The 57,671-nt window shown below is 65.1% G+C and carries 39 protein-coding genes and 1 pseudogene (2 of these 40 running past the window's edge); 18 read left to right on the top strand and 22 right to left on the bottom strand.

Going from position 1 to position 57,671, the window contains the following annotated elements:
- Positions 1-13,879, bottom strand: partial view of an amino acid adenylation domain-containing protein gene (locus LVJ94_21265; protein ID WXB09746.1) — the 5' portion only. 2,735 nt of this gene lie to the left of the window's left edge; the window shows 13,879 of its 16,614 coding nt (coding positions 1-13,879); it begins with the start codon at positions 13,877-13,879; its stop codon lies off the left edge, out of view.
- 442 nt (positions 13,880-14,321) lie between these two features.
- Between LVJ94_21265 and sbnA the strand changes: the two genes are divergently transcribed.
- Genes sbnA through LVJ94_21245 form a run of 4 tightly spaced genes read left to right on the top strand, consistent with a single transcriptional unit; the run spans position 14,322 to position 18,861 of the window.
- Positions 14,322-15,281: a 2,3-diaminopropionate biosynthesis protein SbnA gene (gene sbnA, locus LVJ94_21260; GenBank protein ID WXB09745.1), complete on the top strand. Its 960-nt coding sequence runs from the start codon at positions 14,322-14,324 to the stop codon at positions 15,279-15,281.
- 5 nt (positions 15,282-15,286) lie between these two features.
- Positions 15,287-16,288 carry a 2,3-diaminopropionate biosynthesis protein SbnB gene (gene sbnB, locus LVJ94_21255; GenBank protein WXB09744.1) on the top strand — a complete coding sequence of 334 codons (1,002 nt, stop codon included), beginning with the start codon at positions 15,287-15,289 and terminating at the stop codon, positions 16,286-16,288.
- Positions 16,289-17,962, top strand: a complete 1,674-nt coding sequence (locus LVJ94_21250) for a cyclic peptide export ABC transporter (protein WXB09743.1) — start codon at positions 16,289-16,291, stop codon at positions 17,960-17,962.
- Positions 17,959-18,861 (top strand): amino acid--[acyl-carrier-protein] ligase, encoded by a 903-nt coding sequence (locus LVJ94_21245; GenBank protein ID WXB09742.1) that lies wholly within the window; start codon positions 17,959-17,961, stop codon positions 18,859-18,861. Before LVJ94_21250 ends, LVJ94_21245 begins: the two co-directional genes overlap by 4 nt.
- Here the strand turns inward: LVJ94_21245 and LVJ94_21240 are convergent, their stop codons facing one another.
- The 4 genes from LVJ94_21240 to LVJ94_21225 all read right to left on the bottom strand — a co-directional run bounded on the left by LVJ94_21240 (position 18,862) and on the right by LVJ94_21225 (position 22,404).
- The gene (locus tag LVJ94_21240) at positions 18,862-19,584 is read right to left on the bottom strand and encodes a class I SAM-dependent methyltransferase (protein ID WXB09741.1); all 723 of its coding nucleotides are present in this window, start codon (positions 19,582-19,584) and stop codon (positions 18,862-18,864) included.
- Between the two features lie 116 nt (positions 19,585-19,700).
- Positions 19,701-20,918, bottom strand: a complete 1,218-nt coding sequence (locus tag LVJ94_21235) for a hypothetical protein (GenBank protein ID WXB09740.1) — start codon at positions 20,916-20,918, stop codon at positions 19,701-19,703.
- Between the two features lie 31 nt (positions 20,919-20,949).
- Entirely contained in the window at positions 20,950-21,888 is a 939-nt protein-coding gene (locus LVJ94_21230; protein ID WXB09739.1) for a hypothetical protein, read from the bottom strand.
- 21 nt (positions 21,889-21,909) lie between these two features.
- Positions 21,910-22,404, bottom strand: a complete 495-nt coding sequence (locus LVJ94_21225; protein ID WXB09738.1) for a GreA/GreB family elongation factor — start codon at positions 22,402-22,404, stop codon at positions 21,910-21,912.
- 136 nt (positions 22,405-22,540) lie between these two features.
- Here LVJ94_21225 and LVJ94_21220 point away from each other — a divergent pair, with 136 nt between their 5' ends.
- From LVJ94_21220 to LVJ94_21195, 6 genes are all read left to right on the top strand, one after another.
- A complete protein-coding gene (locus tag LVJ94_21220; protein WXB09737.1) occupies positions 22,541-23,536 on the top strand; it encodes an NUDIX domain-containing protein in 996 nt (331 codons plus the stop codon).
- 135 nt (positions 23,537-23,671) lie between these two features.
- Complete coding sequence (locus tag LVJ94_21215) at positions 23,672-25,048, top strand: hypothetical protein (protein ID WXB09736.1); 1,377 nt, start codon at positions 23,672-23,674, stop codon at positions 25,046-25,048.
- 486 nt (positions 25,049-25,534) lie between these two features.
- Complete coding sequence (locus LVJ94_21210; protein ID WXB09735.1) at positions 25,535-26,848, top strand: hypothetical protein; 1,314 nt, start codon at positions 25,535-25,537, stop codon at positions 26,846-26,848.
- Positions 26,848-28,431 carry a hypothetical protein gene (locus LVJ94_21205; GenBank protein ID WXB09734.1) on the top strand — a complete coding sequence of 528 codons (1,584 nt, stop codon included), beginning with the start codon at positions 26,848-26,850 and terminating at the stop codon, positions 28,429-28,431. The genes LVJ94_21210 and LVJ94_21205 overlap by 1 nt, the downstream gene beginning before the upstream one ends.
- Before the next feature lie 24 nt (positions 28,432-28,455).
- Entirely contained in the window at positions 28,456-32,355 is a 3,900-nt protein-coding gene (locus tag LVJ94_21200; protein ID WXB09733.1) for a protein kinase, read from the top strand.
- Positions 32,352-32,918, top strand: coding sequence for a caleosin family protein (locus LVJ94_21195; protein WXB09732.1), 567 nt, complete (start codon positions 32,352-32,354; stop codon positions 32,916-32,918). The genes LVJ94_21200 and LVJ94_21195 overlap by 4 nt, the downstream gene beginning before the upstream one ends.
- On the opposite strand, the gene LVJ94_21190 is transcribed toward LVJ94_21195, so the two are convergent.
- On the bottom strand, positions 32,912-33,805 hold the full coding sequence (locus tag LVJ94_21190; GenBank protein ID WXB09731.1) for a LysR family transcriptional regulator: 894 nt from the start codon (positions 33,803-33,805) through the stop codon (positions 32,912-32,914). The genes LVJ94_21195 and LVJ94_21190 overlap by 7 nt on opposite strands.
- A gap of 149 nt (positions 33,806-33,954) precedes the next feature.
- On the opposite strand from LVJ94_21190, the gene LVJ94_21185 reads away from it, so the two are divergent.
- Positions 33,955-36,348: a S8 family serine peptidase gene (locus LVJ94_21185; protein WXB09730.1), complete on the top strand. Its 2,394-nt coding sequence runs from the start codon at positions 33,955-33,957 to the stop codon at positions 36,346-36,348.
- Between the two features lie 39 nt (positions 36,349-36,387).
- Positions 36,388-37,674, top strand: a complete 1,287-nt coding sequence (locus tag LVJ94_21180; protein WXB09729.1) for a pectinacetylesterase family protein — start codon at positions 36,388-36,390, stop codon at positions 37,672-37,674.
- Here the strand turns inward: LVJ94_21180 and LVJ94_21175 are convergent.
- Together LVJ94_21175 and LVJ94_21170 are read right to left on the bottom strand one after the other, a co-directional pair.
- Entirely contained in the window at positions 37,655-38,485 is an 831-nt protein-coding gene (locus LVJ94_21175; protein ID WXB09728.1) for a cupin-like domain-containing protein, read from the bottom strand. The two genes, LVJ94_21180 and LVJ94_21175, sit on opposite strands and share 20 nt — an antisense overlap.
- Before the next feature lie 192 nt (positions 38,486-38,677).
- Positions 38,678-39,634, bottom strand: a complete 957-nt coding sequence (locus tag LVJ94_21170; GenBank protein WXB09727.1) for an AraC family transcriptional regulator — start codon at positions 39,632-39,634, stop codon at positions 38,678-38,680.
- 215 nt (positions 39,635-39,849) lie between these two features.
- Between LVJ94_21170 and LVJ94_21165 the strand changes: the two genes are divergently transcribed.
- Positions 39,850-40,671 (top strand): metal-dependent hydrolase, encoded by an 822-nt coding sequence (locus LVJ94_21165; protein WXB09726.1) that lies wholly within the window; start codon positions 39,850-39,852, stop codon positions 40,669-40,671.
- Positions 40,668-41,525 carry a metal-dependent hydrolase gene (locus LVJ94_21160; GenBank protein ID WXB09725.1) on the top strand — a complete coding sequence of 286 codons (858 nt, stop codon included), beginning with the start codon at positions 40,668-40,670 and terminating at the stop codon, positions 41,523-41,525. The genes LVJ94_21165 and LVJ94_21160 overlap by 4 nt, the downstream gene beginning before the upstream one ends.
- A 25-nt stretch (positions 41,526-41,550) precedes the next feature.
- Here LVJ94_21160 and LVJ94_21155 read toward each other — a convergent pair whose 3' ends face one another.
- Entirely contained in the window at positions 41,551-42,522 is a 972-nt protein-coding gene (locus LVJ94_21155; GenBank protein ID WXB09724.1) for a hypothetical protein, read from the bottom strand.
- Positions 42,523-42,735: 213 nt separating this feature from the next.
- Between LVJ94_21155 and LVJ94_21150 the strand changes: the two genes are divergently transcribed.
- A complete protein-coding gene (locus LVJ94_21150; GenBank protein WXB09723.1) occupies positions 42,736-45,231 on the top strand; it encodes a hypothetical protein in 2,496 nt (831 codons plus the stop codon).
- Here the strand turns inward: LVJ94_21150 and LVJ94_21145 are convergent.
- On the bottom strand, positions 45,228-46,199 hold the full coding sequence (locus LVJ94_21145; protein WXB09722.1) for a quinone oxidoreductase: 972 nt from the start codon (positions 46,197-46,199) through the stop codon (positions 45,228-45,230). The genes LVJ94_21150 and LVJ94_21145 overlap by 4 nt on opposite strands.
- A 102-nt stretch (positions 46,200-46,301) precedes the next feature.
- Here LVJ94_21145 and thiC point away from each other — a divergent pair, with 102 nt between their 5' ends.
- Both thiC and LVJ94_21135 read left to right on the top strand, forming a co-directional pair.
- Complete coding sequence (thiC, locus tag LVJ94_21140; GenBank protein WXB09721.1) at positions 46,302-47,684, top strand: phosphomethylpyrimidine synthase ThiC; 1,383 nt, start codon at positions 46,302-46,304, stop codon at positions 47,682-47,684.
- The gene (locus LVJ94_21135; protein WXB09720.1) at positions 47,681-48,247 is read left to right on the top strand and encodes a hypothetical protein; all 567 of its coding nucleotides are present in this window, start codon (positions 47,681-47,683) and stop codon (positions 48,245-48,247) included. Before thiC ends, LVJ94_21135 begins: the two co-directional genes overlap by 4 nt.
- A 12-nt stretch (positions 48,248-48,259) precedes the next feature.
- On the opposite strand, the gene LVJ94_21130 is transcribed toward LVJ94_21135, so the two are convergent.
- Positions 48,260-48,592 carry a response regulator gene (locus tag LVJ94_21130; protein ID WXB09719.1) on the bottom strand — a complete coding sequence of 111 codons (333 nt, stop codon included), beginning with the start codon at positions 48,590-48,592 and terminating at the stop codon, positions 48,260-48,262.
- A gap of 125 nt (positions 48,593-48,717) precedes the next feature.
- On the opposite strand from LVJ94_21130, the pseudogene bioB reads away from it, so the two are divergent.
- A pseudogene (gene bioB, locus LVJ94_21125) lies at positions 48,718-49,653 on the top strand (biotin synthase BioB).
- A gap of 180 nt (positions 49,654-49,833) precedes the next feature.
- Here the strand turns inward: bioB and LVJ94_21120 are convergent.
- From LVJ94_21120 to LVJ94_21070, 11 genes are all read right to left on the bottom strand, one after another.
- Positions 49,834-50,127: a hypothetical protein gene (locus LVJ94_21120; protein WXB09718.1), complete on the bottom strand. Its 294-nt coding sequence runs from the start codon at positions 50,125-50,127 to the stop codon at positions 49,834-49,836.
- Positions 50,124-51,110 (bottom strand): hypothetical protein, encoded by a 987-nt coding sequence (locus tag LVJ94_21115; GenBank protein WXB09717.1) that lies wholly within the window; start codon positions 51,108-51,110, stop codon positions 50,124-50,126. Before LVJ94_21115 ends, LVJ94_21120 begins: the two co-directional genes overlap by 4 nt.
- A gap of 17 nt (positions 51,111-51,127) precedes the next feature.
- Positions 51,128-51,637, bottom strand: coding sequence for a pilus assembly protein (locus tag LVJ94_21110; protein WXB09716.1), 510 nt, complete (start codon positions 51,635-51,637; stop codon positions 51,128-51,130).
- An 8-nt stretch (positions 51,638-51,645) separates the two neighbouring features.
- Positions 51,646-53,016: a hypothetical protein gene (locus LVJ94_21105; protein WXB09715.1), complete on the bottom strand. Its 1,371-nt coding sequence runs from the start codon at positions 53,014-53,016 to the stop codon at positions 51,646-51,648.
- A 29-nt stretch (positions 53,017-53,045) separates the two neighbouring features.
- Positions 53,046-53,495 carry a hypothetical protein gene (locus tag LVJ94_21100; protein ID WXB09714.1) on the bottom strand — a complete coding sequence of 150 codons (450 nt, stop codon included), beginning with the start codon at positions 53,493-53,495 and terminating at the stop codon, positions 53,046-53,048.
- A gap of 112 nt (positions 53,496-53,607) precedes the next feature.
- Complete coding sequence (locus LVJ94_21095; GenBank protein WXB09713.1) at positions 53,608-53,793, bottom strand: Flp family type IVb pilin; 186 nt, start codon at positions 53,791-53,793, stop codon at positions 53,608-53,610.
- Between the two features lie 340 nt (positions 53,794-54,133).
- Positions 54,134-54,448, bottom strand: a complete 315-nt coding sequence (locus tag LVJ94_21090; GenBank protein WXB09712.1) for a hypothetical protein — start codon at positions 54,446-54,448, stop codon at positions 54,134-54,136.
- A 20-nt stretch (positions 54,449-54,468) separates the two neighbouring features.
- Positions 54,469-55,482 carry a hypothetical protein gene (locus LVJ94_21085; protein WXB09711.1) on the bottom strand — a complete coding sequence of 338 codons (1,014 nt, stop codon included), beginning with the start codon at positions 55,480-55,482 and terminating at the stop codon, positions 54,469-54,471.
- Between the two features lie 19 nt (positions 55,483-55,501).
- Positions 55,502-55,969 carry a hypothetical protein gene (locus tag LVJ94_21080; GenBank protein WXB09710.1) on the bottom strand — a complete coding sequence of 156 codons (468 nt, stop codon included), beginning with the start codon at positions 55,967-55,969 and terminating at the stop codon, positions 55,502-55,504.
- Between the two features lie 10 nt (positions 55,970-55,979).
- Positions 55,980-57,368: a hypothetical protein gene (locus LVJ94_21075; protein ID WXB09709.1), complete on the bottom strand. Its 1,389-nt coding sequence runs from the start codon at positions 57,366-57,368 to the stop codon at positions 55,980-55,982.
- A gap of 11 nt (positions 57,369-57,379) precedes the next feature.
- On the bottom strand, positions 57,380-57,671 hold the 3' portion of the coding sequence (locus LVJ94_21070; GenBank protein ID WXB09708.1) for a hypothetical protein. 194 nt of this gene lie beyond the right edge of the window; 292 of the gene's 486 nt are visible here — the last part of the coding sequence; its start codon lies off the right edge, out of view — the gene reads right to left on this strand; the stop codon is at positions 57,380-57,382.

Here is a 57,671-nt window from a genome sequence, read left to right as displayed (position 1 = left end):
CGTGGTGCGCGTGCGCGGGCCTCGGGGAATCGGCAAGCCCCGCACCGCGGGCGCGAAGCTCGTCGTGGGTGAAGACCTCGACCTGGCCGAGCGTCTCTTTGGCCTGGGCGATGCCGAATCGGGCGCCCGAGAGCTCGAGCAGGCGCTCTCGCCGCAGCGCGGGGAGGGAAGGGTCGATGGCCACGAACGCGCCACCCGCGTGGTGGATGGCGAGCAAGCACACGACGAGATCGAGTCCGCGGGGAAGCATGAGGGCCACGCGGTCCTCAGGCGCGAGCCCTATGGCGGAGAGTCCTCGTGCCACCTCCGAAATGCGCTCCGCGAGCGTGGCGTAGTCGGTTCTCGATGCGCCGTGGACGAAGGCGATGGCCCGGGGCGACGCCTTCGCGCAGTCGAACACGCGGTCCACGAAGGGCCCTTCGGGGGCGGCGTACCTCTTCGCGTTCAGCGCCTCGAGCAGCTCACGGCGCTCGGACGCGTTCACGTGGCCGACGTGCCGCACGGGACGTTCGGCGTCCCGTACCAGCTCGGAAAGAACCGTCACGTAGTGCTCGACGATCCGCTCCGCCGTCGGTGCATCGAAGAGATCCGTCGCATACGAGAGATCGCCCCCGAGCGCGCCGGCCGCCTCGTGCACCGAGAGCACGAGGTCGAAGATGCTCGTGCCGCCATCGATTTTCTCGGCACGGAAGGAAAGCGCTTTGGTGGCCCGCGTCTCCTCGGGCACGTTCTCGTAGGAGAACATCACCTGAAAGAGCGGCGACTGGCTTAGTGAGCGCGCGGGGTTGACGGCTTCCACGACCCGCTCGAAGGGAACGTCCTGGCGCTCCAGGGCGGCGAGCGCATTCTCCGCCTCGCGCAGTAGATTGCTCTGGACGCTGGCATCCTCGTCGACTGCGCCCAGAAGGACGATGGTGTTGACGAAGAAGCCGAAAATATCGCTGGCCGACGAGTGCGCGCGCCCCGACACCGGAACGCCAATCGCGGTAACCCCATCGCCGCTGCCGTAGCGCGCCAGCAGAATGCGGAAGGCGTGCAGGGCGATCGCGAACGAGCTCACGCCCAGCGACGATGCGAGCTTGCGAAGGCCCGCCGCGGTCTCGGAAGGCACGTCGAACACGATGGTGGCGCCCCGGAATGATTGCTCGGCGGGCCTCGGCCGATCTGCGGGCAGGTCGATGGGCGAGTCCTCGATGGCGTGCTCGCGCAATCGCTCGGTCCAGTACGCGAGCTGCGACTGGTACTCGGCTTCCACCTCGGGACGCCGCTGCCACTCGGCGAAGTCGGCGTACGAGAACGACGGCGGCGGCATCGCCCCGGGGCCCGACACGTACGCCTGGACGAACTCGCGCATGAACAGCTCGAGCGACCAGGTATCGGCGACGATGTGATGGTAGATGAAGGTCAGACGGTGCCGATTCGCCTCGAACCGGTGCAGCTCGAAGTGGACCAGCGGTCCGCGCTCCAGGTCGAAGGTGCGGCGGCTCTGCGCACGGGCCAATGCATCGGAGCGAGCCCTCCGCTGGTCCATCGGTAAGCCCGAGAGATCGCGAAGGGGCACATCGATCCGAAGCTCGGGAAGAGCGATTTGCACGATGGCATCGTCGTCTTGGCGAAAGACCGTGCGCAACATGGCGTGCCGCGCCACCAGGGCGTCGATCACGGTGCAGAAGCGCCCGTGATCGAGGTGCCCGTCGATCCAGAGCGAGATGGCGTTCGTGTAGTGGCTCGTCTCCGGATCCATCTGCTGGAGGAACCACATGCGCGTCTGCCCGTGCGACGCCGGACGCGGTGCGTGCGGCGCGAGTGCACCGGGGCCGCGGACCATCGCGCGCCAATCCGTAGGGGATAACTCGGTGCGCGCCGTGTCGATGCGCGTTGCGAGCGCTCGGGCGGTGCGTGCCGCGAAGACGTCCTTCAGCGGGAGGTGCACATCGAACGCCGCACGCACTTTCTCCGAAATGCGTGCACTGTGCAACGAGCTGGCGCCCAGATCGAAGAGATCGTCGAGGACGCCGACCTCGGAGAGGCCGAGGATGTCGGCGAGGATCTTCGCCAGCGCGACTTCGGTCTCCGAAGCGGCGGCCACGAAGCTCGTTCGAAGGAGCGGACGCGCGTGGCGCGTGGCGCGCGCTTCGCCGCCCACACGGCCTTCGATGCGCCGCATCGGTGGCTCGGTGGAGACGAGCACGCTCGCCGGGGCGCCCTCGGCGAGCAACCCGTCCAAAAGCGCGAACGCTGCGGCGGGATTCAAGGCAAGCCGGCGTGATTCGGCGGTGTGCGGGATGGTGTCGTCTTCGAAGAGCCAGCGGTCCCACGCGACGGAGAGCCAGCGCGTCTCGCCCGCGGCGCTCGCGGCGAAGACGTCGAGGAAGCGGTTCGCCGCCGCATGGGCGCCGCATCCGAGGCCGCCCACGTACGCGGAGAGCGAGGAGAAGAGGGCAACGAAGCGCACCCCGCGTCCCGCGATGGCGCCGGCCAGGTTCCGCGTGCCATCGACCTTGGTGTCGAAGTGGCGCGCGAAATCGGCCGGTGTCAGCTCGTCCAGCGCGCGGTAGGCGAGCGATTTGTCGATGCCTGCGGCGTGGAAGATGCCACTCACCGCGCCGAATCGAGCCTCGCAGAACGCGAGCGCGGCGGCGATGGACTCGGGATCGGTCACGTCGAGCGGGATGCACGGGACCGCGGCGCCCGAGGGCAGCACGAGATTCTCCACGTCCTGGCGGCGGGTGCCGACGACGACATGGGCGCCGTGGTGTTCGGCGAGGTGTGCGGCCAGGCGGCGCCCGATGGCGCCGAGGCCACCGGTGATCAGCACCACGTCGCCCCGTCGAAGGAGCGGGGCGTGCCCGCCCGTGGGGTGCGGCGTGAAGTCGAGCTCGAAGCGCTCCGTGCCCCGCCATGCGACGAGCGGGTAGCTGCTCGTGGACGCGAGCTCGGCGCGCAAGGTGGCGGCCACGTCGTCCGGCGTGGCATCGGCGGTGACGTCCACCGCGCGGAAGCGCACGTTGGGAAACTCCATCTGCGCGACCAGACCAGTGCCGTAGCCGAAGGCCCATTCCGCCGAGTGCACCGCTTCGCCACGGACGGAGACGCCCTGACGCGACACGAGCACGCCGTGGACGACGGTGTCGGGCTTCTCGCGCGAGGCGCGCCCGAGCCGCTGCACGAAGTCGTGCAGGCGCGGAAGGTCGAGCTCCGGCTCGTCGAACACGACGGCGAGCGCGCTCGGGTCTTCGACGGCGCCCTGCGGCGGCGCGGGGCGAAAGGTCGGCACGTAGGCGCGTGCGCTGGGGGCGGGCGCGCTCGCAGGCTCGATCCAGAAGCGCCGCGGCTCGAGGATCGCGCCAGGGATGCGGCGCCTGCGGAAGCTCGCCCGCGGGCTGATGGACCCGAAGTCGAGCGGGACGCCGAGCTCCCAGAGCTCCCCGATGGCCGCGAGCCAACGCGCATCGTCGCCGTCGTGGTGTGCCGGGTGTTTGCCCAGCGGGATCGCCGTGTGCCGCTCGCCGCGAAGCAGCGCGGTGAGGGCCTGCCCGGGGCCCACCTCGACGAAGATGGCGTCTTCGAAGCGAAGCGTCGCCGCTTGGATCGCATCGTGGAATGCGACGGTATGGTCGATTTGGTCGCGCCAGTGCTGCGGGCGGGTCAGCGCGGCAGCGTCGATCGCGTTTCCCGTCACCGAGGAGAAGACGGGCGCGCTCGTCTCGGCCGCCGCCGGGATGGCGGTCATCCGCTCGAGGAACGTGTCGGCAGCTTCGAGCGCCGACCGCGAGTGAAACGCGTGCGCCGTGTGCAGCCGTCGCGCGGAGACGTGCTTCGCGGCCAAGAGCTCCTGAAAAGCGTCCACGTCCGCCACGGGCCCTGCCACCACGGTGGCCGAGGCACCATTGACGGCCGCGATGTCGAGCCGCGCGGGCAGCATGGCTGCGACGTCGGCTCGGCCCAACGATACCGCGAGCATCGCGCCCTCGGGCATCGAGGCCATCGCCTCGCCGCGCACGCGCACCATCGCCAGCGCCGTCGCAAGGTCCACCGCGCCGGCGGCCACGGCGGCCACGAGCTCGCCGATGCTGTGCCCGACGTACGCCACCGGATGAAGGCCAGCCGCCTCGATGGCGCGAAGCATCGCGTACGAGCCGACGAACATCGCCACCTGCGCGAACCGAGTCGGCGTCGGATCGGCCTCGCCGTCGAGGAGCATCTGCCCGAGCTCCGTATCCGGCCCGCCAAGGAGCGCGATGCACGCGTCCTCGGCCTCGCGAAACGCGGCGTTCGACGCGCGCAACCCGCGCAGCATGCCGCGGTACTGCGAACCCTGGCCCGGAAATACCGCCACCACGGGCGGTGCCGACGCCGTGCGTACGGCTCTCGGCTGCGCGAGCGCTTCGCGAAGCTCGCTCGCGGATGCCGCCACGACGGCCCGACGAAGGGGAAAGTGCTCTCGAAAGAGCTGCGAGGTGCGCAGCGGATCGGACAGCGGTCCCTCGAGGTTCTCGATGTACCGCCCCCAATCGCCCGCCAGCTTCGCGAGCCCCTCCTCGGTGCGCGCCGAAAGAAGGAGAAGCTCGGGCGCTGCCTCGAAGCGCTCCTCGCGCGGCACATTCTCCCAAGACTCGAGGATCGCGTGCGCGTTGGTCCCACCGATGCCGAAGGAGCTCACCGCCGCGCGCCGTGGGCCGCGCGTCTCGGGCCAAGGCCTGGGCGCCTGCGCGACGTAAAAGGGAGAGCTCGCGACATCGAGGACCGGGTTCACCGGCTCGGCGTGCAACGTCGGCGGTATCTCGCGATGGTGCAGCGCGAGCACGCACTTGATGAGGCCCGCGATACCCGCCGCATTGTCCAAGTGCCCCAGGTTCGACTTGATCGAGCCCAGCGCGCAAAACGCGCGCTCCTCGGTGTGGGCGCGAAACGCCTCGGTCAGTGCCTCGAACTCGATGGGATCGCCGAGCGGCGTTCCTGTTCCATGGGCTTCGACGAGCTGGATCGAGTCGGCCCGAACACCGGCGCGCTCGAAGGCGCGAAGCAACACCTCGCGCTGGCCCTCCACGCTGGGGGCCGTGTAGCCGGCCTTTCGCGCGCCGTCGTTGTTGATCATGGACCCGAGAACGACGGCCCAGATGGGATCGCGGTCGCGGATCGCATCCTCGAGCCGCTTCAGAACGACGAGACCCGCACCGTCGCCGAGAACCGTGCCCGAGGCATCCGCCCCAAATGCCGCACATCGGCCGTCGTGGGAGAGGATCTCCGCATCGCGCTTCGAGTAGCCAGCCTTGTGGGGCACGCGGATGCTCACGCCGCCGGCCAGCGCCATGTCGCATTCGCCGCTCGCGAGCGACGCGCATGCGACGTGAACTGCTACCAGCGACGACGAGCACGCGGTCTGCACCGCGATGGCGGGACCCGTGAGTCCCAGCTTGTACGCGATGCGGCTCGGGCCACAGTCTTTCTCGTTGGCCATCGCCAACCGCCACGCGCCTTCCTCGTCGAGGAGTTCGCGGCGCGAGAGCAGGTTGTACACGAGGTAGCTGCTCAGCGTGCTGCTGGCGAAGACACCGACGCGCCGCCGCACCCCGCCGCCGCCGTCCTCCACCGAGCGAGGATCGTAGCCAGCATTTTCCAGCGCCTGGTACGCCGTTTCGAGGAGTACGCGCTGTTGGGGGTCGAGAAGCTCCGCCTCGCGCGGAGAAATGTCGAAGAGCGCCGCGTCGAACTGTTCGATGTCTTCGAGCTCGGAGCACGCGCCCACGAAGCCTTGGGGATCCCGTGCATGTGCATCCCGACCCTCGGGACCCAGCTCGTCGGGCGACAGGCGGCGGATGCCCTCGCGTCCTTCACGCAGCGCGGTCCACAAGGCATCGATGCCGGCCGCTCCGGGGAAGCGCCCGGCCATGCCGACGATGGCAAAGCGCGCGCCCGCATGGCGCTCACGGACCGTGGGTTCGTGTCGGGACTCCGTCACGGGAGCACCGTCCAGGGCTTCGGCCAACCGCCGCCCATTGCCGGTGCGGAAGAACAAGGTCACCGGCAGCTCACGTCCGACGTGATCGCCCAGCCGTTGCCGCAGACGCAGCAGCGTGAGCGAAGAGCCCCCGAGGTCGAAGAAGTTCCGATCCATCAGGTCCGGAACGTTCCCGAACGACTCGCGCAAGACCGAGCGAACCAGCGCGTCGGTCGTCCCGTGCGCGTCGCGACGCACGGGCGGCTTAGGCTTCGGCTTCTCGCGCGGCGGCGGGCTCAGGTCTCGAGGCGCCTCGAGGGTCGCGAGCTCACACTGCGGTTCGTGCGCGATGCGTTCCAACAACGCAGTGAACGCGTCGAGCAGCCCCTGGGCCTGGTGGGGTTCCGCCGCGCCCGAGCGTGCATGAAGGCGGATCCGAAAATCGGGCTCCGGGTAGACGACGACCGTGATCGGAAACACCGTATCGTCGCTGGCCGAAACGATCTGCACGCGCAGCGCGCCGTCGTTCTCCATCCGCTCCGTCGGGTAGTTCTGAATGACGACCGAGCTCTCGAACAGCGGTGCATCCATCGGGTAACCGAGGGCTTCCGCGAGGGCCGCCGGGTCGAACTCGCCGTGGGCCGAGGCTTCGGTCACCGCCGCGTGCACCTCGGAAAAAGCGCGTGCCCGCTTTGGTACCAAGATGGGCACGTTCTGAATGAAGGCGCCGATGGTCTCCGGATGCGGGTGCGCCTCGCGCCCCGACGTCGTCAGCCCGACGAGCGTATCACCGGCCCCGGACCATCCCGCCATGACGCGGCTCCATGTCCCCACGAGCACCGACGAGAGCGCGACCCCAAGGTTCTTCGCGCGGGTTCGCAAGGCATCGGCCACGCCCGACGTCAGCTTTTTCTGCACGGTGATCGCGCCGCGCGCCTGCGGCACCGTCGCGGAAGGCGCGGGGAGCCCGCGAAGCTTTGCGACCCAGTAGGCGTGGGTTTCGTCCTTCTGCGAAGCCCGGAGCGTGCGCAGCGCATAGCTCGGCGTCGAGCGAGGTGAGAAGAGCCCCGCGGTCACGGCGGCCAAGCTCCAGCCGTCGATGGCCACATGATCCGTGGTGAGCAGCACGTGGTGCTCCGCCTCACCCGTGCGCACGACGTGGAGGCGGACGATTGGACCGACGGTCAAATCAATGGGCGAGGAGACCGCACGCTGGACCAGGACATCGAGCCCCGCCGATCGCGCATCGGCGAAGGAGACCGAAGCCGGCATCGCCTCGAAGACGATTTGAACCGGTTCATCCAGCGCCGTCCAATCGAAGACACTTCGAAGGGCGGGGTGCCCGGCGACCATGGCGCGGAGGCGCTGCTCGAGCTCCTCGAGTGCGAGCGCGCCCTGCACGCGGAGGTGAACGTGGCCGTTGGTTCGCCCCTCGGTAGGATTGGAAAGATGGCGCAGCAGCATGAGCCGCTGAAGCGCATTCAAGGGCACGATCTCCTCGATCGCGCCCTCGACCCGATCCGAAAGCTGCCGGGCGCTCTCGTCCGAGATGCCCACGCCCGGAAAATCGGACCGCGTGTAGATCCTTCGCGCAGCCGCGCTCAGCGTCTGCACCATCACGTCGATCTCGCGACACCAGCGCTCGCCGATGCCGCCATGGCCGGCGATCGAAAGCACCATGCGCTTCTCGCGCACCATGGCGGTGGCCTCGAGCCGTGCGCCGGACTCGCCGCGATGCAGACCGAACCCGCGATGCTGGCCACGATCGAGCACCGTGCCCAAATAGTTGAACTGCACGCCGGGCTGGAGGAACGCCGCAACCGCCTCGGGGGCCAGATCACCGCCGACGAGCAGCGGCAGAAAGTCGAGTCCACCGTGTGCGAGTTCCGCGCGTGCATCCTTCACCGCCGCGATGCTCTCGACGACGTTCTCCGCGAAGGGCACGACGTAGGGTACCCACGTGGCGCACCAGCCCACGCCCGTGGGGATGCCCAGCACGTCCTCGTCGCGGCCATGCACCTCGACGTGAATCGGCGCCGACTCCAGCTGGAGCTCTGCACATACGGCGCGCCCGAGCGCGGCGAGAAGGATATCCTGCGGTCGCGCCCGAAGCACGCGATCGGCGTTGCCAAGAAGCGCGGCGGTGGTCTCCTCGGAGAGCTCCCACGTTCGGGCATCACTCGTCTCGAGCGCCGCGTAGGCTTTCGCCGGCTCGAACCTGCACAGCAGGGCATTCCATTGCGCCACCGATTGCGAGGCGCGCCCTTTCTCGGCAACGCGGGAGATCGCGGCCGCGAATCGCGCGAAGTCGAAATCGTCGATGCCGGCGTCCTTGCCCTGAAGGAGCGCCTCGACGTCGGCCAAGATGAGATGCCACGAAAAGACGTCGACCGCGAAGTGGTGTGCGGCCAGGACGAGGTCTCCCTCGACGAGAAGCCCGGCCAGCAGCGGTCCGCGGTCCGGCACGAAGGCCGTCCCCGCGGCGATCTCGGCATCGATGAGCCCCTGGGTCGAAGCCCCCGCGTCCGCGTGGACGAGCCGCCAGCGCCGCTCCTCCGGGAGATCGACGCGCGTTACGGTGCCTTCTTCGCGCGCGAATCCCTGTGCGAAGGCGCGATGCTTGCGCACGAGCCCCCGCAGCACCGACTCCGCGAGTGCGGCGGGATCGCCGGGCGGCAGCGGAATGCGCACCCATTGAACGAAACGGGCCCAATCGCCGGTGGTTTGGCGGGCGAACCATGCGTGAATGGGGCCCGCCGTCCGCGCGTGGCGAACCACCTCGGCGTACGAAGGCCCGGTGTCGCGTACGGGCTTTGCGCCCGCGATGACCACGGCGAGCTCCGAAAGCCGCGGATGCTCGAGCAGCTGACGGATCTCCAGCGACAGCCCGCCGCTGCGCAGCCGCGTGACCACGCGCAGCGCCGCGATGGAGTCACCGCCCAACTCGAAGAAATGGTCGTCGGGCCCCACGGACGCGCCGAGCACATCGCCCACCGCGACCACGATGGCCTCCTCGATCGGCGAGCGGGCCGCGCGCACGTCCGCCTTCTCGACGAACGACTCTGCGGCCGGCAGCTTTTGCTCGGCGACCTTGCCCGTCGGCCCGATGGGAAAGGCGTCGATCACCGCCACGATCCAGGGGACCATGAAGGCAGGCAGCCGCGCGTGCAGCCGCGCGCGGAGTTCACGTCCGGAGATCTGCGCGCCCGCTTTCGGCACGACGTACGCGACCAGTGCGGGGCTGCCTGCCACGACGCGCGTGGTGACCAAGGCTTGCGCGACGCCTTCTTGCTCGGCGAACGCATGCTCGATCTCGGCGAGCTCGATCCGATGCCCGCGCAACTTCACCTGGCGATCGGCACGGCCCAAAAAGTCGATCCACCCGTTCGGCCGCAACCGCACGAGATCGCCCGTGCGGTACATGCGCGTTCCCGGTGGGGCTTGCGGGTCGAGGCTCTCGAAGAAAGCTCGCTCGGTGAGCTCGGGCTGGCGCCAGTAGCCTCGTGCCACCGCCGGTCCCGACACGTACAACTGCCCCCGCGCGCCCCAGGGCACCGGTCGCTTTTGCTCGTCGAGCACCAGGGCCGTCATCCCGGGGAGCGGCAGGCCGATGGGAACGCGCACGCTGGCGACATCGCCGGCGCGACAGGCATGTTCGGTGACGAACACGGTCGACTCCGTCGGGCCGTACGAATTGATGAACGCCGCCGGCTCCCGGCCCGCGGACGCATAGACGGCGCGAAGCCGCTCCACGTCCTTCGGGGTCGTGGCCTCGCCACCGACCACCCACGTCTTCACCTCGGGCAGGGGCTCGCCGCACCCGGCCTCCTCGAGCATGGCTTCGATGACCTCGCGAAACGCCACCGGTGTGTCGTTGTGCACGGTCGCGCGGTGCTCGCGAAGGAGCGCGAGCTTTTTTGGCGGGGAGCGGCGCTCTTCCTCGTCGGCCACGTAGACGCGTGCCCCGAGAACGAGAAAGACCGGGATCTCGAAGATCATCGCGTCGAAGCTCCACGACGCGCCCGAAACCATCGAGTCTCCGGGACCGATCCCATACCGCGCCGCCACCGCGTCGGCGAAATGGACCACCTGGGCGTGCTCCACGACGACGGCCTTTGGCGTTCCCGTGGAGCCGCTGGTGTAGATGGCGTAAGCGGTACCTGGCGCCGTCGGCCCCACGGAGCCTTCGGCATGCGCCGGCGATACGTCGAGAACGTCGAAGCCCGCTGCCTCGTATGGCCGCGCGTGGTCGGCCCGCGCCATGACGAAGCGCGCACCCAGATCCTCTTGGATGAACCGCAGTCGCTCGATGGGAAGCTGGCTCGAGAGCGGCACGAACCATGCGCCCGCCATGAGGATGCCGACCATCGCGACCACACCCGCGGCGCTTCGCTCCTCGGCGCAAAGCCCGACGGGATCTCCAGGTTGCACCCCACGGGCACGCAGCGTCTCCGCGATGGCGCGGGCGTGCTCCACGAGCTCGCCATAGCGAAGGCTCCGATGGCGATCCGCCACGGCGATGGCGTGCACATCGTGCGAGGCGATGCGTGCGACGATGGTCGACGGCGCCGTGGCCGCAAGCTTCTTGCCGTAGACGATGGACGGCGTGCCGAACGCGACGTCGTCGAGGAGCACGTCGGGCTGCCGAAGAAGTGCCGTGAGCAGCTCGGCGCATCCCTCGGTCATGGTGCGCGCAGACGCGGCATCGAACAGCGCGGCGTCGGACTGTGTGTGAACGACGAGATCGTTTCCGACGACGCCGGAGAACACCATGAAGTCGTGGTGACAGCCGTCGTCGTCGAGCCCGTACGTCGTGAGGGTCATCCCGCCCATGCGAACGGGCACACCATCGACATGGAGGGCGCTCGCCGTGGCGTTGGGATCGATGCCCGCCGGCGTCTCGTGGAGCGTGAACGATGCCTGGAACAGCGGGTGGACCCCGGGGCTTCGGGCCACCCCCGCCGCCTTCACGATTTCCGGAAACGGGAGGCTCGCGTGGCGCAAGGCGGCGTTCACGACGTCTCGGACCGCGGGCACGAGCTGCCGCAACGTGACCGCATCCGGCACGGCGACACGCAGCGGGATGAAATTCGGAAAGAACCCGACGCGCCGTGCATCGTCGGGCGAACGGCGTTGCGTGACGGGCGTACCGATGACGAATTCGTTCTGCCCCGTCCAGCGCTGCAGGAAGGCGGCGTAAGCCGTGAGCGCCACTACGAAGCGTGTGGTGCCACACTCCTTGGCCAGCGCGTCGAGCTTCGACGGCGCGCCAACGGCGCGCGCGTGCGACAAAAGGCCTTGGTGCCGCGGTGCCTTGGGTCGAGGGCGGTCGTGCGGCAATTCGAGCATCGGCAGCTCGCCCTCGAGTGCGGCCTTCCAATGATCCTTGGCCTCGCTCCACGCTTCCGACTCGTCGAGCTGGACACTCGCCTCGAGCTGGAGCTCCTCACCGTCTCCGTTCGACGGCAGGGAAGGCGATCCGTACGCTGCGCACCAATCCTCGAGCAGGCGCACCATCGACACGAAGTCCGAGACGATGTGGTGCACCGTGACGAGAAGCACGCGGCGTCCATTGCTACAGCGCGCCAAAATGGCCCGAAGCATGGGACCCGCCGACAGATCCAGCGGGCGCATGGCCAACTCGGAGAGGCGGCGTCGAAGCTCGGGGCCATCGGGAACGTCGCAAAGGTCGGCCCGAGCCATCTCCAGCGTCGCCAGGGGGAGCAGCTCCAGGAAACAGCCTTCCTCTGGCTCGATGCCCTCGACCCCCTCGACAATGCGCGTCCGAAGCAGCGGATGCTTCCGAGCCACGGCGGTCAGGCTCCGCGCCCACGCATCTTCGTCGAGATCGTCCGGCATCGTCACCGCACGGGCGATGAGGTAACCGTGAGTGCCCGGCACCAGTTTCTCAGCGGCCCAGATCGCGAGTTGACCGCGTGTAAGCGCCACCCGGGACGCACCCGCTGGCGTCGCCCTTACGGCCGCGACCGCACGCCCGTGGGCCATGACGTCGGCGAGCATCGCATCCAGCGCACGACCTGCGAAGAACCGGTCCATCCCCACCGCGCGTCCAAGCACGCGTTCCAGATCGTGCGCCATCGACGCGGCCGACAACGAGCTGAATCCGTAGTCCGCCGCCGTTCGCGAGAGATCGACCTGCGAGGCCGGCACCCCGGCCATCCGCGCGATGCGCTCGACGAGCAGTGCGCGTCCGGCGTCGAGCCCTTGCGCGGGCACATCCGCCACGGCGTCCGCCGTGCCCGTTTCGCGAGCTTCGGGCGCCGGGCCCTCCCGGTACATGGCGTGCAAATCGCCCGCCTCGAACTGCACTTTGCAGAGTCCGCGCTGGATCTTCCCGCTGGTTGTCCGAGGCACCGTGTTCCGGCGCACCAGAACGACGGAGTGTACGCTCTGCTGAAAGGTCTCGGCCACGGCTGCGCGTACGGCAGCGACCACGGCAGGGTACTCATGCCCACCATCGCCCTTGGCCACCTCCATCACGAGGACGATTTCCTCGGAGTCTTCGACCAGCACAGCGAACGCAGCGCTGCCGCCCGTCACGAGCGCCGCATGGCTCGCCTCCGCGGCGAACTCCAGATCCTGAGGATAGAGGTTTGCTCCGCGTACGATGAGTATCTCTTTGCATCGCCCGGTGACGTACAGCTCACCACCGCGCACGAATCCGAGATCGCCTGTCCGCAAATGCCGTCCCGGTGGCTCCGGCGGCTCTCCCCAATAGCCGCGCGCAACGCTGGGCCCCGCGATGAGGATCTCTCCGATCCCGCTCTCTTCGACATCGATCCCGTTTTCGGGATTCACGATGCGCACGTCGTGCTCTTCGGGAATCACGCCGCACGAGACCAGCCGCGTTGCATCTGCCGCCAACTTCGGTGGCAATGCGCGATGCATGGCCATCCCCGTCCGAGAAATGCTGGTGAGTCGCGCCCCGTGCCCTTGCGGCCCGCCGCTCACGAAGAGCGTCGCCTCGGCCAGCCCGTAACAGGGAAGCATGGTTTCGCGCTGAAAGCCTGCCCACGCAAACGTTTCGGCAAAGTCCTCCATGACCTTGGCGCCGATCCGCTCGGAACCGCAGAATGCGAGTTCCCACGTGCTCAAATCGAGCTGTGCGATCTCTTCCCCGGTAGCCCGCTCCACGCACATGCGGTACGCGAAGTTGGGCGCACCGCTGATCGTGGCTCGAAAACGTCCGATGGCCCGAAGCCACAGCAGCGGCTTCTGGACGAAGGCGATGGGCGAGAGAAGTGTGCCGGGAACCCCTGCGAACAAGGGCTCCAGCACCCCTCCGATGAGTCCCATGTCGTGGTAGAGCGGCAGCCACGAAAGAACATGGCTGTCCGAGCGAATCCGAAACGCCCGATGAATCGTCCACAGATTCGCCAACAGATTATCGTGACCAACCACCACGCCGCGCGGTGAGGCCGTCGAGCCGGACGTGTATTGCAGAAATGCAATTGCGTTTTGGCTTTTCGTTTCAGGAACGAAATCCGCCTCGTTCGCCAGGCGGTCGGTTACGAAATAGCGAAGATCTCCGTGCGCCGAGATGTCGTGCAGCGCATCGCGAACGGACGATTCCAAATTCGCAGTGGTCAAAACGCTGCGGGCACCGCTGGTTCCCAGGACCGTCCGAATCCGCGCCCACCCGCGTTTCGAGCGCGCGGGAAGGAGGGGGACCGGAATCGCATCGGCATAAAGGCATCCGAAGAACGCACCGATGTAGTCGAGGCCCTGGGGATACAGCAGCACCACGGGATCTCCCGGCGCAACGCCGCCTTCTCGGAGACTTCGCGCAATGGCGCCAGCGCGGGCGTGAAGATCTGCATACGTCCAGACGAGGCCCTCCTCGTCTTCGCGATCCACGAATCGAAAAGCGACCGCGTCCGGTGTCCGATTCGCGCGTTCGAGAAGGAGCCGATCCACGCTGGAGATCTCGCGGGGTAGTCCCAGCAACTGCCAATCAATGGATATCGATGTCAAAATGACTTTCTCGGCGGGCTCTCGAAGGGTGAATCACGCATGCGCACTTCCCCGCCACGATGGCGTTTGTGCGGCGGTGCCGGACGAATAAATCCAAATACGAAATTCTATTGGGGAGTACTTGAACAAATACGCTACTGACGCGCTGCGTCGGCGCTTTTGGCGTCCAGCCGGCGTGCAAGGCGCGCTCTCTTTCGCGCTTTTACCAAGCAGCGGGTACACGGTCAAGGAACGGCACATCGTACTTGCGCAATCGAGTACCGCTTGTTAAGCATATCGCCTCGTGCCCTCCTAATTGCCGTTTAGTTCCTCCGAGTTCCGGACGAGGGGCGGCCCAGCGCGGATTCGCGCAGGTTACTTCACCACGGCTTAATCCTTGATTGAGATGAAAACCGAGTTGTTGGCTCGCGTTCGCAAGCTTGGGCGAATCCTTCGCCCCACACCCGTCGTGCGGCTTTGGGAAACGCCCTTTCACCTTTTCGCAAAGCTCGAGTACGCAAATCCGTTTGGAAGCATCAAGGATCGCGCGGCGTATGGCATCTTGCTCGGCGCCGTCGAACGGGGCCAGGTTGGGCCCGATACGACGATCGTCGAGTCGTCCTCCGGCAATTTCGCCATTGCGATGGCCTCGCTTTGCCGGCTCGTCGGGCTCCGTTTCGTTGCGGTGGTCGACCCGAACATTGCGCCCATCTATCTCTCGCAATTGAAGCTCCTCTGCCACGACGTCGAAATGGTGACGGTGCGCGACGACACCGGCGGATTTCTGAAGTCGCGGTTGGAAAGAGTTCAGGCTCTATGCGAGACCATGCACAATGCGTACTGGCCAGATCAGTACTCCAACACCGACGGGGCTGATGTACACTATCGGCATACCGGGGCGGAGATATGCGATGCCTTCGACCGCCTCGATTACGTCTTCGTGCCGGTGAGTTCTTCGGGGACCATCGTCGGCGTATCGCGCAAGGTGAAGGAACGCTTCCCGCAGGTCAAAGTCGTTGCCGTCGACAGCCGAGGCTCCGTGATTTTCGGGGGCCAACCAAAAGCGCGCCACATTCCCGGCTTGGGCTCCAGCATCCAGCCGGACATGTTGCGTCACGCCCACATCGATCGCGTGGTGCACGTCGACGAGGCGGACGTGGCGCCTGCTTGCCGCATCCTCCTGGCCGACTACGGAATCTTCGTCGGCGGTAGCTCGGGCTCCACCTTCTCCGCCATTCAACAAGAGGCCAAACACATCGCGGCCGAGTCGCCCCAAGCCGTCGCCGTCTTCCTCTGCCCCGATCGCGGGGGCCCCTACCTCACAACCGTCTACGACTCCGACTGGAACGCCCAGGTCTTCGGGTGAAATCAATGGACTTGACCATCGTCAAAGGCAAAACCTGTTTCGACGTCATTCATGGGAATATTCCCGGCTGTATCGACATCGTGCGCGAGGCGTACCTTGCACACGGCGCCGGCAACTCCGTGAATCCGCCGAGCTATTTCCTCCGCTTTCCGGAGCGGCCCAATGCCCGCATCATTGCCTTACCGGCGTTCCTTGGCGAGCGCTTCCGCGTCTCGGGCATCAAGTGGATCGCGAGCTACCCGGATAATTTGCAGCTGGGCATTCCCCGCGCCAGCGCCGTGCTGGTCCTCAACGACTACGAGACGGGTTACCCCATTGCGGTGTTGGAGAGCTCCATCATCTCGGCGGCGCGCACCGCAGCGTCGGCAGTGCTCGCGGCCGAGACCCTGCGCAAGGACAAGAAGGTGCGCCGGTTTGGCATGGTCGGAAATGGCCTCATCGCGCGCTACATCCATCGCTTCTTCCGCGGTGCAGGGTGGGACTTGGACGAGGTCGTCCTTTTCGATACGAACCCCGCCGAGTCGACGGCGTTCGCCGGGATGCTTCGCGAACAAGGGGAGGGGAAAGTGCAGCGCGCCGCCTCCTTCGAAGAGCTCCTCGCCTCGTGCGACGTTGTCGTGTTCGCCACGGTGGCGGCAACTCCTTATGCGAGCGACGTGAAGCTGCTCGCGCACAACCCGCTGCTCCTCAACGTATCCTTGCGGGATCTCGATCCGGAGCTGCTCATTGCCTCGGAAAACGTGGTCGACGACATCGAGCACGTGCTCAAGGCGAACACTTCCCCGCATTTGACCGAGATGAAACTCGGGCACCGCGACTTCATCCGCGGAACGCTGGCCGACGTGCTGCGCAAGACCGTCACCGTGTCCGCCGGCAAGCCGATCATCTTTTCACCGTTCGGTCTCGGCGTTCTCGATCTCGCCGTGGGCAAATGGATCCTGGACGCGGCCGTGTCCAGCGGAGAGGCGTCCCCGATGAGCGACTTTTTCTTCGAGGTCACGCGTTAAGTGCTGGCGCTTCTTCGGCTCGCCTTCCGTATTGCTCCGCGCGACGTGATCGGCACCTGTGTGCTCAGCCTCGTCGCCGGCGGTGCGTTCGCGAGCTTCATCCCGCTGCTCAATGCGGCGCTGCGCAACCCCAGTACGAACCTCGCCATTCTGTTCGTGCTCGCGTGCGCGGTGGCCGTCGTCACCCGCACCTGGTCGCAGTTGCTCCTCAGCCGCATCGGCCTGCGCGCGACGAAGAAGCTCCGCTCCGACCTGGTCGCGCAATCGCTGCGAGCCTCGCTGCAAGACGTGGAGCGCGTGAGCGCCGCGCGCATCGATGCAGCCCTCAACGAAGATGCTCCGGCCATCGCTCACGGCCTCAACTCACTGCCTATCGCGTTGGTCGGCGTGGTGACCGTGATGGGCCTGCTCGTGTACGTAGCGGCCCTCGATTGGCGTATCTTCGCATTGGCGCTCGCCGTGATGGCCGTCGGGGTCCCCACGTTCAAGCTGCAGATCGACAAGTCCGAAAAGTGGCACGGCCGCGCGCGCAGCAAGCTGGGTGAGATCTATGCGGCCATGCGGCAGCTTACGCTCGGCTTCAAAGAGCTCAAACTCTCCGCACCCGTTCGCGAGGAGTTTACCAACGTGCGGCTCGAGCCCGCAGCCCGAGACCACTACAACCACATGGTGCGGGCGAACCTGTATTTTCACTCGGCCGACAGCTGGGGCTACGTGCTTGCGTTCCTGGTCATCGGCAGCATCCCCTTTGGTCTCGCGCGCTACGTGGCGCTTCCGCCGAGCGTGCTTTCGGGCGCCACGCTCGCCGTTCTCGGTCTTCTCGGTCCGCTCGACAGCATGCTCACGCACATCGGTCCGGCCCTCCGCGCGGGTGTGGCGCTGGGCCGCATCGACGAACTTTCGCGCGAGCTGAAGCCGGAGACCATGCTCGATGCCATGCCCCCCCGCGCGTTGGCGCGCGGCTCGATTCGCTCGATGCGCCTCGAGGACATTCGCTTCCAATACGAATCGAATGAGAGCGGCTTCGCGCTCGGTCCCATCACGCGCGAGTTCCACGCGGGGACCATCACCTTCGTGGTCGGCGGAAACGGCAGCGGCAAGACCACGCTCTGCAAGGTGCTCTGCCTTCTTTATCCACCGACGTCAGGTCGCGTGATCGTCGACTCGGACGTCATCGATCCGGAGCGGGTCGGGGCCCTGCGCGATGCCTTCGGCGTATTGTTCGCCGACTACCACCTTCCGGTGTGGGCCCGTGCCTATTCCGACGAGCGCGGCAAAGAGCGCTTCGAGACATTGGTACGACGTTTCGAATTGCATCGCGTACTTCGCGTGCAGGACGGCGACGTGTCCTCCGAAGGGCTCTCCAGCGGACAGCGCCGGCGCCTTGCGCTCATTCTCTTGCTGCTGCGGGACCATCCCATCTACCTCTTCGATGAGTGGACGGCCGATCAGGATCCGAGGTACCGCCACATCTTCTACAAAGAGCTCCTGCCCGAGCTGCGCGCGGCTGGGAAGATCGTCATCGTCATCACGCACGACGAGCGATATTTCGATCGTGCCGACAAGGTCCTGCGGCTCGACATGGGGCAGGTTCTCCCCGCGGCCATCACCAAAGCGGCTTCGCCCGGTCTGGATGTGATGCCCGGTCTCGACTTGAACGAGGTCACCACGTGAACGCGTCCGAATTCGCTCATCAGCTCATCGAAGCCCGCATCCTTTTTCCCTCCGGCGTCCGCGGGGTTTACGGCCGCAGCGGTCTGTTCGAGCGCATCGTTCGCGGTTTCGGTGCCATCATCACGAAGTTTGCCGAGGACGACGGCGCGGAGTTCGTCGATTTTCCGCCTCTGGTCACGCGGGCGAACTTCGAGAAGACCGATTATGCGCGCTCGTTTCCCCAATTGATGGGCTCCGTCCACAGCTTCTTCGGCGACGATGCTCATCACGAGAGGATGCTCGAGACGCTCTCGGCCGGCGAGGACTGGAGCACGCACCTGGGCAAGACGGAACTGATGCTTTGCCCTGCGGCCTGTTATCCGCTGTATCCCACCCTGCGCGGCACGCTTCCGGAGGCCGGAAAGCTCGTCGACCTCATGGGCCTCGTGTTTCGGCACGAGCCGTCGGACGATCCGGCGCGGATGCAGATGTTCCGGCAGCGCGAGAACATCCGCATCGGCAGCGAGGACGACGTGCGCGAGTTTCGCGATCGGTGGCTCGAACGCGGTCAGGCCGTGCTCGAGTCTCTGGGGCTCGAGACGCGGGCGGAGGTGGCAAACGACCCCTTCTTCGGCGAGGGCGGCAAGATGCTCGCGGTCAGCCAGCGTGCGCAGGCGCTGAAGTTCGAGCTGCTTTATCCAATTCACTCCGAGGACGCGCCCACGGCCATCTCCTCGTGCAACTACCACCAGGACCACTTCGGCCGCGCCTACGACATCCGCCTGTCCGATGGATCGTTCGCGCACACGGCCTGCGTCGGCTTTGGTGTCGAGCGGGTGACGCTCGCGCTCTTCAAGAAGCACGGCCTCGTCCCCGCGGATTGGCCGGCGCACGTGCGCACGGCCCTCGGCTTGGCGTAGTCAGCAATTGGACCGAGGCACGTACTTCGTATTGGTGAAGGCGTGCCATGTGTAATCGCTCACCAAAAGCTCGTAGCGCTCGAGCGGCCTCAGGAAATGGCATTCGTCGAATGCTTTGACGTGCACCGGGCACACATAGACCAGCACGACCCTGCGAGGCTCTCGCCTCAGGCTATCCTCGAGGTGGCGTAGAAATTCGACGTAAGCCTCGAACTTCGAAAACGGGTTGTAAAGATACAGAAGCAGGTCACCGGGCGGCATCTCGAAGGAGAGCGCGTTGCCGGTGATGACGCCCATGGCGGTCCGGGAGGCCACCTTACCGAGGTTCTTTCGTGCGACGCGAGAAACGGCGGTCGAGGCCTCCACGCCGAGCACCTGGCGAAATGGCCATTGGCCCGCCATCACCAGAACACGGCCCTTGCCGCAGCCGATGTCGACGAAGGTGAAATCCTCCGCGCGCACGTCCAGCGTGCGCATGACCGAAGCGAAAACTTCCGGAAGACTTGGAAAGTACCAAATCGCCGAGGCGTGCGATCCGTCGACGAAATCCCGTGGCGTGACCGCGACGGGCTCGGTGGTTTCGATACCGAAGCTCGCGTCGAATGCGTTGCCGCGGCGCGCAGGAATCTGCAATGCATACGAAGCGATGGCCGCCAAGAGTGTGTCGACCCCGCCAAACGTACGAAGGGTTCTAAAGGCACGACGAAAGCGATCGTAAGGCATCGGGGGGCCTCCATGTTTAGGATGCCAAATCGCTTAATTCAAATTGGAACGTGCAAAAGATAGTGAAACGATCTCCGGCACTGTCCCTGGACGCGCATCGTCGGTGCGCGGGCGTGTCACTGGAGGTGGAAGACCCACCCACCGTCGCTGGTGGCGCCCGCGGCATAGACATCATCGGGGCCACTTCCCCAGATGCTGTAGAAGTCGACGGCGTCGGCGCTGGGCGACTCCTCGGTCCACACGGAACCGTTGGACGAGTGCAAAATCTTGCCGCGGCCGCCGACGACGTAAATGTCGTCCACGCTGCTTCCCCAAACGCCGTAAAAAATGCCTCCCATGGTCGTATCTTGTTGCACGAAAGGCCCGCCGGCGTGACTGCGCAGAATGATGCTTGCGCCCACGGCGTAGATGTCGTCCCCGATACCCCAAATGGCGTGGAGCGCTCCGTGCGTGTTGTCGACTTGGCTCCAGGCGTCATCGCCGGTGGTCGCGTAGACGATGCCGGGGGCGGTGCTGCCGCCACCCACCGCGTAAATCTTGCCCGTGCTCGATCCCCAAATGGCGTTGATGGTATCCGGGGGCTGGAACGTTTTGTTGAACGCGCCGCCGTTCTTGGAATGGCAAATGGCGTACTTCGCAACCGCGTAAACGTCGTCGACGCTGGTGGCCCAAACGGATTGCGACTCGGCGCACGTGCCCAGCGCATTCCACGGCGTCCAGTGCTCCGGAGACGTCATCGAATACGGAGCCCCACCCCCGATGGCGATGATGCTTTGCGGACTGAGTCCCGCCAAGCTGGCGCCCATCGCTTTTCCGGCTTTGGGCTGGCTCGATTCGAGCTTCCATTCGCCCGTGCCGCGAAAGTGGTGAATACCGCCGAGCCCGATGGAATAGATATCGTTCTTTCCGGTTCCCCATAAGCCCATGATGGCCTGCGGCGTGACCTTGCTCCCGAACCACGACTTTGCCACGCACTCGCTTCCCTGAGGCTTTTTCCCGGACGGGCACGTGAAGCTGCAGGACGAGACGCTGCAGGTGGTGGTCGAGGCACCGGAGGGCAGGGGGCAAGCGTTGCAGCTTCCGCAGCCGTACGCCGGATCGTTTCGCCGGACGCACGACCCGCCGCAGACCACGCGATCGGCGCTTGCGCACCCACCGTCGGCGAGGGGAGGCTGCGGGTTATCGGTGCCGCTTCCGTCGCCATGACCGTTCCCGCCGTCGCCGAAGGGGAGGCCGCCGTCGGCATTCGCGCGACGGGCATCGTCGAAGTCGACGCCGAACAAGCTCCCGCATGCGGCGGTGACGGTGAGCGCGGTGAGGCCGAACAGAGCCATGCACCCGCGAAAAACCATATGCGTGCGCATGTTAGAATCTCCCCACGACGGAGACGCCCGCGGAGGTCGCCGTTCCGGGCGAAGGCCGCGTCAAGAGCAAATAGGCACCTCCGCCGAGGCCGATGGCCGCCGCCCCGAATGCGATGGGTGCCACGATCGACCAGGTCTTACCGCGCGATGCGGCGTCCATTCCGTCGCCATCGCAGATCCCGTCGCGGCAGTGGTCCTTGTAGCTCGATGCCGCGCCGGCGATGCCCACGGTGGCGACGATGCCCGTGATCAAGGCGGCCCCGCCGACGCCCGCGGCCACGTAACCCCATGTTGCCTGTGACGAACCTCCGTCCCTCGGGCGTGGCCCTGCTTGCGGCGGCGGGGTCGCTGGCGTGGCGACGGGAGCCTTCGCCGCCGGCGTGGCCCGCGCGGCCTCGAGGGTCACCGTGAGCGATTGCCCTTGGACGATGTCGACTTCGACGGCGCGCTCTTCGCGGCCCGGTGCGCGCACGACGAAGCGATGCCGGCCCGGATCGATGGGCAGCGACACGCCCAAGGTCGCCGTCCCGAGCTCCACGTCATCGCGGTGGATCGTGACGCCGTTCACCCGCGTCGCCAAGGTCAACACCACGTGCGGCACCCGCGCCTCCAGGTTCCGCGCGCGTTTCTCCGCGTACGCGATGCGATCGTCGCCCGTTCGAAACATCGGCACCGCGTCGCGAAATTCCTGCCATGCCGTGGCAATGCGGCCGCGCCGCTCCTCGCAGTCGGCGAGGTTGATCAACGTGCCCGGCGCCGGATCGAGGCGCTCACTCTCGGCGAAGCGCTCGCAGGCCGTATCCACATCGCCGTGCGCCAGCGCTTGCCGCGCACTCTGAAACAGGGCCTCCGCGGCCGACGAATCGCGCGGCGCGGCCCAGGCCGAGCCCGCGCAGGCCCAAATTCCCGCGGCGACGAAGACCAAATGGCTGTATTGCATGACGCGACCCTGTCGTACGCGTCAGCCCGTGGGATCTTCCTCCTCCGTGGCATAAGCGACGTCCAGAATCTCGAGCTCCTCCTTGCCACGCGGTGTCCGCACCGTCACATCGTCCCCCACGCGCTTTCCCAGAAGCGCACGCGCGAGCGGCGATACGAAGGCAATCCACCCCTGGGGAGCATCCGCCTCGTCGACCCCCACGATCTCGTAGCGCCGCTGCCCCTGTTCCCCGTGCTCCCCCCGCACGGTGACCCGGGCGCCGAAGCGCACTTCGTCGTGCGGCTGCCCGCGCGGATCGACCAGCACCGCACTGGCCACCCGCTCCCCGAGCTCCCGAATGCGTGCATGCACGGTGGTCAGAGCCCGCGTGCGGTCGGAGGCGTGGATCTCCGCATCGAGCCCCTCGAGTCGCGCCCGTTCCGCGTCGAGCGTCCGAAGTTCGGCGCGCAGCATGGCCAGCCCGCGCGGGGTCACGTAGTTCGGCACACCTGCGGGGGGAAGCGGCGCCCGCGGCACCACCACCACCGGTTCACGAAGGCCTGGCGGCCTTCGTAGGCCTCATCTGCCATCGATTTCTCAGTCTGCGCCGGTTCATCGGAGGCGTCGTCCTTGGTGAAGGCCTTGCTCATGGGGGAAGAGGCATACTAGACACGTGGTAAACAAAGTCCGCGTGATGGAGTCCGTAAGCGATATCGATTGGTCCACATGGACGCCGACGGAGAGTTCGGCGCTTCTTTTCGTGATCCGAGGCGGGCAGATCCTCTTGATCCGGAAAAAACGCGGCCTCGGCGCCGGGAAAATCAACGGGCCCGGTGGCCGGCTCGACCCGGGCGAGACCCCGCTCCAAGCGGCGGTGCGGGAGACCCGGGAGGAGGTCGGTGTGGCCGCGCTCGGTGTGCGCGAATGGGGCGAACTGCGCTTTCAGTTCACCGATGGCTACAAGCTCCTGTGCCACGTCTTCGCCGCCGACGGGTGCGAGGGCGAGGCCATCGAGACCGACGAAGCGCTCCCACTCTGGACGTCGCTCCACGAGATTCCGTACGACGAAATGTGGGCAGACGATCGCCTATGGCTCCCGCTCATGCTCGCCGGCCGCCGGTTTTCGTTGGTCTCCATCTTCGACGGCGATCGCCTGGTGGACGTCAAAATCGATGCACACGATCCGGCCGACTCCCTGTTTCGATATTTGAAAGAGCTCGGTATCGAGACGGAGACCGTCGCACACCCTCCCGTCTTCACCGTCGAAGCAGCCAAAGCGCACCGTGTGAACCACGATGGCCTTCACGTGAAGAACCTATTCTTGCGCAACAAGAAGGGGGCCATGTGGCTCGTCTCCGTGCAGGAAGATCGGGTCATCGACCTGCGCGGACTCGGCGAGCGCCTCGGCGCGGGCAACCTCTCATTTTGCTCGGCCGAGCGGCTGCGCAAGCACCTCGGCGTGCAGCCGGGATCGGTCACCCCGCTGGCGATCCTCCACGATCGCGACCACCAGGTGAAGGTGGCGATCGACGCGTCGTTGGTTGGCAATCATGGTCACAAAGTTCTTTGCCATCCAATGACCAACGACCGCACGACGGCGATTCGCGATGAAGACTTGATTCGATTTCTCGTATCGACGGGTCACCAACCGGTCGTCCTGAACTTTTGACGCTCTCGAAGTAAGATATTTCAGTATCGATTTGCATCGACGTCATAGCGACAGCTCGAGAAGCGAATTCACCTCTGCTAGTGTGAATTTGCCGCGCTGCTATCCTTACTTCCCTGCGCGCGGCCAGGAGCCGCCATGCGTTTTCAACGGAACGCCCTGTTCGTAGGGCCGGTTGCCGCCGTCATTTGCTTTGTCGCATTCCCCAATTTGCAGGGTTGCGGAAGCTCGGATTCGGAATTCAACAATGGGGGAAACCCCAATGGCGGCAACCCCGACGGGGGTGACAATGGCGGGGGATTCGGGGGAGGTGGCGATGGCGGCGGCGGCGACGGAGGGAGTTGGACCGGCGCTCCGTGTGCGACGGCCTCGGCGGACTCGTTCCGCACACCGATCTACATGCAAATGGTGCTCGATGGGTCGGGCAGCATGGACGGTGTCGTCATTCAAGGCGGCAACAGCGTCTACGGAAGCAACACGCGCGATATCGACACGTTGAATCGCCAGCGCCCGACCATTCCCAATGGAAGTGGCAATATGCAGCAGGCAGGCTCGGGCCCTCCGGGCGCGACGGGAAAGAAATGGCTCGCCGCCCGCGGCGCACTCTATTCCTTTTGGGACAAGCTTGCTCCGGCGGGAGGGGCGCAGGCCGACAAGAGCTTCGGCGTCGGCTTTCACGTCTTCAACAGCACGACGACCACCTCCGACAACCAGGTCGACGTGGGCATTGGCGCGGTCACCTCGGCGCAGGCCAATCGGCTCAAAGGGCGCATCGCACCCAACCTCGCGCACAATGGCGCCTCCACCGGCTACGCCATTGGCGACGTCTACGGCTCCGGAGCCACCCCGTTGGTTGCGGCCATCAACGGCCAAGGCGGCATCGTGCGGAACTTCACCCCCGATGGCACCTCGCTTTCGACCGGAGGAAAGCGCATCCTCGTCGTCATCACCGACGGCGTTCCCACCGATTCGCAAGGCAATCCCAGCGACGCCGAAAAAGACCGCGCGATCACGTCGGTGACCACCTTGAAGGGGCAATCCGTCCTCACCTTCGTCATCGGTGTGGGGGATCCCAACGCGCCGACCAACGAATACGACGAGGCGTTCCTCGGCCGTCTGGCCCAGGCCGGCGGTGCCGCCCCCGCCGGCTGCGATCCCAATTCGAACTGCCACTTCCAGATCACGCCGGGCGACAAGACCACGGACCAACTCCGGGACGAGTTCATCGCGGCCATCGACAAGATTCGCGACACCGTCCAATCCTGCGACTTCGATTTGGTGCACCCGAATGGCGCCCCCAACATCGACCCCGCGAAGGTCAACGTCGTCTACACCGCCGGCAACGGCACCGACACGAATCTCAAGAAAGACCCCCAGAACGGCTGGACCTACGACAGCGAGTCGGCGCCCAAGAAGGTGCTCCTCAAGGGCTCGTCCTGCACCACCTTGAAGAACGATCCCGGAGGGAAGATCCGAATCGTCGTCGGCTGCGCGACCGACGTGAAGGTAAATTGACCCCCTGAACCTACCCACCCTCTCGGGGGCGGTGGGGCGGCGGAGCCCCCCACATACCTGCTTACGGAAAAATCTCTTTTTGCTGTAGCGTCGAGCTCGAATGGATGCGACAGTGCGCGAACGATGGGTAGGCTCGTCGCCAGTGCATTCTTCGTCGGGGTCCGCACTCGGACGTTGCAAGGCACGGGAGAGGCGCCTGTTCCTATTTGCCGAGCATCCGGCCTCGTATTTGCCGCGTATTCGTGGCAAAGTCGGATGCCTCGGCGGTGACATGGAGACCTAGGTCCCGGAAGCGGGGCCGTGGTGGGGTCTCAGGTGAGATTCGTGGATGCTCGACGGACACCGTCGGGCCTTGCATTTCCCGCAGGGCCACCCATGGTGTTTTGATGCGAATGCTTGGGGTCGTCTTTCGTGGAATGAGGCCCGGCTAGTCCGACTAGCCCTTTCGAGATCGCCCTCTCCGGGCGGAGGTTCTTCGAGGTTACGATGAAGCAGCAGACGCTGACCCTCGTCGCCAAAGTGCGCGACGAGGCCAAGCTGCGGGCGGTCTTGGGGGAAATTGCCCGCACGCGGGTTGCCGTGGGAATCAAAGAGCAGCCCGCGTTTTTTGCCGACCCAAAGTTGGGTATTCATTTTGCTCGTTTGGTGCACATCCCATCGGAGCGACGCTTCGATGCCTGGTTGGCATTGGAGTCGAACTTCGATTCCGATTCGGTCGATCCGGACCGAGCACGCGAACTGCATATCGACGATCTGATCCGAAGCCAGCCCGAGGGAATGCGCTCCCTCTTTTCGTGCTGCGAAGGGTTTCCCAAGGACGCATCGCTCGGCGCCCTCGGTGCCTACTGCAAACGCCAGTTGGTCGCCGCCACGGTGACCTACGAGGGGCACGCCGCGCGGTCGCTCGCGCGCATTCGCCTCGAACAGCACGTGCGCGACGTGGTGCTCGATTTCGTGGGGACCCGGCCGCCCAAACCGCCTCTCGAGCTCTTTGGGGAGATCCGGGACCACGTGCGCGTGCAAACCCGCAAAGATCCGCGCCTGAAGGGCCTGGACCTCGATGAATCGCCGCCGTCGTCACCCGACCCTCGGGTGCGCAGCGACAAGCTGGGGGCAGGCCTTTTTCCCTGGGTCGAGCAGGGCATTCCCACGGCCGCCAAGATGCTCCCGAGCATCCCCAGCATCGTCAAGTGGAACAGCGAGGACGATGGCTACGATCCGGGCGACGAGCAACAGGCCTGGACGAACGTGGACCGGGAGAGCTTCAACGATCTCGCGGCCAGCGAGGACCACGGCCTGCAGAATGCCCTGACCCACGTCGTCCCGCTCAAGCCGGGGGTCGACCGCGAGGGCGTCCTGCGCCAGGCACATGCCTACATCGATCGCATGTCGCACGAGCACTTTGCCGACATCGGCTGCCTGGGCGGCATTCCCACCATCCACTTTGCCAAGTGGCTCTTGATCGACGGAGGCAAACGCCTCCTCTTCTTCAGCAACTACGACCATAGTTGGGAGAGCTACCTCGGTGATTTCATCGACGCGGCGGCCCTTGGCCTGAATCTGGCTTGGTCGTGCACCGAAAAATACCCGAAGACCACCTGGCTCTTCACCGGTGGCGCCAAGGACGAAGAGGCCTTCAAGGCCTGGGGCCGCAAATACCAGCGCCCAACCCAAGTCTTCTACAGCGCGTATCCGGACTTGAGCATCTCGACCATCAACAACAATACGTGGATCCGTTACGGTCTCCACTACGAACCGGGCACCATCGATCTGGAAACCTGGTTCCGGAGGCTCACCTGATGGAGCAGCCCCACTCTCGGTCGTACACTCTCCAGCTCGACGAGATTCAGGGGCTCATCGCGAGCGGCTACGGAGACCGTCCGGCGGCGTCGTACGCGCTCTTCGAAGTCACCGATGTCGCCCGCGCACGAAAGTGGATCGCCCGCATCGTGCCCAGCATTCAATTTGGCGGATACCGGCGAACGCCGCGCCATATGCCCCCGCTGCTGGCGGACGTCTGCATCAATCTTGCGTTTACCTACGAAGGCTTCGAGGCGCTGCAGCTGGACCAAGTCGTGCTGCGCGGCTTCAGCCTACCTTTCCAAGAGGGCTTTTCCGATCCTCACCGCGCGCGCCGCCTCGGGGACGACGGTCCGAGTGCGCCGGAGAATTGGACTTGGGGCGGACCGAACAACCCCGACGTGCACGGGATGCTGGCTGTCTTTGCCGGCCAACAAGACGCCAACCACGCGGACATCGAGCTTCCCGGCCAGGTCATTGCCTCGCAAATCTGCGAAGAGAACGGCCTTCGCCTGGTGAAGGTGCTGCAGGCATGGCCAACGAACCGCGCGCTTCGCAAAGAGCATTTCGGCTTTCGTGATGGCATTTCCAACCCGCGGCTCGCCGGATTGGCGCGTCAGGGGGCGGTGGACGTCATCGCCAACGGCGAAGTCGTACTGGGATATCCCAACGGCTACGGCAAAATGCCCATGTCGCCCGAGTTGCCTACCCACCTCGATCGCCGCGGCGACCTTCTTCTTCCCGGCGACGACCACCTGGCGCCCCGCCGCGATTTTGGCCGAAACGGAACGTATCTCGTTTTCTGGCAGCTCGCGCAAGACGTCAAAGCCTTCTGGAATTACATCTTTCGCACGGCCGAACAGCTGCCTTGGTCCCGTTTGGAACGGGAAGGGGGCGAGCGTTCGGGCAGGGAGGCGGCCCTTTGGCTCGCCGCCAAGCTAATGGGGCGGTGGCCCAACGGCAGCCCGGTGACCGCGTACCCGGAGCGCTCGGGAAGCATCCGCCACCAAGACGACAATGACTTTCGATTTGGCTCGATGGGCGATGCCTTCGGCGAAAAGTGTCCCATCGGGTCCCACATTCGTCGGACCAATCCGCGTGACACGGCACTGCCGGTCCCCCACGATCCCGAGTTGAGCGGCGACCCCAAAGATCCCACCGTGCAACAGGACCGCATCGATCGTGCAAACTTGCATCGCATCCTTCGTCGCGGGCGCCCTTACGGGGCACCGCTCGATGTGGATTTCGATCCGGAGACGATGCTCGCGGCATCGGAGGCCTTGGCGCCGGATGACGCCGAGCGCGGGATGCACTTCCTCTGTCTCAATGCCAATCTGTCGCGCCAATTCGAGTTCGTTCGTTCGAACTGGATGGTCAATCCCACCTTCGCGGGCTTGAGTCGCGATCCGGATCCGCTGCTGGGGCCGCAACGCGCGTGCCCTTTTCCCGCTTCGGACTTTACCCTACAAGGGTATCCGCCGAGGCAGCTTCGCAACCTGCCGAGGGTCGTCGAGACGCGTGGAGGCGCATACTTTTTCCTTCCGAGTCGAAGCGCACTCCAGCATCTCGGTCGCGACCTCTGATAGCCTGCGAAGACTCGTTCGAACATGTCCAACTTGGGTGGCGCGGCCTATGGATTTCGCGGGACGAAACGATTCGTCCTCGAAGGTCACCTCGGTGAGGGGGGCATGGGGGTCGTCCATCGCGCGCGCGACGTGGAGCGCGGCGAGGTGGTCGCGCTCAAGTTGATGACGCGGGTCGACCCGTCGGCCTTGCTGCGTTTCAAACGAGAATTCCGCGCTCTGGCCGATATCGTCCATGCCAACGTGGTGCAGCTTTACGAGCTGTTCTCGGAGGGCGACTCGTGGTTCTTCACCATGGAGCTGCTCGACGGCTTGGACTTCGTCTCCGCCATGCACTCGAGCGGCCCGCCGCCCACGAGCGTCGAGCGCACCGTCACGAACCGCTTCATCGAGGAAGACGGGCCCACGTTGGTGGCCCCGCACCAATTCTACGAGGCCGTTCAGGCCGGGCACGATCGCGCTCAAGTCATGCGCGCCGCCGGCGGGTACCAGCCCTTCGCCGTGCGCGACGTGGATCGTCTGCGCGACGGATTGCGCCAACTCGCGGACGGGATCAATGCCATTCACGCGGCAGGCAAGTTGCACCGCGACGTCAAGCCGTCCAACGTGCTGGTCACCCGCGCAGGGCGCGTGGTGCTGCTCGACTTCGGCGTGGTCGCCGACAGCATGCCGGACCGGCGCGCCTCCGAGTACGACGCGCTGGTGGGCACGCCCGCGTACATGGCCCCGGAGCAAGCGGCCTTCAAACGCGCCACCACCGCCTCCGACTGGTACGCCATCGGCGTCATTCTCTACGAGGTGCTGACCCGCACCTTGCCGTTCGGCGGCAACCTGAGCGAAATGCTCATGCGCAAGCAGAAGGCCATGCCGCCGCCGCCCTCGGAGCTGGTGAACGGCATCCCGCAAGATCTCGAGCGCCTGTGCATGGACTTGCTCCGCACGGATCCGAAGGAGCGTCCCTCCGGCGAAGAAGTCCTGCGGCGCCTCGAGGGCGAGCCATCGCTCAGCGTCACCTCGTCGGTGGAGATCCCGTTCGTCGGCCGCGGCGCGCAACTTTCCGCGCTCGACGAGGCCTTTCAACTGAGCTTGCGCGGCAAGTCCGTGGTGCTCCGCATTTTCGGGCGCTCGGGCATGGGCAAGAGCGCGCTCGTATCGCGCTTCTTGGGCAACCTCGCGGCGCGCTCCGACGTGCTGGTGCTCTCCGGTCGCTGCTACGAGCGCGAGGCTGTGCCGTTCAAGGCCGTCGATCAAGTGGTGGACGAGCTCAGTCGATGGCTTTCGCGCTGCCCGGACGAGGAAGTGTGGTCGCTCGCCCCGCAGGGCATCCATCAGCTGGTGCGGCTCTTTCCCGTGCTGCGCGATGCGCGCATGGTCGACAGCAGCCTCGAGGGACCGCGTTCGCTGGCGGCGCCGCCGGTTGCACCGCACGCGCAGGCCGAGCGCGACGAGGCCGAGGTGGCCGATCCGCAGGAGGTGCGGCGGCGGGCGTTCGCCGCCTTGAAGGAGTTGCTCGGCGCGATCAGCATGCGCTACCCGCTGCTAATCCACATCGATGACATGCAGTGGGGCGATGTCGACAGCGTGCAGCTGCTCGAGTCGCTCTTGGCGCCGCCATCGCTGTCGTCGGTGCTTCTGGTGTGCAGCTACCGAACCGAGCTCGAAGAGACGAGCGCCGCGCTGCAAGCCCTGCACGATGTCGAAGAGCGCATCGCGCCCGTGTGCCTGTTCCGGCGCGTGGAGGTGGGGGAGCTTTCGCCGCCCGAAACGATGGAGCTCGCGCGCGCGTTGCTGCGGCACCCGGGCGATACGATTGCGCGCGCGGTGGTCTCGGAGGCGCACGGCAGTCCGTTCTTCGTGGCCGAGCTCGCGCGATGGGCCAACGAGCGACCGAGCCTGGCGCGCAGCGAAGGGGTCATCTCGCTGGAGCAGGTGATCCTCGCCCGCGTGGCCGAGCTGCCCGACGATGCGCGTGCGCTGCTCGAGGTGCTGAGCGTGGCCGCGGGCCCGCTCGAACACCGCGTGGCGGAGAGCGCATCGGGCAGCGTGGGCTCCTACTTCGCCGCGCTCTTGCAGCTGCGCAGTGCGCGGCTGATTCACACGCGCGGGCTGTCGGCACGGGACTCGGCGGAGACCACGCACGACCGGATCCGCGAGACCTTGGCGGGCAGCCTCTCCGAGGAGCGACGGCAGCAGTGCCACCTCGGGCTGGCGCGGGCGCTCGCCGCGAGCGATACCGCGGATCCCGAGGCGGTGTTTCATCACTTTTTCGCGGGGGGCGATCGCGAGAGCGCGAAGAAATACGCGGTGCGGGCGGCGGAGGCGGCGAACGAGGCGTTGGCCTTCTTGCGCGCCGCGCGGCTGTACGAGGCGGCCATCGAGCTGGGGGCCGGCGCGGCGCGCGAGCTCTATCGCGAATTGGGCGATGCACTGGCGAGCGCCGGGCGCGGAGCCAAGGCCGCCGACGCGTACTTGGCCGCGGCCGCCGACACCGCGCCGGACGAGGCCATCGAGCTGCGGCGCCTGGCCGCGGAATACCTGCTCAAGGGCGGACGCGAGCGCGAAGGTTTGCGCGTCATGCGCACGGTGCTCGACGCGGTGGGCGTGAGCTACCCCGTGTCGACCGAGGCGGCGCTTGCATCCTTCGTCTACAACGACGCGCGGCTGCGGCTCTCGTGGGCCGTGCGCCGCCCCACGTCCATGCGATCGCCCTCGCGGGTCGAGCTGTCGCGGGCCGACGCGGTGTTCTCCGCGGCGACGGGGCTCGCGCTGACCGATGTGCTGCGCGGCGCGGATTTCGGCACACGCGCGCTTCTCCTCGCGATGGAGGCGGGCGATCCTCTGCGATTGTGCCGCGCCCTCGCAGTGGCCGCGAGCAACGTTGCCAGCGCCGGGGAGCCGGGTCGTCAGCGCGCCGAAGAGATGGTGCGCACGGCGGAGCAAATCGCCGACCACACCGGAGATCCGCATAGTGTGGCCCTTTCGCAATTGGCCGCGGCCTTCGTGCATTTCTTCCTGGGCGAGTGGCGGAGTGCTCGCAAAAAGTTGGAACGCGCCGATGGCATCTTTCGAGCGCGGTGCCGCTTCGCCGCGTGGGAGTTGGCCAACACGCAGGCATGGACTTGCAACGTGCTCATTCTGAGCGGCGAGCTGCGCGAGGCCGGGGAGCGCATCCCGTCGATCGTGGAAGAGGCGAGGGCGCGCGAAGATCGTTTTGCGCTGATGCATTCGATCTATCCGCATTGCATCGCGCACATCGTCGGCGACGATGTCGACGGCGCCTGGCGGGTCACCCAGGGGATCGCGGGCAGTTCCTCGAACGGAGGACCCGGCGATGGCGACATGATCACCAGCGCCCATTGGGGCGCGATGATTGCGTCATGCTCCGTGCAGCGCTATCGCGGCGACGGGGTTGCAGCGTGGTGGCGCTCGGAGCGGGACATGCCCGCGCTCGAGAAGACGCACCTCTTGCGCGCCGCCATGGTTCGCACCTTCACCTTGTACGAGCAGGCGCTTACCGCGGCGTCGGCCGTCACGTGCGAGAAGCTCGCGACGCATCGTTCGCGCTTCATCGACGAACGGCAGCTGCTCGCGGTCATCGATCGCGCGGCCAAGCGCCTTTTGCGCGAGAAGCTCCGCTACGCGCCGGCCATGGGCCACATGCTGCGCGCCACCGCGGCTGCCGCCCGTGGCGATCGCGAAGGGGCACGCACGGCATTGGAAATCACGGTTCCCATGCTCGACGGGGCCGATCTCGGTTACCTGGCCGCGTGCGCGCGCCACCGCTTGGGGGCGTTGCTCGGCGGTGCGACGGGCGCCGAATTGATGGAACGCGCGCTCGACTTTTTCACGGCCCAAGGTGTGCGCAATGTCGATCGCTGTCTGGCCATGAGCGCCCCCGGCTTCGAAGAGATCCTCGGGCGATGACGCCTCTTCAGACGCACGTGAGCTTTTTCGATCCCGAGGGCACGGGGGTGATCACCCTGGGGCAGACGTTCCGCGGCCTTTCGAGGCTCGGCGTGTCGTGGGCGTTGGCGCTCATTTTGACGCCGATCATCAATGGCTTTCTCGGATACCTCACCACGGGAAAACCCGGTTTCAAGGTGTACATCGACCGCATCGCCCAGGGTAAACACCCCTTCGATACGGGGGTGTTCGACGATGAGGGGAACTTCGACCAGGCGGCATTCGACGCACTCTTCGACGGTATTTCCGGCGATGCGTTGACCACCGTGGAAATGCGCAAGGTGATCGTCGGGCGCGGCAATCGACGCCCTCGAATGGGAGCGTTGAGCGCCTTCCTCGGCAACTGGTTCTCCGACAAGGAGGTGCGCCTGTTGTTTTGCGTCGCCTCCGACACCGCCAAGCTGGAAAACGGCGCCAAGGTTCCCGCCATGCGCAAACGCACCGTGCAACGCTTCTTCGAGGGCACCCTCCTGCACGACGTCGCCCGCGCCCGCGCATGGAGCGCAGGCCACGTTGATCACTGAAGCGGCACGTCCATCAACGCCCGCGCCAGGCCCTCGTACACGCTTCGCCGTGGATCATCCGGCCGGAACACCAGCCGAAAATGGTCGTGCAACGGCGTCACCGACTTGAACACCTCCTGCAGCGTCCCATTCTCGAGCTCGCGGCGAATCATGTACTCCGGCAACACGGCGATCCCGGCGCCCTCCGTCACGCGAACCGCGATGGCATGCACACTCCCCAAACAGGTAATCTGCCGAAAGTGAAGCCGATCGCCACCGCCCGAGGCATCCTTCCAATAGCGAAACAGCGGCAGATCGGGCGCATAATCGAGAAGCACGTGCTCGCGCGCATGCTCGGGGCGGGCGAGGGGCTTTTTGCGCAATAGCGATCGCGCGCCGCAAAAGACGTAATTCTCGCGATGCAGTTGCAGCGAGTCCAACTTGGCATCGCCCAGGCGGCTGGACGTGATGGCGCAATCCACCTCCAGGGTGCGCACGCGAAAGAGAAGGTCGGGGCCCGAGCCGAAGTAGAGATGAATGTGCATCCACGGCATCGAAGCGGCGAGGGGATCGAGCTGCGGCAGAATCCAACTCATGCCGAGCTCCCAGCGCGTGCCCAAGGTGAGATCCATCGGCGTGGGGCCCGTCTCCCCGCGCGCGGCGCGCAGGCAATCGCTGGCTGCCGCCAGGCACTTTTCCGCGTGCGGCACGAGCGCCATGCCCGCATCGGTCAAGGCCACGGACCGCGTGGTACGCCGAAAGAGCTCCGTCCCCAGCTCCGCCTCGAGCTGCCGAATGCGCTGCCCGAACGCCGCCGGCGTAATGCCCAAAGGCCGCGCCGCCTTCCGAAAGTTGAGCAGCCGCGCCGCCGACAGAAAACAGCGTAAGTTATCCAACGACGGAAGCACCGCCACGATATAGCCTATATGGCTACAGTTGCCTATTCATCGCGCAGATATGGCAGATGAATACAATGCGGTTGGGCGTTTTGCGGTGCAATCTCTTCCGTTTTAGCCCATCATGACGCTTCCACATCGGCCCACGGAGGAGATCGAGCATGAAGCGGCGACACGCCTACTTCCCGGTGCCTATTTTGCCTGCATTGGCACTTGCCGCATGCAGCTCGGGCCCCGAGCCATCCGCCACGTCCAACGCGGATCGCTCGGGAATTTGGCTCGATTCGATGGCCATTTCCACCGATCTCCCGAGTGGATCTGGGACCCGATTGGCCGGTAGCGATACTTCGTCACCGTATCAATTGATCAAATTCCCAGGCCCTGTCTCCCGCGACGACATGGCCCGCCTCCGCGCCCAAGTCGACCGAATTTATACGTACCTTCCACACGATACCTTTCTCGTGCGGGCCCGCACCTCCGTGGACGCGTTCTGGAGTAGCGCGTACCAACCGGAGCACAAGATCCCGCGCGCGCTCCGCGACCGAATGGCCCTTTCCTCGGGGAGCGAGCAACTCCTCGTTCAAGTCTTCCCGGACGCGGACCTGGATGCCATTGCATCCAGGTTGCAACGAGCCGGTGCGACGATCCTCGGCCGCAAGCCCGGCAACCGCTTCTCCCGGGTGCGCCTGCGCGCCCCCGCGTCGCTCGTCTCCGCCCTGGCGGCGATCCCGGAGGTCTTCTGGATCGAGCCCGAAACGCGCCGAGTGCTCTACAACGACACGACCGTATGGGTCGGTCAATCCGGCCTGTCGGGCGGCCAAACGACGCCCATCTTCGACAAAGGCATCCACGGGGAAGGCCAGACCGTTGCCGTCTTGGACACCGGCATCGATCCCGACTCTTGCTACTTTCGGGACACCGCCCTCAATCGCCTGCCGCCCGCCAATGCCTGCAACGGCGCCGCCGCGGTCGATGCCGCGCAGCGGAAAATCCTCGCCGTCGACTTCCTCGCCAGCGCGGAATGCAACGGGGGCATCTCCGGCAGCGAGTGGGATACCCAAGGCCACGGCACCCACGTCGCCGGCACCATCGCAGGCGACAATTTTGCCCATCCCATCGCCCACGATTCCGGTGATGGCATGGCCCCGGGCGCGAAGCTCGTCGTGCAAGACGGCGGCTACGGTGAAGACGATTGCGCCGACCTTCCGGGAATTGGTTGCCCCGTGGTGGACTTGAATCCCATCTTCCAGCAAGCGTACGACCAAGGCGCGCGCCTGCACTCCAATTCGTGGGGCGATCAGGAAAACGCCTCCGTGCAGAACAATTACACGGCGGGCTCGCAAGACGTCGACGAGTTCATGTGGAACCACAAGGACTTCTTGGTCCTTTTCGCCGCGGGCAACTCCGGCCCCGGCACGGGCTCCGTGGGGAGCCCGTCCACGGCCAAAAGCGGCATTTCGGTGGGCGCCACGCAGCGGGCCGCGAGCGCGAACTCCATGGCGAGCTTCTCGAGTTGCGGCCCCACGGACGACAATCGGGTGAAGCCGGACATCACCGTTCCCGGCTCGGGCATCGTCTCCGCGCGCAACGACACCAACACGGCGTCGAACAACTGCAACACCACCTCCATGAGCGGCACCAGCATGGCCACCCCCGGTGCCGCGGGCTTTGGCGCCCTGGTTCGCCAGTATTACACGGACGGCTTCTACCCCAGCGGCGCCGCCAATACGGCCGACCGCCTCACGCCATCCGCCGCCTTGATCAAGGCCACCATGATCAATTCGGCCACACCGATGACCAATGCGGGCTCCATCCCGGGCAATTGCCAGGGCTGGGGCCGTGTCTTGCTCGACGACGCGCTGTACTTCACGGGACAACCCCGTCGGTTGCTCGCCGCCGACGATGCAGGCTTCCCCCAAGGGGGCTCGGGCCAGGTAAAGACATTTACGCTCGATGTGGATTCCAGTGCTTCCCTGAAGGTGACGTTGACGTGGACCGACTATCCATCGACCCCCGCCGCCAATCCTCATCTGAATAACGATCTGGATCTCGAGGTCAAAGGCCCCGGCGGCACGTATCTTGGCAATGTATTGACGAACGGTGGGTCCACCACGGGTGGTTCCGCCGATCGACGCAATACCGTCGAACAGGTGATTCTCGCCAGCCCACCTTCGGGCACGTACACCATCACGGTGCGAGGGTTCAATCTGCCGAGTGGCGATCAACCCTTCTCTTTGGTGGCCACCTACGCCGCCCGATCGGCGCCCGCCGACGCCGGCACTTCCGACGCGGGCGACGCGGGCGATACCCCCGATTCATCGAGCGAGCCCGCGCCGGACTCCGGCCCGCCCGCCAACGTCGGTGCCGATGCAGGAAAGCGCGACACGGGATCGGTCAACGCGATCGACAACGATGTTGCCGCGGGCAGCGATGGTTGCACCATTTCGAGCGGCACCGGCGTCACGACCCACTCGTCGCACGGCCTCGCACTCTCCGTTTCCGCATTAGCTCTTCTTGCAGTGCGTCGTCGCCGCCGATTGGCAAATACCGAATAACGTTGTTGACCTTGGGTCAGCGAGGTCTATCCTCGGGGCATGCGAAGCCATCCGCTCTTCTCTGCGGCCATGTTCGTGCCCTGTTTGGCATTGGCCTCCCTCATCACCTCGGGCGCCAGCTGCGGCGGTGACGACAGCACGAACATCCCCGGGCCTGCGGATTCGGGAAAGGATAGCTCGGGCGGCAACGTGTTGGGCGACAGCGGCGGGGGCAGGGGAGACTCGGGCAACGGCGGCAACGACAGCGGCACCGTGGATGGTGGCGACTCCGGCCTGACGTGCGCGCCCTTCGACGTCGGCGAGCCGGCACCGGAGAGCCCCGCCAATGAATGGAAGTGGGTCCCCGTGGCGGGAGCGAAGTGCCGCAACGGATCGGATACGGGCTTCGCCATTCGACGAAAGCCAGACTCGAAGAAGCTCATGATCTACCTCCAAGGCGGAGGTGCCTGCTTCAACGCCGCGACCTGCACTGCCAACCCGCAAAGCTTCGACTTCGGCTCCTGGAACGGGACCCAGAGCAACCGCGGTATCCTGAGCAACACGAACGCCGGCAACCCGGTCAAAGATTGGAACGCCGTCTTCTTTCCGTATTGCTCTGGCGATATCTTTGGCGGCAGCGTGGAAAGCGGCGACGTTCCCGGGGTAGTAGGGAAGCAGCGATTTACAGGGGTCGCCAACGTGCTGGCCTATCTGAAGACCATCGTGCCCACGTTCCCCAACGTAGACCAAGTGCTCCTGACCGGCAGCAGCGCCGGTGGATTTGGCGCATCCATCAGCTACGAGCGCGTGGCCAAGGCATTCTGCCCGCGTCCCGTCACCATGATCGACGACGCCGGTCCGGTCATGTCCGACACCTATCTCGCGCCCTGTTTGCAAAAGCGTTTTCGCGAGGTGTGGAACCTCAACGCCGGCCTCCCCGCCGATTGCACGGCCTGCAACCTCGGTGACGGCGGCAACAGCGGCGGTCTGGTCAACGCCATTCCCTTCGTCATCGACAAGTACCCGCAAGGCCGATTCGGACTTCTCTCTGCCCTCCAGGACTCCACCATTCGCACGTTCATGTCCTTCGGCGAAAACAATTGTCAAAACCTCGACGGCGTCCCAGTCTCCTCCTATCCCGGCGACAAATACGCCCAAGGCCTGGGCGATCTCCGCGACAACTATCTAAAGGCCACCGGCCGCACGAGCACGTATTACGTCTCCGGCGAAAGGCACACCTTCCTCTACGGCGACGAGTTCTACTCCACCAAAGTCGGCAACGTCGCCCTCACCGACTGGGTCGCCGGCATCCTCAACGGCGCCGAACCTACGCACGTGGCGCCGTGAGGCGCTCGTACAAGTCGCCGGATTGCCAGGACGATTCGAACATCTGGTCTTCCTGCAGCGTAAGGTCGAAGCGATAGGGCGGCTCCCCAATGCCGTCCGGCGTGTACCGCTCCCATAGCTTTCGCGTGATGTCGCGCACGGCACGGTACCTTCCGGATCGCGTCAAACCGTCCTTCGAGAAAGCGTCCACGATCGGACCGACGATCTCCTCGGCCAAGGGATGTTCGGGGCCGCTCAACAACGCGCTGAGCGCCTGGACCCGATAATCGGGCATAAAGTTCGTGGCGAAGAATCGATTGTATCGATTTCGCCCGAATCGAACGTCGAAAGACGTGCCGGGGTCGAGATAGTCGGCGTAGTGCCAATACAGAGCGGGAATGAACAGCGTCTCGCCAGGTTGCAAGACCGCCTGCATGCCTCCGGTCCTCCGGAGCAGGCATTCTCGTTCATCGTCGTTCAGGTGCTGAAGGCAGACGCCGGCGACGTTGCAGAGGGGCAAGAGGTGCCGCGCGGCCGAAGGGTGGAACAAGAAGACTCGCTTTCGTCCAGAGACGTGCGTCTGCAAGGCGTTTCGATGATCGGCGTCGAACTGGAGGTGGGCGAAGCTTCCGGCCCGCGCCGAGAAGGAGTGGCTCAGGACGTCGTCCAGGCGATCGAACGCGCGCGCCAGTTCGGGAACTCGAAACGTGCCCGAGATGGCTTCTCCCCCGTAGAGCCCGCGAATGACCACGGGAGTCCGACGGAGAAGGTAGCGCGCTTCGAATTCATCGAGGCTCGGACGCTCGATGCGGGGAATCCAGCTAAGCATCATCGCAAGTGCCCCAACAAGGGGGTGTGGTGTGCGTTTAGCACCCAGCGTGCCGCGCGAGGATTCGCGCATGGCCGACGGGATATCGCGTCCAGCCCGCGCTGTGTCGGAGGCGTTGGAGAACATTCGATCCAGGGTGATCTCGCGCCGCATCCCACGATGCGCTGGAAGGGCACACCTCGGGATCGCGTGGCTTTACCCGCGTGAGTCCGTCGTGCGGCGGTAGGCTGCGGGCGTCATGCCCGTCCACCGCCGGAACGCGCGCGTGAAGTTGGCGACATCGGAATAGCCCAGTTGCTCCGCGACGCTCTCGATCGACGAGTCCGACGCACGCAGCAAGAGCAGCGCCTTGTCGCGTTGTTGCTCCTCGAGCAGCGTAGAATACGCGACGCCTTGGGCGGCCAGTTTTCGCTTCAAGGTACGCGGCGAAAAGCGCAGCTCGGACGCGACCTCCTCCAGCGAGCGAAACCCGCCCTCCTTCTTCGAAATGACGTTTCGCACCCGCGCCTCGATCCGGCCATCGGTGCCCAGCGCATCGAGTGCACGCTCCAATTGCTCGCGTGCCAGCTTCAATGCGGCAGGGTCGGCCATCGTCAACGGCAAATCCAAAATGGCCGTATCGAAGACCAATTGATTCAACGGTTGCTCGAATCGAACCAAGGACATCAAGTGTGGTGCTTTTACGAGATAATCCGGTTTCGCAAATGCAAAGTCGGCATTGCCGGTCAGCTCGCGGCCCGTGAGGGCATTGGCGACTTGCCAGAGCCCCACCAGCACGAAGATCAAAATGGCGTCCCGCGCCTTCCCGAGGTCCGTGCGCTCGTCCACGATGACCGAGCCCACCCGACCGTCGACGCAGAGGCGCAGCGATACCGCCGTCGTGCGCGTCGGGGCGAATTGCACGGCAAGGTCGATGGCGTCGCGCAACGTCGAGGCGCTCATGGCGGCGAAGCCGAGAAAGCCGTGGGCCGAGATGCGCATTTCCAACCCCAAGAAGAAGCCGATGGCCGGCTCGCCGGTGAGCACGCGCGCGCGCTCGACCAACGTCTCCATCATCGCGATGGAGAGGCGCGCGTCGGGCTCGGAGAGAAAGTCCGTGTCGAGGTCGAGCCCGGAAAGGAGCTCCTCCGGGGTGACGTGCCACCGCTTCACGAGTTGGGCGAGGTGCAGAGCGTGGACAGCTGGAAAACTATGCTTTTCGCGTGGTTCCCACATGGCGGTTGGCCCGAACTGACAAAACTCTGGCACCACGGAACCTACCGCCCCGCGTCAATCCGCGCCACCTTTAGCGCATGACCACGTCGATGGAAGTGCGGAACCGAGCGCAGACTGAGACGTCGATTGCAGATGAGGCCTATGAGGGCCGCATGGCCCGAAGGAACCTGCGGTTCGACTTTTCCGAGGACGACGTACCCCGACACTGGCTCGGCGGCCGCAAATCGGTCACCAGCTTCTTCGACAACCTGTCGATCTTCTTCCCCTTGGGAGAGCGCTTCTTCATCAAAGCCGTTCGCGCGCACCACCACCTCATTAAGGATGACCGCCTGCGAAAGGAGGTGCGCGCCTTCTGCGGGCAAGAAGGCATCCACAGCCGCGAGCACGAAGCCTACAACGATATGCTCGAGCGCCAGGGCTACCCCGCACGCGCGCTGGAGAAGCGCGTGGAGCAACTCCTCGACCGCGTTTCGGCGCGTGCCCCCAAACGGGCGCAGCTCGCGGCCACCTGTGCATTGGAGCACTTTACGGCCCTGATGGCTCACGCCGCGCTCGACAACGGCATCTTCGAGGAAGGACATCCGACGATGGCCGCGCTCTGGAAGTGGCACGCCGTCGAGGAAAACGAGCACAAGTGCGTTGCCTTCGACGTGTACCTCGCGGCTGGCGGACATTACCGCGAGCGGGCCATGGTCATGCTCTTCGCGACGGCCATCTTTTGGGCCAAAGTGTTCGAGCACCAAGTCGAGTTCATGAAGTGTGACGGCACCTTGTATTCGCCCGTGGAATGGGTGCGTCTCGGCTGGCACCTCTTCGGAAAGCCGGGTTGGCTGCGGCAGATCATTCCACTCTATTTTCAATATTATCGTCCATCGTTTCACCCGCGCGATCTGGACTGCAACCCGGCCATCGCGCGCTGGAAGCGCGAATTCGAATCGTCACCGGTTTATCGAAAGGCGGCCAAATCATCATGAGCGGTACAATCACGGAGATGCCTCAGGCGACGTTCGAACCCCGCAATCTGCAATTCGGCGTGGACGGTGGCGTGCCCAAGTATTGGGTCGATGGCCGCAAATCGGTCACCACGTTCTTCAACAATTTGTCGATCTTCTTCCCCGCCGGAGAGCGCTTCTTCATCGCTTCCGTGCGCGCGCATCAGGCCCACGTGAAGGGCGCGCGCCTCCACAAAGAGGTGCGTGCGTTTTGCGCCCAAGAGGGAATCCATAGCCGCGAGCACGATCGCTACAACGAGATGCTCGAGCGCCAGGGCTACCCCGTCGCGGAGCTCGAGCAGCGGGTGGAAAAGTTGCTCGCGCGGGTGACGCGGCGTCTGCCGAAGCGCATGCAGCTCGCCGCCACGGCCGCGCTCGAGCACTTCACGGCCCTGTTGGCCCATGCGCTACTGAAGGAGGCCGAGAAGGATACGAACATCTTCGACCGTGCGCACCCCACCATGGCCGCGCTCTGGAAGTGGCACGCGGCCGAAGAGAGCGAGCACAAATGCGTCGCCTACGACGTGTACCTCGCGGCGGGCGGGTACTACGGCGAGCGCGTCGCCGTCATGGCCTTTGCCACCATCGTGTTCTGGGCCAAGGTCTTCGAGCACCAGGCGTACATGATGAAGTCCGACGACACCCTGTATTCGCCGAGCGAATGGGCCAAGCTCGGCTGGGGCCTCTTCGGCAACCCGGGCACCTTGCGCAAGATCCTGCCGCTGTACTTCCTCTATTACAAACCGTCGTTCCACCCGCGCGATCTCGACTGTTCGGCCGCGATCGCGCAGTGGAAACGCGAATTCGAGAGCTCCCCCGAGTACCAGGCTGCGTAGCCTTGGCCCCGACGGCGGCTACGCCTCAGCGTTTGCAGGAGTAGCCGTCGGCGCAGGCGTGGGCGCTGTCACAAGCTTCGCCGGTCTTGCCCCCGCCAATCGGGAAGTCGGGACGGCCCCCGGGATCGGTGCCGCCGCCGGCGCCTGGTTCTCCGGATCCACCCCCGCCACCCGCGCCGGATCCGCCACCGGAACCACCGGTTCCGCCGCCGGATCCTCCGCTTCCTCCGTTGCTGCCTCCGCACGGCGGCGCACTGCTGCAATCGACGCGGGCATCGGCCGAGGACAGAACGACGTCGACCCCGCCTTGCACCCCAGGCAGCGCGGTCACGTGGATCGCGCGCACGCGCATCCCGTCATCCCATTTGATCTGCTCGTTCAGGACGATGCGCAAAAGCCCGCGTACCTCGAAGACCTGGTTGGGCTCGTTCGTTACATCGACCTTGAGTCCGGCGACTTTGAGGTTGCTCACCACCCCGTGGCCCGACGATTCGACCCCGGCGCCCGCACATTTCGCCGTGGCGCTGGCCTCGGCGATGTCGGCCGTGATGCCGATACCCAGGATGCTGGCATTCAACTTCGTGACGGTGGCGTCGGCCTTGGTCGTGCCGTTTTCGCCCTCGATGTTCGCATTGGCGACGTCGGCGGACAGCAGATCGGGCACGGAGACGGAGAGCACTTTGGCCCCGAGCGTCCCGCCCTCGCCGGCCAATTCGCCGGTGTCGACCAGCGAAGCCGAAATCGTGTCCAGCACGGTGGCTTGCACCACGCGCGCGCGCCCGGCATACGGGCTCGCGGTGCATGCCGGCTCGATGCTGCCGTTCTTCACCACCGCGAGGGGCGTGCAGACGCCGACTTCCCCGCCCATGCCGGCGTTGATGTTCGGATCGTCCTGATCGTCCGCCCCTGTCCCTGGTGTCGATCCGCCCGAGCCGCATGCTGCGGCGAAGAGCGCCGTCAACGCTAGTCCGGCCAATGTTGGTAACGTGGCGGACATTGCGACCCTACGAATCTTGGTTCCCATGATGGCTCTCGGCCCCCCTGCCTTTCTGCAATGCAGGGACCGGGCTCACGACGAGGCCACCGACTGACGTGGATATTTCCGGCCGAAGTGATGGTCGGCCTCGCTCCAAAAGACGCCTTCGAGTCGCAGCATCTGCGGCCTTCCGTCAGCAACCTTCCATGAAGGTCAGCCGATGTTCTCCTCACCATGAGAACCATCGTCCGGAAGAACTGGAAGGCCTTTTCATCGCTCACGGCTCTGCTGCTGGTCCTCGGAATCACGAGCCAACTCGGTGCGTGCGCCCGAGACGAGGAGTCGCCGCTGGCGGTTCAGCCGTCACCCAGCACCGCCGACGCGAGCGACGCCGGCGATGCCGGGGAACCTATATTGACCCACAAGACCTCCTGGCTCGGCGAGTGGCTCCTCCCTGAGGACGCGCGCTACCGCAACCCGGACGTGGCCCTCGATTATCCCGGCACGAACAACGACGGTTTTCAGTACCAGAAGCGGCGCTGGATTCACCCCCGTATCGACACCATCTGGGTTGATCCTTCGATCCCCCTGGATCCGCAGAATTCTTTGAGCGGAAGGATCTATACGAACAGCGCGCATGGCGTGGAGGCAGCCCGCACGCTGGGCGTCTATAAGTACTACGAGACGCGCGTCGGTACCGACAAGGGAGCCATTCGCCCGGTGCCGGAGGCGTTGGAAGCCTACGCGCAAGGCAACGACGGAAGGGCCGTCACGAGCGATGACAAGTACCTCTACGCGGACGCACTGTTCAAGGAAGGCGACTTGCCCGACGGCGGACCGAAACTGCGCCGCGTTTTGGTCCGGTTCGATCCGAACAATCGGGTAAAGGTTTACGACTGGATCGCCATGTCACCATTCGACGGTGGTGTTCCGGTGCGCTCGAGCATTACGGCCGGACTCTACCTTTCCGGCACGCCAGGCGGACTGGCCGCCGGCTACCCCGCAGGCACGACGCCGCCTCATTTCGTCTTTGTGAGCCTCCCGGGGACGAACGAAATTCAAGTCCTCGAGCGGGAAGGGATGACCCAGGTCAAGACCAATGCGGTGACCAATCCTGGCGCGTTGGCCTTTCGCGCCTCGACGAACAGCTTGTTCGTCCTTGAAGATTCGGCTGGCCAGCGGGTCGTCCAGGAGTGGAAAATCGACGCTGCAGGCGCTCTGACTCCCGGTGCAACCATTTCGAATTTGGGAACCCCCGTTGCCATCGCCGTTGGTGGGAACAAACTTTATGTTGCCGACAATGACCTGGCAGCGCAGCAAATCCGAATCTACGACATCGAACCCGGGCACCAATACGTGGAGAGCGACCGGCTCGGACAGCCCGGCGGAATCCGCGCAGCAAAGGGGCAGTACGCCGACGACCGCTTCGACAACCTGACTGGCGTGGGCGTCGACAAGGGGGGCAACATCTACGTTGCGAGCAGCGGATACACGCAAAGTGTATTCGGACGAACGGATATACGACGCTTCTCACCCACGAAACAGCTGGAGGGCAAAGCCATCAAGCATGCGTACATGGATACTGTCGTAGTAGATCCTCAGGACTCGACGAAGGTCTATTCGGCCAATCGCAAATATGTACTCAACTATTCGAACGAGGCTGGGCAGGAATGGTCACCCAGCCAGTCCTCGGTCACGGTGGACAGAACGGGATGCCCGCACGACGGGCGGAATCCGCATCCGGGGTCGGGTGATTCGTATCAAACGCTCCCCTTGGCCGTCCGGTACCTCAAAGACAGTACCGGCGCCGTGCAGGGGAAGTACCTCTACGTTCGAAACTGGGGATTCGCACCGACCAGGTTGGGCATTTACCGCTTCGATGCCGACGACACCATTGCCCGTCCGGTGGTCGCATTTTCAGGAGGCGGGCATCCTTGGCCCAATGGAGAAACGCCCGGAGCCCCTCAACAATGGGTAGACAAGAATGCCGATTGCACGATGGGGCCCGGCGAGACCAAGACCCACACCGGGCCCTATCCAGAAATAGTCTTCGGTCAGGACATCGATGAGAATGGAGGTATCTGGGCGATCTCCAACAACGTTGCCCTTAAATATTTTCCGGTCAAGAGCTTCATCGCCGATCCGGTTGGCCGCAAGATCCCTGTCTATTTCGAGAACTGCGATGGAGATAGTGGTCCTGGAACGTGTTCCGATGCACCGCAGCTAGGCGATTTGACCCAAATTGGTATGGAGACCGTACAACAGATTAAATTCGCAGGCCATACGCTGTATGTGCTCGGAAGCAATCGCATCAACGGGAGCGTTAAACGTCAATGGCGACTTGCCCGATACGATAACTTCAAGATCGGCGCGAACACCCTGGCGTGGAACATCGAAGTCGGTGCGGCCGAGCCGTGCGTTAACAAGTCTGGGGGGGATGATTGCGTACCGGCGTCGATGGCTGTCGCCGGCCATCGCATTTACGTAGCCGATGGTGGAAACGGGCTACTCGAGCCGGGACGCGTACGCACGTATGACACGGAGAACCCCAGCAACAGCTACAAGGGCTCCCTCTACGCTGGCCCCGAGGTCGCGCAGGTTGCGGGGTACGTCGACACGCTGATGGGCATCTCGGCCGTGGAGCTCCCCAACACGAAAGAACACGTCATCTTCCGCGAGGAGATGCACCTCGGCCGCATTCTGATGTACCGCTACAAGCCCTCGAACTAGGGGGTGAACACGACGGAGCCCGTGGTCTGCCGCGCTTCCAAGGCGCGGTGGGCTTCGGCGGCGTCCTTCAAGGCGAACTTGCGCGGGGGGGCGAGTTTCACGATACCTCGCTGCAGCACGCTGAAGAGGTGCGTGGCGCCGTCCTCGAGCTCCTCGCGGGTCGGGATGTACGCGAACAGCGAGGGGCGCGTCACGAACAGGGAACGTGCGCCGCCCAGCGACCCGAGCTCGATGGGGGCGGGGCTGCCGGACGATTGGCCAAAGCTGACCAGCCATCCGCGCGACACCAGCGACTCGAGCGAGCCCGGGACCGTGTCCTTGCCCACCGAGTCGTAGGCCACGTCCACCCCGCGGCCCCCGGTGATCTCCTTCACGCGCGCAACGAAATTTTCTTCGCTGGTGACGATGACGTGGTCGGCGCCCTGGGCCTTGGGCAGCGTGGACTTTTCGCGCGAACCCACCGTCGCAATCACCGTGGCGCCAATCGATTTGGCCCAGGGAACGAGGATGCTGCCCACGCCGCCGGCGGCCGCATGGACCAACACCGTGTGGCCGGAACGAAGCGGAAAGACGCGCCGGACCAGCATGTCGACCGTGAGCCCCTTGAGGAACACCGCGGCCGCCGTGGCATCGTCGATGTCCGCGGGCAGCTTCACCAGGCGGTCGGCTGGTGCGAGGCGCTCCTGCGCGTAGGCGCCCATGAGACCGGTATAGACGACGCGATCGCCCTTAGCGAGACCCGTCACTCCGGATCCGACCTCCTCCACCACGGCGGCGGCTTCCTGCCCGATGCCCGTGGGAAGCGGCACTTTGTAGAGACCAATGCGGTGGTAAACATCGATGAAGTTGAGTCCGATGGCCGTGTGCCGAATCCGCACTTGGCCGGGGCCGGGCGCAGGCACATTGGCCTCTTCCCAGCGCAGTTTTTCAGGGCCGCCGGTTTCATGGATGACGATCGCATGGGGCATGGTGGGGCTCTCCTTGGGTCCGCGAATATGCGGTGTTGCCGTGCGCCAGACAAGATAGGTCCCTGTTGGGTACCACCCATGGAGCTGCTAAGACTCGAAACCATGCGAACCGAGTGGATTGCCAAGCGACGCGGAGACGCGACCCCCACGCAGATGTATTACGCTCGTAAGGGCGTCATCACCGAAGAGATGACGTACGTCGCGCAGCGCGAGAAAGTCGAACCGGAGCTGGTGCGGAGCGAAGTGGCGCGCGGCCGGCTCATTATCCCGGCGAACATCAATCATGCGAACCTCGAGCCGATGGGCATCGGCATCGCGTTGGGCTGCAAGGTCAATGCGAACATCGGTTCCAGCGCCGTGGTGAGCCATGTCGACAAAGAGCTGAGCAAGCTCGCCGTCTGCCTGAAGCACGGCGCCGACACGGTCATGGACCTATCGACGGGTGGCGACATCGATGGCATCCGGCGCGCCATCATCGGCGCCTCGCCCGTGCCCATTGGCACGGTGCCCATCTATCAAGCGCTCCAGATCTCCAAAGACGTGAAGCGCCTCACCGCCGACGACATGATCTCGATGCTCGAGGTCCAGGCGCAGCAGGGGGTCGACTACTTCACCATCCACGCGGGCGTGCTGGCGCAGTACCTCGAGTTGGTGCGCAACCGCATCACCGGCATCGTCTCGCGCGGTGGCTCGATCATGGCGCAGTGGATGCTCGAGCATCACAAGCAGAATCCCTTCTACACGCACTGGGACAAGGTCCTCGAGATCTGCCGCAAGTACGACGTCACCATCAGCGCCGGCGACGGGCTGCGCCCCGGATGCTTGGCCGATGCAAGCGACGCCGCACAATTCGCCGAGTTGAAGACGCTCGGGGAGCTCACCCAGCGCGCCTGGGAGAAGGACGTGCAGGTCATGATCGAAGGCCCGGGCCACGTGCCCTTCGATCAGATCGAGATGAACGTCAAAAAGGAGATGGAGCTCTGCCACGAGGCTCCGTTCTACGTGCTCGGACCGCTCGTCACCGACATTGCGCCGGGCTACGACCACATCACGAGCTGCATCGGCGCCACCATGGCCGGTACGGCCGGCGCGGCGATGCTCTGCTACGTCACCCCGAAAGAGCACCTCGGCCTGCCGGACGAGGACGACGTGAAGCAGGGCCTCATCGCCTACAAGATTGCCGCCCACGCCGCCGACGTCGCGCGCCATCGCCCCGGTGCACGCGATCGCGACGACGCGCTCTCGCGCGCCCGCTACGCCTTCGACTGGAAGGAGCAGTTCCGCCTCTCCATCGATCCGGAGCACGCCCAGAAGCTCCACGACGAGACCTTGCCGGACGAGTACTTCAAGAGCGCCGAGTTCTGCTCGATGTGCGGGCCGAAGTTCTGCTCGATGCACATCAACCGCGCCGTCGAGGAGTTCAACAAGCGCCTCGACGAGGACCGCAAGCAGGGTCGCCGCACGTTGGAACTGTTCACGGCGTGAAGCCGCGGTTCATTCTGCTCGCAGCCATCGCGTTGGCCACAGCGTGCGGGCGCGGACAAACCTCGACGGCCGGAGCGCCCGCATCGGGTTCCTCCAGTGCGGCGGCCGATGGATCCGCGCCCGCGCCGCCGGGGGCCTCGTCCGAGCAACTCGATGCGCAGTGGGCGCGGGCGAGGGAAGGGGAGGCCGACGAGCTGGCGCGCCTTGCACGCAAGGAGGGCGCATTGGGGCTGGTGGAACGCGGCTCGGCGAATGCCGAGTGGCGTGAGACCGCCCTGCGGGCGCTTGCGTACGCCGATGGATGGGCCGGGCTGCCGTGGCTCGCCGAGGTGGGCGCCGGCACCAACGAGAAGGAGGCGGCGCTCGCCCTGGAGTCGGCGAGCGCCCTGGCCGCGCGCCCGCGTCGCGCGGTCGATCCGGAGGACGCGCTGGAGCTCCGCGCAGGTTGCGACAAGTTTTTGGCGCTGGCCGCGCAAGCGCAGAGGCCGAAGCCCGTCACGCAGGCCGCCGCCCGCACCCTGCGCATGCTCGCGGAGTACGGCTGCCCGCCGCCTCCGCAGTAGCATCGCCGCGCGCTACAGCGCCTGGAGCCAGGCCACCACGCGATCGAGTTCGCGCGGCTTGATGAAGACGTGTGCCTGGCTTCGCGCCGCGGCGGTGAGCGGCGGATCGTCTCCGCTGCTGAAAAAGACGTAGGGCAGCGACGGGCATGCCGCCGAAAGCGACTTCGCCACATCGAGCCCCGTTCCATCGCCGAGGTCGAGATCCAACACAGCGGCGAAGAGCCGCGATGCGTCGACGGTGCGCGCTTCCGCGAGAGATCCTACCTCGAGTGCTTCGAAGCCGGCCGCCACCAACGCTTTGCGCAAAGCTGTGCGCACCACCGGCGAATCATCGGCGAGGAGCACTGTCCGAGATGAGTCTGCTGCTGCGGGGACCACATGCAAAAGTTACCGGTACGGGACCCGCGCGTGAAGTCTCGAACGCCTGGCATCGTCCTGCTATGGTGCGTCCAATGTCGTCCGCACCGTATAGCCGCGCCCACGTTCGCTCCTTGTACGATCGCCCGCTGTTCCACTTGCTCGACGAAGCGCGTGCCGTCCATCGCGCGCACCACGCCGACAACGAGGTGCAGCTCTGCACGTTGCTCAGCGTGAAAACGGGCGGTTGCCCGGAGAATTGCTCGTACTGCCCGCAGTCGAGCCATTACGACACCCCCGTCGGCGCCGAAAAAATGCTCGACATCGAGCAGGTCCGCGCGAGCGCGCGCCGCGCCAAGGAGCTCGGCTCCACGCGCTTCTGCATGGGCGCGGCCTGGCGCGAAGTCAAAGACGGTCCCGCCTTCGATCGCGTGCTCGAGATGGTGCGCGAGGTCAAAGGCCTTGGCCTCGAGGCCTGCGTGACCCTGGGCATGCTCACGGAGTCGCAAGCGAAGAAGCTCAAGGACGCTGGGCTCGACGCGTACAATCACAACTTGGACACGAGCCGCGAGAACTATCGCTCGATCATCACGACGCGCACCTTCGACGATCGCATCCGCACCTTGCAGAACGTCAGGCAAGCCGGCATCACCGTGTGCTCGGGCGGCATCATCGGCATGGGCGAAAGCATCGACGACCGCTGCGAAATGCTTCGCACCCTCGCCAACCTCGAGCCGCAGCCGGAGAGCGTCCCGATCAACGCGCTCGTCCCCGTCGAGGGCACTCCGCTGGCCGATCGCCCGCCCGTCGACCCGCTCGACATGGTGCGCATGATCGCCATCGCCCGCATCTTGATGCCCCACACGCGCGTGCGCCTGTCCGCAGGCCGCGAATCGCTCTCGCGCGAAGCGCAGCTCCTCTGCATGCTGGCGGGCGCCAACTCGATCTTCTACGGCGAGAAGCTCCTCACCACCCCGAACCCCGAGGAAGAAGCCGACCTCGCCCTCATCAAAGACGCCGGCCTCACCACCATGGCCCCCGCGGTCTAACGGCAAAGAAGAAGGAACCGCCAGGACGCCAGGGTCGCCAGGGGGTGGACGGCGAGGTTCCTTCTTCTTTTGTTTTTCAGCGCGGAAATCGAGAACAAAACACCAACGCCAGAGCCCCAGTGTCGTTTCACACTGGCGACCCTGGCGTCCTGGCGGTTCCTTCTTCGCTTTACGAGTGCGTCAGCTGGGGCACTTTTGGACGCAGTCGTTCATGTCTTTGATTCTCGGCATGAGGCACGGCTTCATGCAGGTGGAACAGGCCTCGCTCGGCTTTTTGTCCTCGGGCGGGCAGTCCTTGCGGCAGTCGCCGCCCATACACTTTTTGACGGCGCCCTCCTGCTTGTCCATGCAAGCCTTGATGCACTGGTCGCGCGTCGGGAGCGCGCTCGCGTCGGGCGCGGTGGTCGCGAGGGCCATCGTCGACAGGATGGAAGCGATGGCGAGGGTGATGGCAAATCTCGATTTCGACTTCATTTCTCCTCGTACGGTGGCGTGAATTCCTCGGGGCGGGCCCCCAATTCGCCCAGCGATACGAGCGTACCATCTTCGTCCCGGCCGTTCGCAAGGACGATCTGGATCCCACCCTTCATGTAAATGCGGTGCTTGGCTTGGTCGATGTCGTTGTTCTCGCCCCAGCCGAGCGGCGTCCAGCCCGCCTTGCTCATCTCCGCATCGTAGAACGCGCGCACCTGATCTTCACTCGCCGCGCTGCGGTACACGTGTGCACCGAAGGGCGAGCCGGCAATCTGCGCGGACAAGAGCCGCTGCGACTGCGGCGGACGCGGAATGCCCGCCGGATCCGTACCGGCGGCATCGGCCGTGCCCTCGGGCGCAAACGAATCGATGCGGAAGCGATCGTCCGTCCAGGCCGTGAAGACGCGCACGCGCCCGCCACCGGCGTCCTTGACGTAGACGTAGCGCATCTTGCCGAGCGCCCCCAGATCCTTCGTCTGCTCGAACGTCTGCAGCGACTCCATCATCGTCTTGGACGAGTTCTGGCCGCGCATGAAGCAAAGCACCGAGCCTTCGTCGGTCTTTTCCGCGCGGTACACGCCCATGTCGAACGAGCCGCCGAGGCGCGACTTCACGTTGAGCGGCTCCGGCCCCTGCTTCGAGAGATCCGACCACTCTTTGCCAAGGCTATCTTTGCTCGTGCGGCAGAACGACTCGTACGAATCGAGCACCTCGTGCACGCCCTTCTTGCTCGTGCCCGTGGCCAAGGTCATGTGCTCGCCGTTCAACGTCAGCGCCGTCGGCTCCTTGATGTACTCGGACAGCGGCAGCATGTCGCGTCCGAGTTGGAGCGTGCTCTCCGAGATCCCGGCGTGCGCCTTGTGCGCACCGAAAACCCCGGCCGCGGCAGCCAGCACCGTGACGTACGCCGCCACGCGGATCGTCCCACGCGCAGCACCGAGGCCCTTCGAATTTCGCCACGCCATAAATCTCAACGCGATCATCTGTCGTTCTCCCGACCTTAAAACGGCTTCATCGACGTGAAGATGTTCTTGCCGAACTCGAACATGCCCGCGAGGCCCTCGGGCACGTGCTTCTCGTTGCACATGCAATACGACGTGTGCGTCAGCTGCTTGCTCCAGCCCTTCGACGTGCGCCCCCAGCCATGCGCGTCACCGTGCGCTTCGCGGTTCTCGACGCCGAACACCATATTCAGCTTGCTGCCCGTGCCACCGCTGCTCTGTGCCTGCGGCGCTTTGCTCGCCCCGCCGCCCGCGCCCAGGGCGCCGCTCGCACTGCCGTCGTTCGGCGTCTCTTTGCCGTCGCAGGCGCGCGAGGCGTACGTCAACACCGCGGCGCGTGCCTCGTACATCTTGGTTTCCTTCACCTTGTAGATGTCGTGAAACCAGAACATGAACCCGAGGAACGTCACCATCACCGGCATGATGATCCCGGCTTCCACCAGCGCCGCACCGAGCTGGCTGCGTCGCCGGCGAATCCGCGTCGATACTCTATGGGACACGGTCTTCATGACTCTCCTCAGTGGATCGGCCTGTCGCCGTTCAAGAAGTTCTGAGCGTCCGCGGCGGCGTTGCCCGCGCCCGTTCGCGTGAAGAAGGGATTGCTCGCCACGCTGCCGAGCCCACTCGAAATCGTCGACCCGGCGCCGGTGCCGCCCGCGAGACCGCCCGCGAAGCCGGTCAAGCTGCCCGACATCAGGATGCCCGTCGCCGCGCCGATGAACTGATTGCCGAACGACGGCGGGTGGGTCAGACGGAGGCGCGCCCTCCAGTTCATCGAGAACGACGCGTTCTTGTCGTCGCCGTCGTAGCACTCCTTGTCGGTCCACGCTTTGGTGCAGTCGAAGAAGTACTCGGCCTGCGAGAAGTAGATCTTCTTGTCCGCCTTCTGCGAATCGACGCTATGCCCCTTGTTCTTGGACATGCTCACCCGCTGCTCGGCGCGGCCGACTTCCTTGTCCTCCACGTTGACGACGAGGCCCCACATCTGGAAGTAGTCGCTGCCGTTCTTCACCGCCGAATCGGGATTGACGATGTGGATGTCCTTGTCCGTCCACGGCGCGCCGTCGTAACCGATGCCGAACGCCGCATCGGGATCGTCGGGGGAGCGGATGCTCAAGTAGTAGCCCACCAAGTCGAGACCCCAGCCCGCCACCGTGCTGGCCGGCGCCGGCACGTACGACTTGATGACGCCCTTCACCTTGGTGAACGTGCGCTCGCAGAGGTACTTGTTCTCCTCGCGCTGCACGGGCAGGCCAATCGGCTTGTCGCTCTTGTTGATGCTCTTGATGGGAACGATCGAGGGCGAAATCACCGCGCCTTGCAGGTTGCCGCTCGTCGTTTGGTAGTTCTGAATCAAGGTGACGGCGCTGGCCTCGGCGACGACGGGAAAGCCCATTTGGACCGCGTCCTCGAGGAAGCCCATGGCTTTGAATACGCCCTTGAGCGCCTTGTTGTACGTCGTCGCGACCTTCGCGATGGCGTGACCCATCTGGCAGGCGACCTTGCCGATCGCCGCGAGGGGCGGGGGGATCGGGCTGCCGAGGCAGGAGCTGCCAATCCACGTTCCCCAGCCCGCGGAGAGGATGCCCGCGCCAATCACGATGTCGGCCAGCGTCGCCAGGAGCACGTAAATGCTGGCCAGCGCGAACATGATGAGGTTCAACGCGGAGATGTAATTCATCCCGCGCGCATGCACCGTCGCCGCCGAGAAGGCCGCGTGGTCCGAGGCCTCGACGGCCTTGTCGCGCAGGATGATGGCGTCGCCGATTCCGAGGATGAACCACAGGGAGCCGATGAGCGAAATGGCCATGAAAAGGCCGATGATCATCACCGCGCCCTGCTGATTCTGCGCGAGCCCCTCCCGCGTTTTCCCAGATGGAGACGACATGGCAAACCCCCTCGACATGACCATTTCCATCACTGATCCCCGCATCCGGTGGCGTTGTCGTAAGCCGCGCCCTGGTGGGGCAGCGTGATCGTTTCTTTCATGGTGACGAAGCCGAAGCCCGAGCAGACGAGGCGCTTGCCCATCGGCACGTTGCACTTGTACTTCGCCTTCACCTCGGTCTTCACGTCGCCGAACTTCTCGCCGCCGTTGTACTGAGGGTTCACCTCGGGCGAGGAAAACGTGTGCTGCCATGCGCCGCCCCCGAGGGCCGCGGTGAACGCGTTCTTCGGATCATCGGGGCGGCGCTTGTCGAGATCCTTGCCGGGGTTGCACGGTTCGACGGTGACGATGGCCGCGCGCGCGGCTGCAAAGGCGGCGTGCTTGAACACGAGATGCGCGGTGTAAATCCACCCGACCTGCGTGAAGCAAAGGAAGGCGGTGGCCATCGGCATGAAGCCGATTAAAAACTCTACAGCCACGGCACCTTTTTTTGTCTTTCGCCAACCTTTTGACGCAACTCATCCTGCCCTCCAAACGAGCATCCCGGCTCCCCGTCCCATCGATGTTGCGGCGGCTCGAAAGCCCGCCGTTCTACGGCGTCGGTTTCAGCATGGCCTCGCGGCCCGCGCGGTAATCCTTCAGCATTTTCACGCCGCCCGTCGTGAGGCCGATGACCGTCGGCACCGCGACGAACGTCACGAGGAGTGCGTATTCCACTGCGATTGCCCCCAATCGGTTCTTCCGGAACTTCGAGAGCTGCCCTTTGTCGATCCGCATCGCCGTCTCCTCTTCGTACTGAGCTATTTCTTTACACAGGTCGTGCCAACGGAACTTCTCATATAACAGCGAAAATTGTGGTCGAGCCCGCACCACAGATATGAGATTTACCGAGAATTTCGATGGCAGGAGAACGCTGCGCGAGCCGGATCGCGATGGATCCTATGGCTGGTGCCTCGTTCATCCACCCCACCGATAGTTCGTCCCGGTCCATTTTCTCTCTCCACAAAAGGCGGCATCCCGGACTCACGTCCGTGAGCCGGGCTCTGCCAGCATTCCTTGTGACGTACCTCCCGCGAGCGCGCAAGTGGCGCCGGGAAGGGGGAAGTAGGGAGATTGCCTACTTCGGGGGAGGACACTTCTTATGGCAGTCGACGATCTCCTGCTTCTTGGGTGCCAGGCAGTTCTCCACGCACGACTTGCACCCTTCCTCTTTCGACTTCGCGCCCGCGCACTTCTCCTTGCAGGTGCCGGTGCCGCACGCGGTGGCGTACTCGTTGAAAAGGGAGGTGCAGCGCAGACGGCACTCGGCGTACGCCCTTCCCGACGCACCCGCCTGATCGCCCTGGGCGGTTCGAGGCTGGGTTGCAAAAAGGACGGAGAGTGAGAGGGCCGCGACGATCGTCGTGAGGATCTTGGAAACGTTCTTGTTCATGCCTGTTCCTGTTGCCGCTCTCATTTGCGTGCGCCGGTCAGTTGGAGCGCCGGGCCCTCGAGCTCCGCGGTCGCGTTGGGCGCGCCGACTTCGCCGATGGAGACGATGGATCCGTCGCCATCGGGCTTCGTCGAAAGCGCGATCTGTGCGCCACCTTTGAGGTACATGCGGTTCATCGCCTTGGCGTCGTACATGTCATTGGCCCACCCGAGGGGCGTGTAGCCGTCCTTCATCATTTCGTGGTCGTAGTGCTCGCGAACCTGCTCCGGCGTGGAGGCGCTGCGGTAGATGTGCGCGCCGAACGGTGCATTCCGAAGCTCCGCGGCGAGCAGCCGCTGCGCGTGCGGCGGACGCGGGATGCCCGCAGGATCCGAGCCCGCGGTGTCCTGATTGCCCTCGGCCATGAAGGCGTCGAGCCGGAAGTGGTCGTCGGTCCACGCCGTGAAGACCATCGAGTTGCCGCCCTTCGTGGTGGTCACGTACGCGTAGCGGACCTTGCCCAGCGAGCCGAGATCGTGCGTCCGCTCGAAGGACTGCAGTCCCTCGAGCAGGGTCTTTTGCGACTCGGAGCCGTGCATGAAGCAGAGGACCACGCCCTCGCCCGTCGCCTTCTCGGTGCGGTAGACGCCCATGTCGAAGGAGCCGCTGAACTTCGAGGCGACTTGCTTCTTCACGTTCGGGTCCTGGTCGATCAAGTTCGACCACTCCTGGCCGAACGACTCCTTCGACGTGCGGCAGTACGTTTCGTACGCATCGAGGATGTCGTGCGCCTTCTTGTTGCTGATGCCCGTGGCGAGAACCATGTTCTGCCCATTCAAGGTGAGCGCGGTCGGCTCCTGCAGGTAGTCCTTGAGCGGCATCATGTCCCGGCCGAAGTTCAGCGCGGTCTCGGCGACGCCTGCGTGTGCGTTGTGCGCGGAAAAGGCGAATGCGACACCCATCAACGCGGCCATGTACCCGCCCAGCCGGCAGAAAGAGCGCAGCTTCGAACCGTATTTGCTCTTGCCCCAAGCCAACATCGTTACGATGAACATGCGATTATCTCCTGGGCTCCTAGAGCATGCCTTTGGCCAGACCGATGCCGAAGGGCAGCAGGTCGAGCAACCCGCCGTCGAGACGGCGCTCGTTGCACATCGAGTACGAGTCGTGGTTCAGCGTTTTGTTCCAGCCGCCGGTCGTGCGGTACTTGCCGGAGGCCTTTCCCTCGGCATGCTTCGATTGCACGTTGAAGGCGAGGCTCAGTGCGCTGTTGACGCCGCCGCTCGCGCTGCGGGCCTTTTGCGCGTCGCCGTAGAGGCCATTGGCGCTGCCGTCCGACGGCGGCGGGGAGCCGCCGCACGAATGCGAGGCATACGAGAGCATCTGCCCGCGCGCCTGGAGCATGACGTCCTGCTTCACTTTGTAGATGTTGTGAAACCAGATCATCATGCCCAAGAAGGTCACCAGGAAGGGCATCACGATGAGCGCTTCCACCAGCGCGGCGCCCCGTTCGTTCGTGTGAGACTTGGATCGCTTTCTCATGGTGGCTCTCTCAGTGAATCGGCTTGTCGCCGCCGGTGAGGAAGTTCATCGCACTGTCGGCGCCTTGGCCGAAGCCGGTGCCGGTCATGGGGCCGGACAATGCGCCGTTTCGAACCTTGTCGATTGAATCGGCCATCTTCTGCGCCGCCGGGTTTTCGCTCATCTTCGCGGCCATGAAGTCCATGGGGTTGCCGCCGGAGAGGGCAAAGCTCGAAAGCAATCCGATGGCCTGGTTGCCGAACGAGGGCGCATACACCCGGCGCAGGCGCGCGCGCCATTGCATGGAGAACGACGCGTTCATCAGGTCGTCGTCGAAGCACTCCTTGTCGGTCCAGTCCTTGGTGCAGTCGAAGTAGTACTCCGCTTGCGAGTAGTAGATCTTCTGCTTGGGCAGCTCCTGCTCCGTGCTGTGTCCCTTGTTCTTGGACATGCTCACGCGACGCTCGGCGCGGCCTTTCTCCTCGTCCTTCGTGCCGCCGATGACCAAGCCCCACATCTGCATGACGTCCGTGCCATTGCCGGCGCCGTCGCTCACCACGTGGACGTTCGTGTCATCCCAGTCGCCGCAGCCGATGCCAATCATCGTGTCCTCGGAGGGGGTGTTGACCACGTAGCCTTGGATCAGATTGATGACGAAGCTCAGGAACTGCGCGGCCGGCGGCGGCACGAACTCGTTGATCTTGGCCTCCACCTCGTTGAACGCCTTTTCGCAGAGGAAGGAGTTCTCCATCTTCGTCAGCGGCAGGCCAATCATCGTTGTCTCGGCTTTGCTGACGCAGGGGATGAGCGAGGCGCTGAGCATCATGCCGCTGTACGGCTTGTATTTGCTCACCACGTTGACGGAAGCGGCTTCGGCGGCGATGGGCATACCCACCTGGATGACGTCTTCGAGTGCGCCGATGCCCATGAAGATTTTCTGCAGAACGTCCGAATACTTCTCCGCGACCTTCGCGATCGAATGCCCCGTGTTGCACACGGCGTTCGCGATGCCGGCGACGCCGGGGATGAGGACGGCCGGACTGAAGTTGAACAAGCAGGACTTGATGATGCCCCAATAGGAGAACCCTCCCAGGGCACCGACGGCGATGAGCACATCGGCCACGATGCAGAGCACGACGTAGATGACCGCGAGCGCGAACATGATGAGGTTCAGCGCCGCGACGAAGTTCATACCGCGCGCGTGCACGGCGGCGGCCGAAAACGCCGCGTGATCCGCGGCCTCGATGGCCTTGTCGCGGATGATGATCGCGTCGCCGATGCCCATGATGAACCAGAGCGACCCGATGAGGGAGATGGCCATGAAGAGGCCCATCACCATCACCGCGCCATTCTCGTCCCGCACGAGGCGCGGCCGATTCGACGACTTCGAAGAGTTGAGAGCGTTGAGGGGGAGCGTCATCGTCGACATGGTTACTGGCACCCTCCTGCGTTGTTGTAGCGCGCGCCCTGATGCGGCAGCACGACGTCCTCTTCCATCTTCACGTAGCCACCGGTGCAGACGATGCGATTGCCAAGCGGAACGGAGCACTTGTAGCGCGCCGTCGTTTTCGTGTGCACGTCGCCGTATTGGTCGCCGCCGCCATAGGAGGCTTCGGCCTCCAAGCTTGCAAACTTGTTCTGCCACGCGCCGGCGCCGAGTGCATCGTGCGCGGCATCCTTGACGTCTTGCGGGTCGCGGCGCTTGTCCACTTCCTCACCCGGA

The organism is Sorangiineae bacterium MSr11367, from assembly GCA_037157805.1.
Classification (GTDB): Bacteria; Myxococcota_A; Polyangia; order Polyangiales; family Polyangiaceae; genus Pendulispora; species Pendulispora rubella.
This window is presented reverse-complemented; position numbering and strand designations above follow the sequence as displayed.

Excerpts from the sequence above, each read along its gene's own strand:
- sbnA (WXB09745.1), top strand. The coding sequence starts at position 14,322 with ATGAAAACCGAGTTGTTGGCTCGCGTTCGCAAGCTTGGGCGAATCCTT.
- sbnB (WXB09744.1), top strand. The coding sequence starts at position 15,287 with ATGGACTTGACCATCGTCAAAGGCAAAACCTGTTTCGACGTCATTCAT.
- LVJ94_21240 (WXB09741.1), bottom strand. The coding sequence starts at position 19,584 with ATGCCTTACGATCGCTTTCGTCGTGCCTTTAGAACCCTTCGTACGTTT.
- LVJ94_21235 (WXB09740.1), bottom strand. The coding sequence starts at position 20,918 with ATGGCTCTGTTCGGCCTCACCGCGCTCACCGTCACCGCCGCATGCGGG.
- LVJ94_21230 (WXB09739.1), bottom strand. The coding sequence starts at position 21,888 with ATGCAATACAGCCATTTGGTCTTCGTCGCCGCGGGAATTTGGGCCTGC.
- LVJ94_21215 (WXB09736.1), top strand. The coding sequence starts at position 23,672 with ATGCGTTTTCAACGGAACGCCCTGTTCGTAGGGCCGGTTGCCGCCGTC.
- LVJ94_21210 (WXB09735.1), top strand. The coding sequence starts at position 25,535 with ATGAAGCAGCAGACGCTGACCCTCGTCGCCAAAGTGCGCGACGAGGCC.
- LVJ94_21205 (WXB09734.1), top strand. The coding sequence starts at position 26,848 with ATGGAGCAGCCCCACTCTCGGTCGTACACTCTCCAGCTCGACGAGATT.
- LVJ94_21200 (WXB09733.1), top strand. The coding sequence starts at position 28,456 with ATGTCCAACTTGGGTGGCGCGGCCTATGGATTTCGCGGGACGAAACGA.
- LVJ94_21195 (WXB09732.1), top strand. The coding sequence starts at position 32,352 with ATGACGCCTCTTCAGACGCACGTGAGCTTTTTCGATCCCGAGGGCACG.
- LVJ94_21185 (WXB09730.1), top strand. The coding sequence starts at position 33,955 with ATGAAGCGGCGACACGCCTACTTCCCGGTGCCTATTTTGCCTGCATTG.
- LVJ94_21180 (WXB09729.1), top strand. The coding sequence starts at position 36,388 with ATGCGAAGCCATCCGCTCTTCTCTGCGGCCATGTTCGTGCCCTGTTTG.
- LVJ94_21175 (WXB09728.1), bottom strand. The coding sequence starts at position 38,485 with ATGATGCTTAGCTGGATTCCCCGCATCGAGCGTCCGAGCCTCGATGAA.
- LVJ94_21165 (WXB09726.1), top strand. The coding sequence starts at position 39,850 with ATGGCCCGAAGGAACCTGCGGTTCGACTTTTCCGAGGACGACGTACCC.
- LVJ94_21160 (WXB09725.1), top strand. The coding sequence starts at position 40,668 with ATGAGCGGTACAATCACGGAGATGCCTCAGGCGACGTTCGAACCCCGC.
- LVJ94_21155 (WXB09724.1), bottom strand. The coding sequence starts at position 42,522 with ATGTCCGCCACGTTACCAACATTGGCCGGACTAGCGTTGACGGCGCTC.
- LVJ94_21150 (WXB09723.1), top strand. The coding sequence starts at position 42,736 with ATGAGAACCATCGTCCGGAAGAACTGGAAGGCCTTTTCATCGCTCACG.
- LVJ94_21145 (WXB09722.1), bottom strand. The coding sequence starts at position 46,199 with ATGCCCCATGCGATCGTCATCCATGAAACCGGCGGCCCTGAAAAACTG.
- thiC (WXB09721.1), top strand. The coding sequence starts at position 46,302 with ATGCGAACCGAGTGGATTGCCAAGCGACGCGGAGACGCGACCCCCACG.
- LVJ94_21120 (WXB09718.1), bottom strand. The coding sequence starts at position 50,127 with ATGAAGTCGAAATCGAGATTTGCCATCACCCTCGCCATCGCTTCCATC.
- LVJ94_21115 (WXB09717.1), bottom strand. The coding sequence starts at position 51,110 with ATGATCGCGTTGAGATTTATGGCGTGGCGAAATTCGAAGGGCCTCGGT.
- LVJ94_21110 (WXB09716.1), bottom strand. The coding sequence starts at position 51,637 with ATGAAGACCGTGTCCCATAGAGTATCGACGCGGATTCGCCGGCGACGC.
- LVJ94_21105 (WXB09715.1), bottom strand. The coding sequence starts at position 53,016 with ATGTCGTCTCCATCTGGGAAAACGCGGGAGGGGCTCGCGCAGAATCAG.
- LVJ94_21095 (WXB09713.1), bottom strand. The coding sequence starts at position 53,793 with ATGCGGATCGACAAAGGGCAGCTCTCGAAGTTCCGGAAGAACCGATTG.
- LVJ94_21090 (WXB09712.1), bottom strand. The coding sequence starts at position 54,448 with ATGAACAAGAACGTTTCCAAGATCCTCACGACGATCGTCGCGGCCCTC.
- LVJ94_21085 (WXB09711.1), bottom strand. The coding sequence starts at position 55,482 with ATGTTCATCGTAACGATGTTGGCTTGGGGCAAGAGCAAATACGGTTCG.
- LVJ94_21080 (WXB09710.1), bottom strand. The coding sequence starts at position 55,969 with ATGAGAAAGCGATCCAAGTCTCACACGAACGAACGGGGCGCCGCGCTG.
- LVJ94_21075 (WXB09709.1), bottom strand. The coding sequence starts at position 57,368 with ATGACGCTCCCCCTCAACGCTCTCAACTCTTCGAAGTCGTCGAATCGG.